Source organism: Microbacterium sp. LS_15 (genome assembly GCF_041954735.1).
Lineage (GTDB): Bacteria > Actinomycetota > Actinomycetes > Actinomycetales > Microbacteriaceae > Microbacterium.
The window spans coordinates 1-55,653 of sequence record NZ_JAVAYD010000008.1; the positions used below are offsets into that span (position 1 = coordinate 1).

Below are 55,653 nucleotides of genomic sequence, written 5' to 3' on the forward strand. Positions count from 1 at the left end.
GCCCCACTGATCCTGGGGGCGCGACGAGTCGATGTCGCGCTGCGCGAGCTGCAGCGCCTCGGAGGCAAGGTGGGCCACACGGCGCGCGACGGCGAGGGCCTGCTCCCTCGTCTCCTCCGTGGGCAGCAGGTCCGAGAGGTCGACGCGCAGGCGCTCGGCCTCGGCGAGGCGGGTGCGGGCGTCGGCGCCGATCCAGCCGCGATGACCCGCGATGAGGCCGCGGGCCACGCCGAGCTGGCGGTCTGCGTCGTCGATCGCATGCTGCACCTGCTGGATGCTGGGGAGCGGGTGCTCGGCGCGATGGCGGGCGGTGGCGATCGCATCGTCGAGCGCCGTGTTCGCGGCCCGCAGCTGTGAGAGCTCGGCGAACGGGTCTCCGGGCGAGCCCGCGGGGGAGAGAGCGCTGAGCGCGTTCTGCAGGTCGGTCACGGCGGCCGCGACGGCCGGGACCTGGGGGGCGGTGCGCGCTGCGATGAGGTCGGAACGCGAGTCGGCGACGACCTCGGCGAGAGTCGACTCCGCCCGGAGGGCCTCGATCTCGAAATCCTCCACTGCGTCGAGCAGGGCGGACGCTCGGCGGGTCGCCTCGGTCGCGGTCTCCAGGGCGAGGTTGGCCTCCTCGTTCTGCTTCGCCTCGCGGCGGCGCTCCGAGACGTCGGCGCCATGCGTGGCGAACGCGATGAGCTGCTCCGCCTCCGCGGCGCTCGCCGTGATCTGATGCATGGCCGAATCGGAGTACCGGCTCGAGAGACGGGTGACGGTCGCATTCGTCTGCGGGATGCGCTCGCTCAGAGCCGCGGCATCCGCTCGCACCTGCGCGATGATCTCGGGAGCGCGCCGGACCTTCGCGACCGATTCCGCGAGATCGGCCGTCTTCTCGTCGAGGAGGTCCTGCGCCCAGTCGCACAGCTGCACGATGCGGGCATTGCGCGTGCGAAGCTCCTCAGGGGTGTCGGGGATCTCGTCGTGGTTCAGCTGGTGCAGCTGGAACGCCTCGCGAAGGTGTGTGCGCACGGCGGCGAGTGCCGTGCGGAGGTCGCTTGTGAGCGAATCGCCGAGCTCTGCCTCAGCGAACACCAGCTCGTCCGAGGTCGTGCGGATGCGCTCGTCGGCCGCGACGAGGGCCTGCTCGGCACGACGTGCCAGATCGGCATCCTGTGCGGCGAGTTCTTCCTGTTCGCGCTTGCGTCTGCCCCATATTCCAGCCATGACACAGATCCTAGTTTCCCGGGCATCGCGGGTGGCTGTGCATCCGCTTCAGGCGAACGGGGATCAGACGAGAGCGTCACGCTCCACACGCACCGGGCGACCGCGTTTGGGGCGGTCGACGTCGAGTGCGAGGGAGAGCGCGTGCTGAGGATGCTCGGCGAGACGGGCGCCGGCATGCTCGAGCCATCGTGATTCCGCCTCGGCCGCGAAGATCATCGAGTCCAGCACCAGGGAGTGCGCGAGATCCTCGGGGCCGCCACCCTCGCGTGAGGAGCGGAGCAGACGCAGCTCGGACAGACGACTCTCGACAGCGGCGCGCTCGGCATCGATCACGGAGGAGGCGTCGGCGCCGGGCAGGGTCGCCGCGAGTGCGACCTTGATCGCGAGCTCGTCGCGCGGGGCGAGAGGTCGCTCGGCGGGGCCCGACAGCCACAGTGCGACCTCCGCGGCACCCGCGGGCGTGATCTCCCAGTAGACGTGCCCCTGCGCGTCGGCGTCGTCACGGCCGACGAGACCGTCGCGCTCGAGGCGCTCCAGGGTGTTGTAGATCTGTCCGACGTTGAGCGGCCACACGGCCCCGGTGCGTCGGGCGAACTCGTGGCGCAGCTGATAGCCGTAGCACGGTCCCTGCGCGAGGATCGCGAGCAGGCTCTGACGCACGGACATGGGACCTCCTGGACTCGCGACCAATATACATACCGGGAAACGGGCATGCCGCGCGCCATGCAGGCGACGTGCAGGTCACGGCCCGGTAACATGACAAGGTATGCCTTGTGCCCCGCCCGATGGGCGGCGGCGCGGGACCCATCGACAGGGAGATGACATCTGTGGCCAATCCTCTTGAGAAGCTGCTGCGTGCCGGTGAAGGGCGGGTCATCCGTCGCCTGAACCAGGTCGTGAAGGCCGTGAACGCGCTGGAAGAGGACATCTCCAAGCTCACCGACGACGAGCTGCGCAACGAGACCGCCGAGCTCCGTGCCCGGTACGAGAAGGGCGAGACGCTCGACCAGCTCATGCCGGAGGCCTTCGCCGCCGTGCGGGAGGCCGCCCGTCGAACCCTCGGCATGCGCGCCTACGACGTGCAGATCATGGGCGGCGCCGCCCTGCACCTGGGCAACATCGCCGAGATGAAGACCGGTGAGGGCAAGACCCTCGTGGCGACGTTCCCCGCCTACCTGAACGCCATCGCCGGTCAGGGTGTGCACGTGATCACCGTGAACGACTTCCTCGCCAGCTACCAGGCCGAGCTCATGGGCCGTGTCTACCGCGCGCTCGGCATGAGCACCGGCATCATCGTCTCCGGTCAGACCCCGGCCGTGCGGCGCGAGCAGTACGCGTGCGACATCACCTACGGCACGAACAACGAGTTCGGGTTCGACTATCTGCGCGACAACATGGCGTGGCGCAAGGAGGACCTCGTCCAGCGTGAGCACTTCTTCGCGATCGTCGACGAGGTCGACTCGATCCTCATCGACGAGGCGAGGACGCCGCTCATCATCTCCGGTCCGTCGTCCGGCGAGGCCAACCGCTGGTTCGCCGAGTTCGCGAAGATCGCGCGCACCCTGGAGGCGGGGGAGGACTACGAGGTCGACGAGAAGAAGCGCACCGTCGGCGTGCTCGAGCCCGGTATCGAGAAGGTCGAGGACTACCTCGGCATCGACAACCTGTACGAGTCGGCGAACACCCCGCTGATCTCGTTCCTCAACAACTCGATCAAGGCGCTCGCGCTGTTCAAGAAGGACACCGACTACGTCGTGATGAACGACGAGGTCATGATCGTCGACGAGCACACGGGGCGAATCCTCGTCGGCCGTCGCTACAACGAGGGCATCCACCAGGCCATCGAGGCCAAGGAGGGCGTGCCGGTCAAGGCCGAGAACCAGACCCTCGCGACGGTCACGCTGCAGAACTACTTCCGCCTGTACGACAAGCTCGCCGGTATGACGGGTACCGCCGAGACCGAGGCCGCCGAGTTCATGTCGACGTACAAGCTCGGCGTCATCCCGATCCCGACGAACAAGCCCATGATCCGCAAGGACCAGTCGGACCTCGTGTACAAGAACGAGACCGCCAAGTTCGCGCAGGTCGTCGAGGACATCGCCGACCGCCATGCGCAGGGACAGCCGGTGCTCGTGGGAACCGTGAGCGTCGAGAAGAGCGAGTACCTCTCGCGGCTGCTGGCAAAGAAGGGCGTCAAGCACGAGGTGCTGAACGCGAAGAACCACGCTCGCGAGGCCGAGATCGTCGCGCGCGCCGGTCGGCTCGGAGCCGTCACGGTCGCCACGAACATGGCCGGTCGCGGAACCGACATCATGCTCGGCGGCAACGCCGAGTTCCTCGCCGTGCAGGAGCTGAAGAGCAAGGGTCTCGACCCCGTCGAGACGCCCGAGGAGTACGAGGTCGCGTGGGACGAGACCTACGAGTCGATGAAGGCCGTCGTCGCGGAGGAGGCCGAGAAGGTCATCGAAGCCGGCGGACTCTACGTGCTCGGCACCGAGCGGCACGAGTCGCGGCGTATCGACAACCAGCTCCGAGGCCGCTCCGGTCGTCAGGGAGACCCCGGTGAGAGCCGCTTCTACCTCAGCCTCACGGACGACCTCATGCGTCTCTTCCAGTCGGGGGCAGCCGAGGCCATCCTCTCGCGCACGAACTTCCCCGACGACGTGCCGATCGAGTCGGGACTCGTGTCGCGGGCCATCCGCAGCGCGCAGTCGCAGGTCGAGGCGCGCAACGCCGAGATGCGCAAGAACGTCCTCAAGTACGACGACGTCCTCAACCGCCAGCGCGAGGCCATCTACGCCGACCGCCGTCACATCCTCCAGGGCGACGACATCGCCGACCGCGTCCAGCACTTCATCGAGGATGCGATCAGCGGCGTCGTCCGCGACCACACCGGCGAGGGCCACAACGAGAGCTGGGACTTCGACGCTCTCTGGACCGAGCTCAAGACGCTCTACCCGGTCAGCGTGACCATCGACGAGGTCGTGTCGGAGGCAGCCGGACGCAAGGGCGGCATCACGGCGGACGGACTCACCCGGGAGCTGCTGTCGGACGCGAAGATCGCCTACGAGGCGCGCGAGGAGTCTCTCGGCGAGGCCGCGACGCGCGAGCTCGAGCGTCGCGTGGTGCTGCAGGTGCTGGACCGCCGCTGGCGCGACCACCTGTACGAGATGGACTACCTCAAGGACGGTATCGGCCTGCGCGCCATGGCGCAGCGCGACCCGCTGATCGAGTACCAGCGCGAGGGCTACGCCATGTTCCAGTCGATGATGGGGCAGATCAAGGAGGAGTCGGTCGGGTACCTCTACAACCTCGAGGTCGAGGTGCGTCGGGCTGGCGACTCCGACACCGCCGAGGTCGAGGCCAAGGGGCTCGCGGACGGGGCAGCCGAGCAGCGTCTCGAGTACTCCGCGGCGAACGACGCCGGCGAGGTCGAGGTGCGCAACGATCGCGGACAGGTGCAGCAGGCCGCCACGGATCGTCTGCGCCAGGCCGCGGCCCGGGCGCAGGCTCCGCAGCAGGAGGCACCCGCTCAGGAGGCGCCGCGTGGCGCCTTCGGGCAGCGGACGGATGCCGCGCCGGCGCAGCCCGCCGGCAACCGCGAAGAGCGTCGGGCGCAGGCCAAGAAGAAGAAATAGCGCGCGGTCGAGGCCGCCGCGAGAGGAGGGCCAGTCCGTGAGGATTGGCCCTCCTCGCGTCGCTGTAGGCTTGGCCGATGATACCTTCGCGCCACTTCGACCAGTCGTCGAAGCTCAAGAACGTCCTGTACGAGATCCGTGGGAACACGCTCGTCGAGGCGGCGCGGCTCGAGGCGGAGGGTCACCGGATCCTCAAGCTCAACACGGGCAATCCCGCGATCTTCGGGTTCGAGGCACCGCACCAGATCGTCCACGACATGCTCGCGGCCCTTCCGACGGCCCACGGTTACAGCGACAGCAAGGGCATCGTCTCCGCGCGCCGCGCGGTCGTGAGCCGGTACGAGCAGATCGACGGCTTCCCGCGGTTCGACCCGGAGGACGTGTTCCTCGGCAACGGCGTGTCCGAGCTCATCACGATGACCATGCAGGCGCTTCTGGACGAGGGCGACGAAGTGCTGATCCCGGCGCCGGACTATCCGCTCTGGACGGCGATGACGAGCCTCGCCGGCGGAACGCCGGTGCACTACCTGTGCGACGAGAACGACGGGTGGCAGCCCGACCTCGAGGACATCCGGTCAAAGATCACGCCGCGCACCAAGGCGATGGTGATCATCAATCCGAACAACCCCACGGGCGTCGTGTACTCGCGCGAGATCCTCGAGGGCATGGTGCAGATCGCACGCGAGCACGAGCTCCTGCTTCTCTCCGACGAGATCTACGACCGCATCCTCTTCGACGACGCCGTGCACATCCCCACGGCGACGGTCGCGCCCGATCTGCTCTGCCTGACGTTCAACGGCCTCTCCAAGACCTACCGGGTCGCGGGTTACCGCTCCGGCTGGCTGGTCATCACCGGGCCGCAGGGACACGCCAAGGGTTTCCTCGAGGGGATCAACCTCCTCGCCTCCACCCGGCTGTGCCCCAACGTGCCCGCGCAGCACGCGCTGCAGGCCGCGCTCAGCGGCGTGCAGTCCATCGACGCGCTGATCGCGCCCACCGGTCGGCTGCACGAGCAGCGCGACATCTCGTGGCAGGGACTCGAGTCGATTCCCGGAGTCTCGTGCGTCAAGCCGCAGGGTGCGCTGTACGCGTTCCCTCGTCTGGATCCGAACGTCCACGAGATCCGCGACGACGCGAAGCTCGTCTACGATCTCCTCGTGGCGGAGCACATCCTGCTCGTACAGGGGACCGGCTTCAACTGGGCCACTCCCGACCACCTGCGCATCGTCACGCTCCCGGAGCCGCGCGTCCTCGCAGAAGCCGTCGAGCGCCTCGGGAATTTCCTCGCGAGCTATCGGCAGTAGCCGCTCCCGGCTCGGGGACGAGCTCTGCGGCGAGGCGGCTGATGGCGGCGACGAGAGTCGATCGCGGGGCGACGTCGGAGATCGGTCGAGCGTGCAGCAGCGCGGCGTCCGTCGCGCGCTGGTCGAACGGCAGGAGAGAGACGCCCGTGATCCCGGCGAAGCGGTCGAGCGTGCTGCGGATCTGTCCGCGTGCGTCGATGCCCAGGGGACCGGGGCGCACCTTGTTGACCACGGTGTGAATCCTGGCTCTCGTCGCGAGTCGCCGAAGCTCGGCATGATCACGCAGGAACCGACTGATACCGAGCGGGTCGGCAGCAGCGACCGCGACGACGACGTCCGCCTCGTCGAACGCTGCCACGGTCGCGGCGTGACGGCGCGGCCCCATCACGTCGAAGGTGGCCTCGTCGTCGGCGTCGAAGGCCCCTGAGACGTCCACGACGCACTCCTCGGCCCATTCGCGACCTGCGGCGAGGGTCGAACGCACACGGCTCGACGACAGCTCCGCCCATCGGTCAGGGCGGCTGATTCCGGTGAGGACATCGATGGCGCAGCCACTCGTCGGCAGGGAAATCGCCAGCCGCGTGAGTTCTGCGTCGTCGAGTGCGCCCATCTCGGCGCGGCGGCACGCTGCGGCGATCCCCGGGGACTCGTCGCCGAGGCCCAGGAGCAGGGCGGTCGACGGAGCGACGGTGTCCGCGTCGATGAGCGCCGTCCTGCGTCCGCGGCGCGCGAGCTCGACGGCCAGCTGGACGGCGATCGTCGATCGCCCCGGTGCACCCTGCGGTCCCCACACGACGGTGATGCGATGAGGAGAGACAGCGGACCCGGCCGCCACGATCGGCGGCGCGTCGCTCTGCAGGACGGCGGCGACCTCCCACCCGCTCGCGGTGCTCGACAGCGCGGGCGCCAGCCCGTACCGGCCCAGCACGCGATTGTCGCGGCCGCCGAGAGGCACGATGCGAACTCCGGCACGATCGCAGGTCTCGACGAAGTCCGGCGTGAGCACCTCGCGGAGTGCCGGGACGAGTACAGCGCGGCACCCTGCGGGTAGAGAGAGGGGAGCATCCGCTGGCGCGACGGACGCTGCGACGCCCTCGACCTCCAGTTCCGCGACGAGTGCAGACGCACGGGGTTCGGGGATCGCGACGACGACGGAGATCATCGCGTGGCGCCGATCGGGATGATCGAGAGCGCCGCGCCGTCGGAGATCGCCGCGAGCACGGCGGCGACGTCTGATCGTTCGATCACGAGCTCGACTCCGGTATCCGAGGATGCGAGCACGCCCTCGTCCTCGACGACCGAAGCGACGGTCGCGGAGTCGACCAGGATGCTCGGAGGCTCGGGCACGGTGCCGTCCTCTGCCGCGCGAGACCGCCAGAGCTCGACCGCGCTGCCCACGACGATCCCGCCCGGCACTCCGGTGCCCGTCTCGATCACGACCGTGGTCGTACGTCGACTCTCCGCGTCGACGAGAGCGGACTTCGGAACGAGCTCGTCCGCGGCGAGGGTGCGCGATGCCACAGACCCGCCGTCCAGATCCTGGGGCGCGAGGTAACGATCGGTGATCGAGCTCAGATTCACCTCCACGACCTGGAAGTCGCCTGACCCGACGGCCTCGCCTTCGACGATCGTGCGCGTGGCCAGCAGAACGGGCGCGGTCGAGCCTGCCGATGAGACGACCAGCCAGACACCGGCGATCGACGCGGCGATCATGGCGAGCCCGACGAGGAAGCGGAGGTCGCCCCAGAACGCGCGACGACGCCGAGGATGTGAGGTCATGACGGCCATGCTCACAGATCGACGCGGTCACGACGCGGAGTTATCCACAGCGAGAGGGCGTCGGTGGTGCGCCTACGCGCCAGGGGGAGAATGGGAGCATGCCCGAGTCGACTCCGCCCGTCGCGCGCTTCCTCGCGCCGGCGCAGGTCGCTGAGCTGCTCTCGATCGAGATCGACGAGGTGATCGCGCTCGTCTATCAGGGGCGTCTTCGCGGATTGCGCCTGGGATCCCCGGCGCGCTGGCGCGTGGAGGAGACGAGCCTCGCCGGGTATCTCGCCGAACAGTCGGAGGAGGCGCGACGCATGGCGCTCTGGCGCCAGGCGAACGAGGCGAGCTTTCCCGAGATGTGGGGCGCGTCTCGCGCTCAGGGCATGTGATCGCCCGCGATCTGTACAGAATCCAAGGTCGAGAAGGGGAGGACGCGGAAGTCGCGGACGGCCGCGATCGTCCGGGCAGTGCCGGCGTCGTGCAGCGCGAGATCCAGGTGGTCCGCGCCTGCGCGGTCGATCGTCCCCTGCAGCTCGGAACCGTCCGAGCGGAAGATCCGCACCGCCATGCGTCGACGCGCGAGATCCCTCAGGACGAACCCGAGGGACATCCGTTCACGGAGCGCCGTGGCATCGGCATCCGCGGTGTCGAGGCTTGCGAGGAGCAGTCCGTGATCGACACCGAGCGAGCGGATCGCTGACAACGGCATGATCCTCGTCGACGGTGCCCGTAGCGCTCCATCGGCCTCGACCGTGGCAGCCGCGACCCAGTCGGCGCCGAGCGCCCGCAGACGGACGCGTACGCGAGCTCCGGAGGCGACGTCGACCACTGTCGTCGCCCCGGCACGACAGAGCATCCGCAGTCTGTCGCGGAGATCGAGGCGCGAGATGCGGAGCCGCTCCGACTCCGCATCGAGGGCGGCCCGCTCGCTCTCCCACTCCGAGGCGAGCTGACCCTCGAGGTCTTCGAACAGGCGATCCCAGTGCACTCGCATTACGGTAGGCGACCTGGTGCGGGCACGTACGAGTTATCCACATCGTTCGAGACGAGCCCCGGATCCGCGCTTGCGCGCGTGCTCTACTGACGGCAGTTTCCCGGAAGGAGAGTGCTGTCAGATGTCGCTTCACGAGTACTTCGGCCCGCAGCCGACGTCCCGCGCCGACCTGCCCGACCCCCACCCGCTGCTGCGCAGCATCACCCGCGGAGTGCTGGAGGTGCTCGCCGGGGTGAGGGAGGTGGATCAGCTCGCCCGGTGGTTCAGCGAGGAGGCCTACCGTGGGCTCGTGACCAGGGCGAACCTCTCCGCGCGTGCTCGCAGCGCGCGTGGTGTGCCTCCCGCGCGGCCCACGTTCGAGATCCTCTCGATCCGCACCTCGGAGCCCGTCGACGGCATCGTCGAGGCGGTCATCGTCGTGGCAGGGCCCGGCCGCACACGCGCGGTCGCCGCGCGCCTCGAAGGCCTCGACCGCCGCTGGCGCACGACCTCTCTGGCCATCCTCTGAGCCTGCGCGCTCTAGGCTGGAAGGGTGTCAACCCTCAGTGATCTCGCCCATGCCCAGGGGCTTCTGACCGACAACGACGTGGAGTGGCTGCATCGCCTCGCCGGCGACGGACAGCTGCTCGCGGACCTCTCCTCCGCCGACATCGTCGTCTGGGTGCAGACCGACGACGGCTCCTTCATCGCCGTCGCCCACGCGCGACCCAGTGGCGCGGCGACGCTGTTCTATCGGGACATCGTGGGTGAGCGCGTGCGCCCGCAATGGAGGACGCAGGTGCAGGGCGCGTTCGACTCGGCGGAGATCGTCGACTCCTCGTCGCCCGACTGGTTCGAGGAGACGCCCACGCGCGTGCGAGCGGTTCCCATCGTGATCGAGCGCAAGGATGCCGGGCGCGCGGCATCCGTCATCGGCGTCGTCACCCGCCACACGAATCTCGGAGAGGCGCGGACCCCGTCTCGTCAGCAGATCACGTTCGACGAGTGCGCGAACGACCTCTTCCGCATGATCGCCGACGGCAGCTTCCCCGACCTCGCCGCGCCCACCTCGCCCCGTCGTGGAGCGCCCAGGGCATCAGACGGCCTGATCCGCATCGATGTCGACGGCATCACGACGTTCGCGAGCCCGAACGCCCTCTCGGCGTTCAATCGCATGGGCTTCGACGACGAACTCGAGGGAGAATCGTTGGCCGAGGTCACGACTCGCCTCGTCCCGCCGTCCCGACAGGTCGACGAGTCCCTGCCGGTCGTCGTGACCGGGCGCGCGCCGTGGCGTACCGACATCGAGGCCCGCGGAGTGACGGTCTCACTGCGGGCCATCCCGCTCAAGGATCACGGCACCCGCATCGGCGCCATCGTGCTCTGCCGGGATGTGTCGGAACTCCGCCACCAGGAGCAGGAGCTCATCACCAAGGACGCGACGATCCGCGAGATCCACCACCGCGTGAAGAACAACCTGCAGACGGTGGCGTCGCTGTTGCGCATCCAGGCGCGGCGCACGCACTCGGACGAGGCGCGGGATGCTCTCACGCAGGCGATGCGCCGCGTCGACGCGATCGCCGTCGTCCACGACACGCTCGCGCAGGGCCTGACGCAGAAGGTCGACTTCGACGAGGTCTTCCACCGCGTGCTCAAGCTCGTCGCCGAGGTCGCATCGGCGCCCAACACGCGAGCCCGCACGCGATCGACCGGTCGGTTCGGGGTGCTCCCGAGCGAGTACGCCACCCCGCTCGCGCTCGCACTCACGGAGGTGGTCACGAACGCCGTCGAGCACGGCCTCGCGGGGCAGGAGGGCATCGTCGAGATCGATGCGGCCCGCACGGAGGAGAACCTGCGGGTGACGGTGCGCGACACCGGTCACGGACTCCCTGAAGGACGTATCGGCCAGGGGCTCGGCACACAGATCATCCGCACCCTGATCCAGGGCGAGCTCGGAGGATCGATCGAGTGGCGGGGGAGCGAGGGCGAGGGCACGGAGGTCGTGATCGACATCCCCCTGCGGTGGCTCACCGCCTGAGTCCTTTCACGAGAACGGCCCGAGACGATGTCTCGGGCCGTTTCTCATCGCGCTCGTGCGCGACGCGGTTCAGGAGGCGCGGCGGGCGCGAGCCGCGCGGCGCTTGAGGGCGCGACGCTCGTCCTCGGAGAGGCCGCCCCAGACGCCGGAGTCCTGGCTGGTCTCGAGGGCGTACTGCAGGCAGATCTCGGTGACCGTGCAGGTGGCGCAGACGGTCTTCGCCTTCTCGATCTGGTCGACGGCCGGGCCGGTGTTGCCGACCGGGAAGAAAAGCTCGGGGTCGACAGTCAGGCAGGCGGCTTTGTCGCGCCAATCCATGGGGGCTCCTCGGTGTGGGACTTGTGAGACGTCGCAGCGCGACGACTCGGATTTCGGGTCGCAGTTCGGGTTCAGCTACCCTGTTGAGATACGGACGGATGCCCGCATTCTGTGATGCGGGCACGAAGCCCGCCCCACGCCGCTGTGGGAGCACATGACGCTGTCTATTCTGTTACATGAAACCGGCGAAATCAAGGGTTTCTTCGCTTCTCATTCGATTCTCAGGAGACATCGTGCGCTCACCAGCCCTGGCTCGCGCCGCCGCCGTCGTTCTCGCTCTAGAGGGCCTCGCGCTGGTCGTCTTCGCTCTCATCGAGCTGGTCGGCCTCGGCGCGGGGGATGCCGCGTCGCTGCCGACCGCTCTGGCGCTCATCGTGCTGACACTGATCGGCGCAGCCGCTCTCATCGCGTTCGCGATCGGGGCCAACGCCGGGCGCTCGTGGGCGCGTTCGGGAGGGATCGTGTTCCAGGTCCTCGCCGTCGCCCTCGCGCTCGCGTCGCTCACGATCCAGCCGGTGCAGTGGCTCTTCACCCTCGCGGTCGGGGTGCCGGGCGCACTCGGCTTCGCGCTGCTCGTCGCCAGCGCCCGCGCGGAGAACCCGCGTCCGACGGAGTGAGGCTCAGGCGTCGATGCCGAGCTGCTTGCGCAGCCGCGCCACGTGCCCTGTGGCCTTCACGTTGTACTGGGCGAGTGTGATCGTGCCGTCCTCGTCGAGCACGAAGGTCGAGCGGAGGACGCCCTCGACGACCTTGCCGTAGTTCATCTTCTCGCCCCAGGCGCCGTAGGCGGAGTGCACGGCATGGTCGGGGTCGCTGAGGAGGGTGAAGGTGAGACCGTCGCGCTCCCGGAAGGCCGCGAGCGTGGACGGCTCGTCCCTCGAGATGCCGACGACGCGGTATCCGGCGCCCTCGAGCGAGGAGATGCTGTCGCGGAAGTCGCAGGCCTGCGTCGTGCAGCCGGGTGTCATGGCCGCCGGGTAGAAGTAGAGGACCGTCTTCCGGCCGCGGAGGTCGGGGAGGGAGACCTCGTTCCCGTCCTGGTCGCGGAGGGTGAAATCGGGGGCTGCGGATCCGGTGTCGAGGCGCTCAGTCACGCTCCCCAGCCTAGCGGCCGGGTGTCTGCTCCGCCTTGTCCGCGAACGTTTGCAGCAGCCTCTGCAGCGAATCGAGACGCGCCCTGCCTGTCTCGCTCAGCTCACCGCGCTCGGCTGCTTCGATGAGTGCGCAGTCGGGAGCGTCGGGCAGGTGGGTGCAGCCGCGAGGGCACTGCTCGGCGATCGCCGCCAGCTCGGTGAACGCCGCGAGGATGTTCGCGGGATCGACGTGTCCCAGCCCGAACGAGCGCACTCCGGGGGTGTCGATGACCCAGCCTCGGCCACCGGGGCTCTCGTAGCGCAGCGAGACCGTCGACGAGGAGGTGTGGCGTCCGCGACCCGTGACCTGGTTCACGTGGCCTGTCGCGCGCAGCGCACCCGGCACGAGCGCGTTCACGAGCGTCGACTTGCCCACGCCGGAATGACCGACGAACACGGTCGAGTGGCCGACGAGGGCCTCGCCGATCTCGTCGACGGGCGTCTCGTCGCGCGCACTCGTGAAGACCCGCAGGTCCAGGCCGTCGAAGTGGGACAGGAACGCGGAAGGGTCGGCGAGATCGGTCTTGGTGACGACCAGGAGCGGGCGGATGCCGGCATCCAGCGCGGCGACGAGGTAGCGGTCGACCAGTCGCTCTCGCGGCTCCGGGTCGGCCGCCGCGACCACGACGAGCATCTGGTCGGCGTTCGCGACGATGACCCGCTCGACCTGGTCGGTGTCGTCGGCGCTCCGCCGCAGCAGCGACGTGCGATCGACGATGCCCACGATCCGACCGAGCGTGCCTTCGTCCCCGGAGGTGTCGCCGACGACGCGCGCACGATCGCCGGTCACGATGGGCGTGCGCCGGAGCTCCCGCGCCCTGGCGGCTGTGATGGTCCGCTCCTCGGGGGTGTCCTCGCCGATCATGACGGTGTAGCGGCCGCGGTCGACACCGAGAACACGGCCGATCTGGGCGTCCTCGTGCGCGGGGCGGCGCTTGGTGCGGGGGCGGTTCGCCTTCGGGTTCGGACGTGTGCGGATGTCGCTCTCGTCGTACCCCTCGTAGTCGTCGTCGAGGTCGTCGGAGTCGTCGAGCCAGCTCACGCGGACGCGCCTCGCAGCATCCTGTCCCAGAGGAGGGTGAACTCCGGCAGGGTCTTGGCGGTGGTGCCGATGTCGTCGACCTCGACCCCCGCGACGCGGAGCCCGACCAGCGCTCCGGTCGTCGCCATGCGGTGGTCGTGGTGCGCCATCCACACGCCGCCGTGCAGTTCGCGGGGGATGATCCGCAGCCCGTCGGGGAGCTCCTCCGCCTCGCCGCCGAGTTCGCGCAAATTGCGGATGAGCGCCGCGATACGGTCGGTCTCGTGCAGGCGGATGTGCCCGATGCCGCGGATCGTGGTCGGGCCCGCAGCGAACGCCGCGAGGCCGACGAGGGTCGGCGTGAGCTCGCTCGCGGCGGACAGGTCGAGGTCGAGGCCGCGGATCGCCGACCCCGCCTTGACCGTCAGTGCGCCGCCGTGGCGGCTGACGTGCGCGCCCATGGCCTGGAGGATCTCGGGCAGCAGGGCGCCAGGCTGCGTCGAGTGCACGGGCCACCCCGTGATCGAGACGGCTCCGCCCGTGACGAGCGCTGCCGCGAGGAAAGGGGCGGCGTTGGAGAGATCGGGCTCGATCGCGATCTCCTTCGCGCGGGGCACGCCGGCCTCGACGAGCCACTCTCCGGTGGCCGGCCGCTCGATGCGGATGCCGCGACGGCTCAGCGCCTCGATCGTCATGTCGATGTGCGGCAGGCTCGGCAGGTGCTCGCCGGTGTGCACGAGGTGCAGCCCCACGTCGAACCGCGGCGCCGCGAGGAGGAGACCGGAGACGAACTGGCTCGAGGCGGAGGCGTCGATCTCGACCCGCCCACCGCGGATGCGGCCGTGGCCGCGGATCGTGAAGGGGAGAGCCCACGTGCCCTCGTCGTCGATGTCGACGCCGAGGTCGCGCAGGGCGCTGATGAGGCCGCCCATCGGACGGTGCAGCGCGGTCTCGTGGGCGGTGAGATGCACGTCCTGCTCGGCCAGCCCCGCAAGAGGCGAGATGAACCGCATGACGGTGCCCGCCTGGCCGCAATCGATCGTCGTGCCGCCGCGGAGCTTCGCCGGCGTCACCACCAGATCGGGCCCGAACTCGCCGTCGCCGTCGACCTCTTCGATGCCGACGCCCAGGGCGCGGAGCGCGTCGACCATCCGGCGGGAGTCGTCGGAGTGCAGGGGCGCCACGAGGCGACCGGGTCCGTCGGCGATGGCGGCGATGATGAGCTCGCGGTTCGTCAGCGACTTCGAGCCGGGGATCGTGAGCGTGGCGCGCACGGCATCGGCGGTCGTCGGTGCGGCGTAGGAGCCCTGGGCCGGGGAGGGGGAATACCTGTTGGCGCTCATCGGTTCCCACCTTAGTAACAACGAGTCCCCGCCTCACCGATCGGCGCGGACTCGCCCAGGAGGAGAGAGAATGCTCGCCACGCTCGAACGCGGTTCGGTGCGCCTCGGCGGCCTAGACTGGCCGGTGATGGATGACACCGAGACGGTAGACACGGTCGGCGACCCTCGACGCGAGTTCGAGGAGCAGGCGCTGCCCTTCATGGACCAGCTCTATGCGGCGGCCATGCGCATGACGCGCAATCCCGCGGATGCGGCGGACCTCGTGCAGGAGACGTTCGTGAAGGCGTACGGATCCTGGTCGACGTTCGCACAGGGCACGAATCTCAAGGCCTGGTTGTACCGGATCCTCACGAACACGTACATCAACATCTACCGCAAGAAGCAGCGGGAGCCGTTCCAGGGGACCATCGACGAGCTCGAGGACTGGCAGCTGGGCGGCGCGGAGTCGACGACCGCTTCGCACAGCCGGTCGGCGGAGGCCGAGGCGATCGACCACATGCCGGCATCCGTCGTGAAGGATGCCCTGCAGGCGGTCCCCGAGGACTTCCGCCTGGCGGTGTACCTCGCCGACGTCGAGGGCTTCGCCTACCAGGAGATCGCCGACATCATGAAGACGCCCATCGGCACCGTGATGAGCCGCCTGCATCGGGGCAGGCGGATGCTTCGCGAGCTGCTGGCCGACTATGCCGCGGAGCGGGGAATCTCCGCGGCCGACACGAGGAGCAGGAAATGAGCGACTGCGGCTGCGACAAGGCGCGTCAGGATCTGGAGGAGTACCTCCGCAACGAGGTCTGCAAGACCGAGCACTCGGAGATCCGCGAGCATCTCGAGAACTGCCCGTCCTGCCGTGACGAGGCCCTCGTGGCGAAGACCCTCACCGAGGTCGTCGCCAGGGCGTGCAGGGAGACGGCGCCCGAAGAGCTGCGCGACCAGGTGTTCGCCCGTCTGCGTGAGGTGCAGGCCGCGCAGCACTGATCGCCGCGTGGGGTCGCCCCCTCGATCGACGTCGGTCATCGCCCATAGGCTGGGGACATGACGATCATCGACGCCCGCGACATCCCCGCCGACCCCGTATCCGCCGACCGTCTGTCTGCGGACGGACTCGAGTACCGGGTGCTGGACGTGACCGATCGTGTCGCGGCGGAGTCGTTCCAGCGCGCCGTGTCGCGCGGATTCCTCGGCGCGGAGCCGACGGCCGAGGCGCTCGAGTTCGGACGATCCACTGTCGAGTCACGCCGGAACGCCGGCGTCTACGACGCCGCCGTGCCCGACGGCCGACCCGTGGCTACGATCGACTCCTGGGTCACTCCGCTGACACTCCCGGGCGGCGCGCAGCTGCCGATGTGGGCGATCAGCGGGGTCACCGTCTCGGCGACCCATCGCCGCCGCGGCATCGCCCGTGCGCTCCTCGAGGGCGAGCTCCGCGCTGCCGCGACAGCGGGCGTCCCGCTCGCGGGCCTGACGGTGTCGGAGGCGACGATCTACGGTCGGTACGGCTTCGGTTCCGCCGTCCCGGTCGTGCGCTTCCGGGTGGATGCGCGTCGCGCGGGGTGGGCGGCGCCGGCCGCGTCAGGGCGTCTCGAGTACGTCGACCGCGACGCGCTGGCAGCCGAGCTGGGCGGTGTGCACGAACGCGCCCGAACCGCACGCCCCGGTCAGATCCCCGGCTGGTCCGTTCGCTGGGGCGGAATGGCGGGGCTGTCTCCGAGCGACACGGATCGCGACAAGGTGCGGGGTGTCCGGTACCGCGACGGCGCCGGGGAGGTCCGCGGCGCCATGGCCTACACCCTCGCCGAGGAGGGATCGGGCACGGCCTGGCGGCACACGCTCTCGGTGCGCCTGCTCGTGGCGGAGACCTCCGAGGCGACGGCGGCGCTGTGGAGGTTCGCGCTGCAGCACGATCTCGTCGATGGCGTCGAGGCCGAGCTGCGCCCGGTGGACGACCCGCTGCCGTGGCTCGTGCACGACCAGCGCGGTGTCACGCAGACGCTGCACGATCACGGCTGGCTGCGGATCCTCGACCTCGCCGCGTGTCTGACCGCGCGCCGCTACGCGGCCCCGCTCGACACCGTGCTCCGCGTGCACGACCCCCTCGGCTTCGCAGCGGGAGACTGGCGGCTCGTCATCGGTGCCGACGGACTGGCCCAGGTACAACCGGCTGACCCGGGTGCCGCCGATGTCGCGCTCGACGTCGCGGCTCTTTCTTCGCTCTACGTCGGCGGTGTGCGCGCCTCCGCCCTGCACGCCGCTGGTCGCATCGACGCAGAGGCGAATGCCGTCGCCGCGCTCGACCGCGCGTTCACCAGCACTCCGGCGCCGGGCCTCGACATCTGGTACTGACACCGCGTCACGACGAAGGGCGCCGCGACCGAGGTCGCGGCGCCCTTCGTGCGTCAGCTCCGGGCTCTGGTCCGATCAGGCGATCGTCAGTGCGTCGCGCAGCAGCTTCGCCTGCTCGGCGGCATGCACCTTCGAGGAACCCGTGGCGGGAGACGCCGAGGCCGGACGCGAGATCGGACGGAAGGTCCGGTCTCCCGGGACGTCGGCGAAAGCGAGCGCGAGGAACGGCCAGGCGCCCTGGTTCTCCGGCTCCTCCTGCACCCACACCAGCTCCGCGTTCGGGTACGAGTCGGTGATGGCCTTGAGAGCGTCGATCGGCGTCGGGTAGAGCTGCTCGAGCCGGACGAGTGCGATCTCGGGGTTCGGGTTCTTCTCGAGCTCCGAACGCAGGTCCCAGTGCACCTTGCCCGAGTGCACGAGCACGCGCTTGACGGCGGTGCGGTCCAGCTCGCGGGTGTCGTCGATCACGGGCTCGAAACGGCCCTGCGTGAACGCCTCGACCGGGCTGGTCGCGCCGCGCAGACGCAGCATGGCCTTCGGGGTGAAGACGATGAGCGGCTTGCGCGGACGCGCGTAGGCCTGACGGCGCAGCAGGTGGAAGTACGACGCCGGGGTCGAGGGGCGCGCGACGATCATGTTGTCCTGCGCGCACATCTGGAGGAAGCGCTCGATCCGCGACGAGGAGTGGTCGGGTCCCTGGCCCTCGTAGCCGTGGGGGAGGAGCAGCGTGACGCTGGACTGCTGCCCCCACTTCTGCTCGGCCGCGGAGATGTACTCGTCGATCACCGACTGGGCGCCGTTGACGAAGTCGCCGAACTGAGCCTCCCAGAGCACGAGAGCCTCGGGAGCCTCGACGGAGTATCCGTACTCGAAGCCGAGCGCCGCGTACTCGCTGAGCAGCGAGTCGTAGACGAAGAACCGCCCCTGCGAGTCGGAGAGGTTCGACAGCGGCAGCCACTCCTGGCCGTTCGCGCGGTCGTGCAGGGTCGCGTGCCGCTGCACGAAGGTGCCGCGTCGCGAGTCCTGACCGGCGAGGCGCACAGGCGTGCCCTCGACGAGAAGGGAGCCGAAGGCCAGCAGCTCGCCGAAGCCCCAGTCGATGTTGCCGTTGCGGCTCATGTCGAGGCGCTTCTCGAGCTGCTGCTGCAGCTTCGGGTGCACCGTGAAGCCCTCAGGCTTGTTGACGAAGGCGTCGCCGATCAGCTGGATGACCTCGTTCGAGACGCCGGTCACCTCGGGGGCTCCGACCTGCTCATCGACCGGCGCCTGCTCGGACACGACCGGGGTCGCGCCGGTCTCGGCGGCGTGGGTCTCGGCGAACGCGATCTCGAGCCGGTTCTGGAAGTCCGCCTTCGCCTGGTCGTACTCCTCCTCGGTGATGTCGCCGCGGCCGACGAGCGATTCGGTGTACAGCTTGCGGACCGAGCGCTTGGCCTGGATCAGGTCGGTCATGAGCGGCTGCGTCATCGAGGGGTCGTCGCCCTCGTTGTGGCCACGGCGGCGGTAGCAGACCAGGTCGATCACGACGTCGCGGTGGAAGCGCTCGCGGTACTCGAAGGCGAGCTGCGCGACGTGGATGACGGCTTCGGGGTCGTCGCCGTTCACGTGCAGCACCGGAGCCTGGATCGTCTTCGCGACGTCGGTGGCGTACACCGAGGTGCGGGAGTCGTTCGGGAGGGTGGTGAACCCGACCTGGTTGTTCACGACCACGTGGACCGTGCCGCCGGTGCGGTAGCCGCGGAGCTGGGACATCTGCAGCGTCTCGACCACGACGCCCTGTCCGGCGAACGCCGCGTCGCCGTGCACGAGGATCGGCAGCCAGGTGAAGGTGCCGATCGGCTTGCGGTCCTGCTTGGCCCGCACGATGCCCTCGAGCACGCCGTCGACGGTCTCGAGGTGCGAGGGGTTCGCGGCCAGGTACACGGGGAGCTCGGACCCGTCGTCGGCGACGAAGGTGCCCTGCGTGCCGAGGTGGTACTTGACGTCACCCGATCCGCGCTGGTTGCCCGGGGTCTGGGTGCCCTCGAACTCCTGGAAGACCTGGCCGTAGGTCTTGCCGGCGATGTTCGTCAGCACGTTGAGGCGGCCGCGGTGCGCCATGCCGATCGCGGCGCCCTCGAGGCCGGCCGTCGCCGCACCCTGGAGGATCTCGTCGAGCAGCGGGACGAGCGACTCGCCGCCCTCCAGCGAGAAGCGCTTCTGTCCGACGAACTTCGTCTGCAGGAACGTCTCGAAGGCCTCGGCCTCGTTCAGCTTGCGCAGCACGCGCAGCTGCTCGTCGTGGCCGGGCTTCTGGTACTTGACCTCGACCTTCTCCTGGAACCACCGGCGCTGCTCGGGGTCCTGGATGTGCATGTACTCGATGCCGAGGGTGCGGCAGTACGAGTCGCGGAGCACGCCGAGGATGTCGCGCAGCTTGGCCACGCGCCGCCCGCCGAAGCCTCCGGTGACGAACTCGCGGTCGAGGTCCCAGAACGTGAGACCGTGGCTCTCGATCTCGAGGTCGGGGTGCGAGCGCTGCACGTACTCGAGCGGGTCGATGTCGGCCATCAGGTGGCCGCGCACGCGGTAGGAGTTGATGAGCTCCTGCACTCGGGACTGCTTGTCGACGCGCTCGGCGAGGTCGACGGCGATGTCGGGGTTCCAGCGGATGGGGGAGTACGGGATGCGCAGAGCGGCGAAGATGTCGTCATAGAAGCCGCGCTGGCCGATGAGCAGCTCGTGCACCTTCTTGAGGAACTCGCCCGAGCCGGCACCCTGGATGACGCGGTGGTCGTAGGTGCTGGTGAGTGTGATCGTCTTGCCGATGGCAAGCTCGTTGAGCGTCTTCGGGCTCGCGCCCTGGAACTCCGCCGGGTACTCGAGGGCACCGGCGCCGATGATGCAGCCCTGGCCCTTCATGAGACGCGGCACCGAGTGCACCGTTCCGATGCCGCCCGGGTTGGTGAGCGAGACCGTCGTGCCCTGGAAGTCGGCCGCGGTGAGCTTGTTGTTGCGGGCACGGGTGACGAGGTCCTCGTAGGCGGTGAGGTACTCGGAGAAGGTCATGGTGTCGGCGCGCTTGATGCTCGGGACCATGAGGGCACGGGTGCCGTCCGGCTTCGGCAGGTCGATCGCGATGCCGAGGTTCACGTGCGCGGGTGCGACGACCGAAGGCTTGCCGTCGATCTCGGCGTAGAAGACGTTCTGGCTGCGGAACTCGTCGAGGGTGCGGATGAGCGCCCAGCCGATGAGGTGCGTGAAGCTGATCTTGCCGCCGCGCGTGCGTGCCATGTGGTTGTTGATGACGATGCGGTTGTCGATCATCAGCTTGGCGGGGATCGTGCGGACGCTGGTCGCGGTCGGGACGGTCAGCGACTCGTCCATGTTCGCGGCGAGGGTCTTGGGCAGTCCGCGGAGCGGCGTGACCTTGTCCTCCTCGGCGGCTTCCTCGGGCTCCTTGGCCGCGGGCTTGGGGGCCTGGGCGGGGATCGGAGCCGCTGCGGCGGGCTTCGCGGTGGTCCGTGCGACGGGCTGGGCGCCGATGACGGGGATGGGTGCGGTCACCGGGTGGGTCGTGGGTGCGCCCTCGGGTGCCGCCGGCGCTGTGCCGGACGCGGCATCGGAGTGGTACTTCTCGAGGATCGGCCACCACTCCTTGTCGACGGAGTCGCGGTTGACCTTGAACTGCTCGTAGAGCTCTTCCACGAGCCAGGAATTGGCTCCGAACCCCCCGTCGCCGCTGACGCCGGTCACCTGGTTCGACACGCTCGATCGCCCTCTTTCATCGCTGAATTCCACGTGTGCGCATCAGGACGTCAGGATGCGTCCGGGCCCGCACACTCTCGACCATCAAGCCTAACGTGTTTCCGCGGCGGATCGTCCAGGCGACGCCCCCGCGTCCGGTCGATCTCGGTACCGTGGAGTCATGGAGTTCTCCGGCGCAGCCCCCTCAGTCGATCTGACCTACTCTGACGTCTTCCTCGTGCCGCGTCGCTCGGCGGTGACGAGCCGGCTGCAGGTCGATCTCGCCCCGCTGGACGGAACGCCGGCGACGCTGCCGCTCGTCGCGTCGAACATGAACTCGGTCACCGGTCCGCGCCTCGCGGCCGTGCTCGCCAGGCGCGGCGGTCTCGGCGTGCTCCCGCAGGACCTCCCGTTGCAGGACCTCGACGCGGCGATCCGCGACGTGAAGGCCCAGCCGGTGCTGTGGGACACCCCCGTGGTGCTGCCGCCCGAGGCCTCGGTCTCGGACGCACTGCGTCTGTTCCCCGCCGCCCCCGGGCACGGCGTCGTCGTCGCCAGGGGCGACGCGCCGTACGATGCGGAGCGGATCCTCGGCATCCTCCCGGCGGCCAGGCTCGCGACCGCGCTGCCCGACGCGCAGCTCGGTGATCTCGTGCACGCGGGCACGCCGTCACTGGACGCCGACGACATCGGATCCGGAAGACACGCCTTCGACGTGATCACCGAGGCGGGCGTCGAGATGGTCACGGTGACGAGGCACGGACACCTCGTCGGCACGCTGAGCGCCCGCAGCGCGCTGCGCTCGACCCTGTACGGACCTGCCGTCGACGCGGACGGCCGCCTCGCCGTCGCGGCCGCCGTCGGCATCAACGGCGACGTCGCCGCCAAAGCGCGCGCGCTCGCCGGGGCGGGCGTCGACGTGCTGGTCGTCGACACCGCGCACGGTCACCAGGAGGGGATGCTGCACGCCTTGCGCGCCGTGGCCGACCTCGACCTCGGCATCCCGATCGTCGCGGGCAACATCGTCACCGCCGACGGCGTGGCCGACCTCGTCGAGGCCGGGGCGTCCATCCTCAAGGTGGGCGTCGGCCCGGGGGCCATGTGCACGACACGCATGATGACGGCCGTCGGCCGCCCGCAGTTCTCCGCGGTGCTCGAGACCGCCGAGGCCGCTCGCGCGCTCGGCGCCCACGTGTGGGCGGACGGGGGAGTGCGCTATCCGCGTGACGTCGCCCTCGCGCTCGCCGCCGGCGCGGCATCCGTCATGATCGGCTCGTGGTTCGCCGGCACGATCGAAGCGCCGGGGGAGCTGCAGTCGGATGCCGAGGGGCGAGTGTTCAAGGAGTCGTGGGGCATGGCGTCGACCAAGGCCGTGCAGGCGCGATTCGGCCGTCTCGACGCCTACGAGCGCGCCCGCAAGGAGCTGTTCGCCGAGGGCATCTCGTCGTCGAAGATCTATCTCGACCCGCTGCGCCCTGGCGTCGAGGACCTGCTGGACATGATCACCTCGGGCGTCCGCTCGTCCTTCACGTATGCCGGCGCGTCGTCGGTCCCCGAGTTCCACGAGCGGGCCCTCGTCGGGCTGCAGTCCGCGGCCGGGTACGAGGAGGGCAAGGCGCTCCCCGTCAGCTGGTGACGGCCCGGACGAGGGTCGGATCCCGTATTATTCTGCTCACTATGGACGACCCTCCCAGTTGCAGTACCTCGCCCCACCGCCCGCCTCTCATCCGTGAGGGGAACCTGTGATGGATTACATCCTGCTGGGCGTGGGGCTCCTGCTCACGATCGGCACCGGCCTGTTCGTCGCGAGCGAGTTCGCACTCGTCAATCTCGACCGTGCGGAGCTCGAGGCCCGTCAGGCCCGCGGGGAGACCCGCCTCGCCATGACGATCGGCGCTCTGCGGCACACGTCCACGCACCTGTCGGCCGCGCAGCTCGGCATCACTCTCACGACGCTGCTGACGGGGTACACGATGGAGCCGGCGATCTCGAACATGCTGCGCCCGACGCTCGTCGCCTGGAACTTCCCCGAGGCGACGGTGGCGCCGATCGCCACGGTCGTCGCGATGCTGATCGCGACGGCCCTGTCGATGATCCTCGGCGAGCTCGTGCCCAAGAACTTCGCCCTCGCTCTGCCGCGGCACACCGCCAAGCTCGTCGTGCCGTTCCAGGTCGCCTTCACCACGGTCTTCAAGCCGGCGGTGGTCGTGCTCAACGGATCGGCGAACGGCGTGCTGCGCGGCATGGGAATCGAGCCGAAGGAGGAGCTGTCCGGCGCGCGCACCGCGGAGGAGCTCTCCTCGCTCGTCCGTCGTTCCGCGAGCGCCGGCGTGCTGGAGGCCGACACGGCCACCCTGCTCGACCGGACGCTGACGTTCTCGCGGCTCACCGCGGCCGACGTGATGACAGCGCGGCCGAGCATGCACGCGATCGATGCGGCCGACCCGGCGGACGAGGTGCTGCGGATGGCGCGGCGCACCGGCCACAGCCGGTTCCCCGTCTACGGCGAGGACCTCGACGACATCACCGGGGTCGTGCACCTGAAGGCGGCCATCTCGGTGCCGCGCGATCGCCGGTCCGAGGTGCCGGCCGGGGCGCTGGCCACCGAACCGCTGCGGGTGCCCGAGACGGCGCACGTCGACGGACTCGTCGCCGAGCTGCGGGCACGCGGCTACCAGCTGGCGGTCGTGGTCGACGAGTACGGCGGCACCGCCGGCCTGGTGACCCTGGAGGACCTCGTCGAGGAGATCGTCGGCGAGGTGTCCGACGAGCACGACCGCACACGCGCCGGGGTCATCACCGGGCGCGACGGCATCACCTTCCCGGGTGAGCTGCGTCCGGACGAGCTGCGACGCCGCGCCGGCGTCGACGTCCCGGAGGGCGATGTGTACGACACGGTCGGCGGCTACGTGATGAGCGTCCTCGAGAGGGTGCCGGTCGTCGGAGACGAGGTGTCGCTCGACACGGGCACACTGCACGTCGTGAGGATGGACGGACGCCGCGTCGACCGCATCCGCTACGTCCCCGGTACGACCGACGTCGAGGGTGAGGTGACCCGATGAGCGATTGGGCTGGTATCGCCTGGCTCGTGGTCCTCCTCGTCGCCAACGCCTTCTTCGTCGGCGCGGAGTTCGCCGTGATCTCCGCCCGGCGCTCGCAGATCGAGCCGCGCGCCGAGCAGGGCTCCCGCTCCGCGAAGACCGCGCTGTACGCCATGGAGCACGCCACGCTCATGCTGGCCACGTCGCAGCTCGGCATCACGATCTGCTCGCTGCTGATCCTGAACGTGTCGGAGCCGGCGATCCACCACCTGCTCGCCGCCCCTCTGCATGCGATCGGCTGGTCGGATGCCGTGGTCGACACGGTGTCCTTCGCGATCGCCCTGCTGATCGTGTCGTTCTTGCACGTCGTGTTCGGCGAGATGGTGCCGAAGAACCTCGCGTTCTCGGTGCCCGACCGCGCCGTGCTGCTGCTCGCGCCGCCGCTGGTGTGGGTGTCGAAGGCGTTCATGCCGGTGATCTGGGTGCTCAACGCCGCCGCGAACGGCGTGCTGCGGCTGTTCCGTGTCGAGCCGAAGAACGAGGCGGCGTCGACCTTCACGCTGGACGAGGTCGCGACGATCGTCGACCAGTCCCGCCGTGAGGGCGTGCTCATGGACGCCGCCGGTGCGGTCGCCGCAGCCGTCGAGTTCACCGACAAGAAGGCCAGGGACGTCGCCGTGCCCCTCGGCGATCTCGTGACGCTGCCGCAGACGACCACTCCGGACGACATCGAGAAGGCGGTCGCCCGCTACGGGTTCTCGCGCTACGTGATCGTCGACGAGGAGGAGGCGCCCGTCGGGTACGTGCACCTCAAGGACATCCTGCGCGCGTCGGACGGTCCGGAGGCCGAGGCGAAGCTCTTCGAGCCGCTGCCCGCCAAGCGGATCCACCACATGGTGCCCGTGCAGGAGGACACCGACCTGGAGGATGCGCTCGCCGTCATGCGCCGCGCCGGCCGCCACCTCGCGAAGGTGCGCGACCGCGAGGGCCGCACGACCGCCGTGCTGTTCCTGGAGGACATCCTCGAGGAGCTCGTCGGCGAGGTGCAGGACGCCACGAGGCGCGTCCGCGGGCACTGACCTGCAGCGACGGCGGCCCCCCGGATGGGATGATCCGGGGGGCCGCCGTCGTGTCCGGCGGTGCCTCAGCGCCAGTGCGCGCGCTCGTACTGCGGCGGCCAGGCGATGTCGGCGCCCAGCTCGTGCGCCGCCCGCAGGCCGAAGTGCGGATCGCGCAGCCACTCGCGCCCGGCGAAGATCGCGTCGGCCGAGCCCTCGGCGAGCACCTGCTCCGCCTGCTCCGCCGCGGTGATGAGACCGACCGCCGACACGGGAATGCGACCGCCCTGCCGCACGGTCTCGGCCAGCGGCACCTGGTACCCCGGGTGCACGGCGATCTGCTGGTGGGCGACGAGTCCGCCGCTCGACACGTCGATGAGGTCGGCACCGTGCTCGGTCGCCCACGCCGCGACGGTGGCGGCCTCACCCGGCGTGAATCCTCCCTCGGCGTGATCGGTCGCCGAGATGCGCACGAACAGCGGCACGCCGTCTCCGACCTCGCGGCGCACGGCGTCGACGATGCGCAGCAGCAGGCGCGCCCGGTTCTCGAGAGATCCGCCGTACGCGTCGGTCCGTCGGTTCGAGAGCGGGGAGAGGAACTGGTGCAGCAGATACCCGTGCGCACCGTGCAGCTCGAGCACGTCGAAGCCCGCGTCGATCGCTCGGCGGGATGCCGTGACGAATCCGTCGACGACGGCGTCGATTCCGGCCTCGTCGAGCTCGGTCGGCGTGGCGTAGCCCTCGAACGCGACGGCTGACGGCGCGGTCGTGATCCAGCCGCCGTCGTCCGCCGGCACCGAGCCGCGCGCTCCGGCCCACGGCCACCACGTGGAGGCCTTTCGACCAGCGTGGGCGAGCTGCACACCCGCTGCAGCGCCGCGAGCATGGATCGCGTCGACGATCGGCGTCCAGGCGTCGCGCTGCTCGTCGTTCCACAGACCGGCATCCCGCGGGGAGATTCGCCCCTCGGGGACCACGGCGGTCGCCTCGGCGACGATGAGACCCGCCCCGCCGGAGGCGAACTGGGCGAGGTGCGTGTGGTGCCATTCCTGCACGACGCCGTCGACGGCGCTGTACATGCACATCGGCGACACCCAGAGGCGGTTGCGGAGGGTGACGGAACGGAAGGTCACGGGGGAGAAGAGGATGCTCACCCCACCACGCTACGACGCTGGTGCTCGCCCCGGGCCCATCGCACTAACGTGGAGGCATGTCCGATGCGCGTGAGTGGTCCCGCGGCGACACCGCCCGATTCCTGCGGGTGCCGGGCGCCGATGACGACAAGTACTCGCGCGGCGTCGTCGGTCTGCGCACGGGGTCGCCCGCCTACCCCGGCGCCGCGGTGCTGGGCGTCGAGGCCGCGTGGCGCACGGGAGCCGGGTTCGTCCGCTACATCGGCGAGGGCCGCGCGGCCGACGCCGTGCTGGCGCGCAGGCCCGAGACCGTGGTCGGCTCGCACGCGGTGGGCGCCCGGGTCGGCGCCTGGGTGATCGGGTCGGGGACCGATGCCGCATCCCGCACCGTCGAGGAGGAGCGGGAGCTGCGACAGATCCTCCGCGGCGCCGAACCCGTCGTGGTCGATGCCGGGGCGCTCGACCTCGCTGCCGACGTCGCGCTGGAACCCGCCGGCGATCGTGCCCCGACGCTGCTCACTCCGCACGGGCGCGAGTTCGCGCGTCTCCAGCGTCGCCTCGGCGTGGCTGAGGATTCCGACCGATCGCGCGCCGCGGCCGCTGCGGCTGCGGCCGTCGGCTCGGTCGTGCTGCTCAAGGGCGCGCGCACGCTCGTCGCCGCGCCCGACGGTGGCGTCATCGCGGTCGAGGCGGGGACCGGGTGGCTATCGACGGCGGGAACCGGGGACGTGCTCGGGGGAGTGCTCGGCGCGCTGCTCGCTGCGAATCCGAATGCCGACGTCGCCGAGGTCGCCGCGGCGGGAGCGTGGCTGCACGGGCACGCCGGTCGACGTGCTGCGGGCATCCCGGAGGATGCGGACGGACCGGGCCGCCCGATCGTCGCTCTCGACGTCGCCGAGGCCCTACCCGTCGTCATCGCGGAACTCCTGGCATGAGCCGAGGGGGGTCGGCGCACGTCGTGCTGCTGTGGATGGCGTTCCTCGCCGTGCACGTCATCACCGCCGTGGCTGGCTGGGTGTACCCCAGCCAGCCGATGGGCGATGTCGTCCTCGTGTACGAGCCCTGGTCGGCCGCGGCGCTGTCAGGCGGGCCGATCGTCGGCGTCACCGAGACCTGGGTGTACCCGCAGCTCGCGCTCGTGCCGATGCTCGCGGCGAAGCTGCTCGCGGCGCCGCTCGTCGGAGCCCTGGGGGTGTCCAGCGCCTACCTGGTGGCATGGGCGGCACTCGTCGCCGCTCTCGACGCGCTCGCCTTCGCTGCGCTGGTCGGACGATCGCCCTCGCGGCCACGCCGTCTCGGAGCGTGGTTCTGGGTCGCGGCGCTCCTGCTGCTCGGCCCGATCGCGCTGTACCGGATCGACGCGATCACGGTGCCGATCGCCGTCGTCGGCGGCCTCTGGCTGACACGCCGGCCCGCGGTCGCCGCGGCGCTGCTCACAATCGGCGCGTGGATCAAGATCTGGCCCGGAGCGCTGCTCGCCGCGGCGATCGTGGCCGCGAGTACCCGGATGCGGATGCTACTGACGGCGGCAGCGGTCTCCGCAGCGATCGTCGGCGGGCTGCTCGTCCTCGGCGCGGACTCCGAGATCTTCGGCTTCCTCACGGAGCAGACCGGGCGCGGACTGCAGATCGAGGCGGTGGCGGCGACGCCGTTCCTGTGGCTCGCCGTCGCCGGTACGGCGCGCATCGAGTACAGCTTCGACATCCTGACCTTCCAGATCGGCGCCCCGGGTGCGGAGGCCGTCGGTGCGGTGCTGACGCCCCTCATGCTCGTGCTCGTCGTCGCGCTCGCGGCGATCGGTGCGCGCGCGGCGATGCGCGGAGCATCCGTCTCCCGGCTCCTGCCTCCCCTGGTGCTTTCCCTCGTCGTGGCGCTGATCGTGCTCAACAAGGTCGGATCGCCGCAGTTCCAGACCTGGCTGATCGCCCCGGTGGTGCTCTGGCTGGTCCTCGACCGGTCGAGGGCGACGACCCCCGCCGTCATCGTTCTGGCGCTGTGCGCACTGACGTGCCTCGTGTACCCGCTGAACTACGACGCTCTGCTGCGGGCGGACCTCGTGCCCGTCCTCGTCCTCACCCTGCGCAACGCTCTGCTCGTCGTGCTCCTCGTCGTCGGCATCCGCGCGCTCGTGCAGGTGCCCGCCCACCGATCGTCCACCATCAGGGAGTGAACCCATGCTGATCGCCTTCTCCGTCGCCCCGAGCGGCACCCCCTCCGACGGCTCGGACCGCGCCGACGCGTCCGTTCACGACGCCGTCGCCGCCGCCGTCCGCGTCGTGCGCGCCTCCGGGCTGCCGCACCGCACCACGAGCATGTTCACCGAGATCGAGGGACCCGACTGGGACACGGTCATGGATGTCGTGAAGCGCGCGACCGAGGCCGTCATGCCGTTCGGGTCCCGGGTGTCGCTCGTGCTCAAGGCCGACATCCGGCCCGGGTATTCGGGCGAGCTCGACGCGAAGATCGAGCGGCTCGAGGCCGCGATCGACGACGCGCACGACTGACCGGCGATCCGGCGTCGGCGTCAGCCGCTAAGCTGATCCGGTGAATCCCTCGACTGAATCGAGGGGTGCGGCGAAGTGGGCGCTCCTCTCCCTCGCCATCGGCAGCTTCGGCATCGGCATGACCGAGTTCGTCATCATGGGCCTGCTGCCCAACATCGCCGGCGAGCTGCTGCCCGGGCTCTGGGCGCGCAGCCAGGAGGACGCTCTCGGCCAGGCCGGCTGGCTGATCTCGCTGTACGCGCTCGGTGTCGTGGTGGGGGCTCCCACGATCGCGGGCTTCGTCGCACGGTTCCCGCGGCACCGCGTGATGATCGGCCTCGCGCTCGCCCTCACCGTCTTCAACGCCCTGACCGTCGTGCTGCCCACGTTCGAGCTCGTCGGCGTCTCGCGTTTCCTCGCCGGTCTCCCGCACGGCGCCTACTTCGGCATCGGCGCTCTCGTCGCCGCCGAGGTCATGGGTCCGGGCAACCGCGCCAAGGGCGTGGCGTTCATCCTCACCGGCCTCACGGTCGCGAACGTCGTGGGCGTGCCCCTCGGCACGTTCCTCGGCCAGCAGTGGGGGTGGCGAGCGGCGTTCGGCGTTGTCGCCCTCGTCTTCGCGATCGCCACGATCTGCATCCTCCTTTTCGTCCCGGAGCACCCGGGGACGCCGGGACGCACCATGAGGCAGGAGCTCGGGGTGTTCCGCATCCCTCAGGTCTGGTTCACGCTCGGCATCGGGTCGATCGGCTTCGGCGGATTCTTCGCCGTGTACAGCTACATCGCCCCGCTCGTCACCGAGGTCGCCGGATCGCCGGAGTGGGTGGTGCCGATCGTGCTCGTCCTCATGGGCATCGGAATGACGGTGGGCAACCTCGTCGGCGGCCACCTCGCCGACATCGACCTGCGCCGCACGCTGCTGTTCGGCCTCGCGGCCATGGCGGGGGTGTTCGTGCTGCTCGCACTGCTCTCGGCGTGGATCGTCACCCTCGCGCTGCTCGTGCTCGTGGTCGGCTTCGTCTCGGCAGCGCTGAGCCCGACCATCCAGACACGGCTCATGGATGTCGCCGGCGACAACCAGTCGATCGCCGCGGCCATCAACCACTCGGCCCTGAACATCGGCAACAGCCTCGGCGCCTTCCTCGGCGGCGTCGTGATCGCCGTCGGGTGGGGCTTCACCGCTCCGTCGTGGACGGGCGCGGCCTTGGCGCTCGCGGGTCTGTTGATCGCCCTGATCGCCTACCGCGCCGACGCGCGGCGTCCGGCACTCGTCTCCTGATCAGGTGCCCGACCCCGGAGTCGGCGTTCCTCCCCGGTCCGAGACCGCGCCCGTAGAGTGACGGGATGACCGATCTCGATGACCTTCCCGTCGCGGGCACCGTCGTACTGCTGCGACCCGGAGCGACCGTCGACGATCGCGCTGACGGGATCGAGGTGCTCCTCGTGCGTCGGCCCGGTCGCGGCTCGTTCGCCGATGCCTGGGTCTTCCCCGGCGGCAAGGTCGAGGAGTCGGATCGCAGGGCGGGCGACGACGAGGTCGACCGGGCGCGGCGCGCGGGCATCCGCGAGACCGAGGAGGAGGTCGGTCTCACGGTGGAGGATGTCGTCGTCCTGTCGCGGTGGCAGCCGCCGGTCGAGGCGCCCGTGCGGATCAGGACCTGGTTCTTCCTCGCCGCGGCCCCGGCGGGAGACCTGCGTCTCTCGGCCGACGAGGTCGTCGACGCGCGCTGGGTGAGCCCCGCACAGGCGCTCGCGCATCACGCGACGGGGGAGTGGACGCTGTTCCCGCCGACCTGGATGACGCTGAACCAGCTCAGCGCGACCGAATCCGTCGATCAGGCGCTCGCCGGGGCGGGCGCGGCGAGGCACTTCTCGACGCGCGTCCTCGCGGAAGGGGACGGCGCGGTCTTCGCCTGGGAGGACCTGCGTCTCGACACCCGGTCCCTGCCCTGGACGCTCAGCGAGGGCTGAGCGGCGCGTCGGGCGTCACGCCGCGAGCAGTCGGCGCAGATGCGCCCCCACGGCCTGCGTCTCGATGAGGAAGCCGTCGTGGCCGAAGTCGCTCACGAGCACCACGGCCTCGTCTCCGTCGATCGTGTGGGGAATGCCGCGAGCGATCCGGTGCTGGCCGTCGATGGGGAAGAGCCGGTCGCTGTCGATGCCGAGCACCAGCGTGCGCGCTGTCACGGCCGCCAGCGCCGCCTCGACGCCGCCGCGATCGCGACCGACGTCGTGCGAGTTCATGGCCTCGACCAGGGTGATGTAGCTGTTCGCGTCGAACCGCCGCGTGAACTTGTTGCCGTGGAAGTCGAGGTACGACTCGACCGCGAACCGGCCGCCGTGCCCCAGCGGCGACACATCGGACTGCCATGACCGCTGGAACCGCTGATTCAGCTCGATCGGGCTCCGGTAGTTCAGCAGAGCCATCCGTCGCGCGAGGGCGAGTCCCCGATGGGGCCCGTCCCCGTCGGAGAGGTCGTAGTACTCGCCGCCCAGGTAGCGCGGATCCATGCGGATCGTCTCGAGCTGCACGGTGTTCAGCGCGATCTGGTCGGCCGTGGTGACCGGGGGCGATGACAGCACGGCGAGCCTCTCGACGCGCTCGGGATGGGTGGCCGCCCACTCCAGCGCGTGCATGCCGCCCATGGAACCGCCGATCACGGCGGCCCACGTGTCGATGCCGAGAGCGTCGGCGAGGCGCACCTGAGCAGCGACCTGATCGCGGATCGTCAGGTACGGGAAGCGGGACGCCCACTCCGTGCCGCGCGGCGCGATGCTCGCGGGGCCGGTGGATCCCTGGCATCCGCCCAGCATGTTCGGTGCGATCACGAACCAGCGATCGGTGTCGAGCGCTGCCCCGGGGCCGACGATGTCCTCCCACCACCCCGCGGTCGGGTGGCCGGCGCCGGCTTCGCCGCGCACGTGACTGTCGCCCGTCAGCGCGTGCAGCACGAGGATCGCGTTGTCTCGGGCGGCGTTGAGCTCTCCCCACGACTCGAAAGCCAGACGGATGCCGGGCAGCTCGGCTCCGCTCTCGGTGCGGAATGCGCCGAAGGAGGCGAAGCGGCGACCGCCGAGGGGGTCGCCGTCGCGCCACGCGCCGGTCGCGGGCGGTCGCGCGCGGAGCAGCCGGACGTCGGCCTCCGTCACGGGTGCCGAGGGCACCGTGTCTTCAGAGGTCGTCTGCCAGTCCATGTCTCCATTCTCCCGTGACGGATGCGGCGGCGACGGAACGTTACGCCGCCCGGGAGCGTCGTCGCACCGGCCGCGGTCAGAGGCCGAACGTCGTCACGGTGGCGAGATGGTCGCTCTCACCGGCCCGCATCGTGCCGGACGACACGACGTCGAGGCCGCGCGCGAACACCTGGTCGATGCGGGTGAGCGGCAGCGCGGCCGGCCAGGTGAACCCGAGGGTGCCGTCGGTCGGCCTGACCCAGTCGAGCCGTCCTCGCAGGGCGCCCAGGGCGGGATCCGCCGACGCGGCGTTGAAGTCGCCGACGGCGACGACGGCGGCGGCCTCATCGGAGGCGACCCGGTCGGCGAGGTTCGCGAGCATGGTGTCGCGGCCCTGCTGCTGGCCGGGGCGCACGGAGGCGGCGTGCAGCACGTACACGACGACGTCGGCATCCGGCGTCTGCACGGTCACGCGCAGCGCGCGCTTCCAATCGAGGCCGAGGGTGAGTGCATCGGCGCTCGTCAGCGGATAACGGCTCCACACCCCGACCGTTCCGACGGCGTACGAGTGCGGGTATCGCTCGTCGAGTGCGGAGCGCGCCGCTGCGAGACTGTCGCCGTCGAGCTCGGTGAGGGTGATGACGTCGGGGGAGGACGCGGCGATCTCCTCGGCCGATGACGCGGCCCCGCCGGAGTGCGCGCGCACGTTCTGGCTCACGACCTGCAGCGTGGGCGCGTCGGTCGTCGTCGCGAACCCAGGGGCGGTGGGGAGGAGCGCCAGCAGCCAGACGAGAACGGGGAGGAGCAGGAGCAGCAGCAGACGGCGGGCGCGCACGAGCGCGACGACGACGAGGAGCCCCAGGAGGAGCCCCAGCCAGGGGAGGACGACGGATGCCGCGGTGCCGACGATGCCGGGAACCCACACCGCGAGGGTCGCGAGCAGTATCCCCGCCGCGCTCACGGCGATCGCCCGGGCGGCGGTCCGCTGACGAGAGCGGGCGGCGGTCGGCGCTGCGACGTCAGTCATGATGCTCCTCCGGGCGGGGATCTCCATTCTCGATGGTCGCGGCTGTACGCCCGCCGAACGCAGAAGTGCCCCGGGAGAGGCCCGGGGCACTTCTGCGGAGCACGCGGATCAGGCGCGAGCAGCCTCCGACACCCGGCGGGCCGCCGCCAGCGCCTGGTCGAGGTCGGCCTTGAGGTCGTCGATGTTCTCGATGCCCACCGACAGGCGCACCAGGCCCGGCGTGACACCGGCGGTGAGCTGCTGCTCGGGCGTCAGCTGGGCGTGCGTGGTCGACGCCGGGTGGATGACGAGCGAGCGCACGTCGCCGATGTTGGCGAGGTGGCTGAACAGCGACAGGCTGTTCACGAACTTGCGACCGGCCTCGACGCCGCCCTTGAGCTCGAACGACAGCACCGCACCCACGCCCTTCGGTGCGTAGCGGTTGGCTGCCGCGTACCAGGGGGACGAGGGCAGACCGGAGTAGTTGACGCTGGCGACGTCGTCGCGCCCGTCGAGCCACTCGGCGATCTCCTGCGCGTTCTGCACGTGGCGCTCGATGCGCAGCGACAGCGTCTCGATGCCCTGGATGAGGTTCCAGGCGCTCTGCGGAGCGATCGACGAGCCGAGGTCGCGCAGCAGCTGCACGCGGGCTTTGATGATGTAGGCCAGCGGATCGCCGACGGCGGTGGTGTAGCTCGCACCGTGGTACGAGGGGTCGGGCTCGGTCAGACCGGGGAACCTGTCGACGTTCTTCGACCACTCGAACGTGCCGCCGTCGATGATGACGCCGCCGATGGTGGTGCCGTGTCCGCCGAGGAACTTCGTGACCGAGTGCACGACGATGTCGGCGCCGTGCTCGAAGGGACGGATCAGGTACGGGGTGGCGATCGTGTTGTCGACGATCAGCGGCACGCCCGCCTCATGGGCCACGTCGGCGACGGTGCGGATGTCGAGGATGTTGATCTGCGGGTTGCCGATCGTCTCGGCGAAGAACAGCTTCGTGTTCGGTCGGACCGCGCGACGCCACTCCTCGGGGTCGTCCTGGTTCTCGACGAAGGTGACCTCGATGCCGAGCTTCGCGAGCGTGTACTTGAAGAGGTTGTACGTGCCGCCGTAGATCGAGCTGGAGGACACGATGTGGTCGCCGGCCTGGGCGATGTTCAGCACCGCGAACGTCGACGCCGCCTGGCCGCTGGAGAGCACGAGGGCGCCGGTGCCCCCTTCGAGGGCCGCGAGGCGCTGCTCCAGGACGTCCTGGGTCGGGTTCTGGATGCGGGTGTAGATGTTGCCGAACTCCGCGAGGGCGAAGAGGTTCGCCGCGTGGTCCGCGCTGTCGAACACGTACGAGGTCGTCTGGTAGATCGGCGTCGCGCGGGCCTTGGTGACCGGGTCGGGCGCTGCGCCGGAGTGGATCTGCTTGGTCTCGAAACGCCAGGTCTCGGGTGCGGACATGTGTTCCCCCTGGAACGGTCGGAAGGTCGGTGCGGCTGATGCCTTGCAGCGACAGTACGGAAGATCGTTGCGTGTCAACAATGACCGGGAAATGTGACGTAACAGTGTGCGCCCGCGTTTTCCTGCGGAACATCGTACGGTGGAGGGCATGGCGAACAGGCGTGCAGTGGTGACAGGGGCGAGCTCGGGGATCGGGGAGGCGACGGTGCGCGCACTGCGCGCCCGAGGGTGGGACGTCGTCGGCGTCGCCCGCCGTGAGGCCCGGCTCGCCACCCTCGTGGCGGAGACCGGCGCGTCCGCGATCGCCTGCGACCTCACGGACGCGGATGCCGTCGCCGCCCTCGTCGAGGAGCTCGACGCCACGGGTCCGGTGCACGCCCTGGTGCAGGTCGCCGGCGGTGCGCGCGGCACGGACCGCGTCGAGGACGGGTCGATCGCCGACTGGCAGTGGATGTTCGACGCGAACGTGCTGTCGAGTCAGCGTCTGGTCGCAGGGCTGCTTCCGCTGCTTCGTCGGGCGGCGGCCGTCGACGGGCACGCCGACACGCTCTTCGTGACCTCGACCGCCGCGCAGGTGGCCTACCCGGGCGGCGCGGGCTACAACGCCGCGAAGGCCGCTGAGTCGATGCTCGTGCACGCTCTGCGCCTCGAGCTCAACGGCGAGCCCATCCGCGTCTCCGAGGTGGCACCGGGCCTCGTGCACACCGAGGAGTTCACCCTCAATCGCCTCGGCGGCGACAAGGCGGCTGCGGAGGCCGTGTACTCGGGTGTCGAGCAGCCGCTGCTCGCCGAGGACGTTGCCGACGTGATCGCGTACGCGCTCGACGCGCCCGGACACGTGAACCTCGACCTCGTCACGATGCGACCGGTCGCCCAGTCGGCGAACCACCTGCTGGCGCGGGGGCCGCTCCGCGTGCGCATGGTCGACGAGCGATGACGGCGCGGACCCTCGCCCAACTCGCCGCCGACGGCGTCATCGACCAGGGATGGGCCGACGCCCTCGCCCCCGAGCAGGACACGATCACCGCGCTGGGGCAGCGGCTGCGCTCCGAGCAGGCCGAGGGGCGCGGGTACCTCCCCGCGGGCGGTGACGTGCTGCGGGCGTTCCAGCGCCCGCTCAGCGACGTGAAGGTGCTGATCACCGGGCAGGACCCGTACCCGACCCCCGGGCATCCCATCGGGCTCTCGTTCGCGGTGGAGGGGCACGTGCGCCCGCTCCCGCGGAGTCTCGGCAACATCTACCGGGAGCGCGAGAGCGACCTCGGCCTCCCGCCCGCGCCGCACGGCGATCTCACCGCGTGGAGCGATCAGGGGGTCCTGCTGCTCAACAGGGTGCTCACCGTGCGTCCCGGCGAGGCCGCTTCGCACCGCGGCTGGGGCTGGGAGAAGGTCACCGAGCTCGCGATCCGCGCCCTCGTCGCGCGCGACCGGCCGCTCGTCGCGATCCTCTGGGGGAAGGATGCCGCGAATCTGCAGCCGCTCCTCGGAGACACCCCCGTCATCGCCTCGGCGCACCCGTCGCCGTTGTCGGCGAGCCGCGGCTTCTTCGGCTCCCGGCCGTTCTCCCGCGCGAATGCGCTGCTCGCAGAGCTCGGTGCCGAACCGGTCGACTGGCGCGTCGAGGGGGAGCGGCCCCTAAGCTGATCGCATGCAGTTCGAGCCGGGGGACCGTCGTCGCGTCCTGCCGCGCCATCTGCGCCCGCAGCAGGCGCCGGACGTCTTCTCGTACAGCATCCGACCCGCGCGCTCGGCCGACCTGGGGCACGTCCGGGAGATCTACAACCACTTCGTGAGCAACTCGGTCGTGACGCTCGACGAACGGCGCAGCAGCATCCCGTACTGGCGGGAGAAGTTCGCGTTCCTCAGCAGGCTGGGCCTGCCGTTCCTCGTCGCGGTGTCGCCCTCGGGCGTCGTGCTCGGATACGCGCTCGCCCAGCCGTGGGCGGGGAAGAACGCGTACAGGTACACGGTCGAGGACTCGATCTACCTCGGCCCAGGTGCCGGCGGAAAAGGACTGGGGAAGGCGCTCCTGCAGGCGCTCATCGACGCCTGCGAGCAGCTCGGCATCCGGGAGATGGTCGCCGTGATCAGCGACAGCAAGGCGGAGGCGTCGATCAGACTGCACGAGCGGCTCGGGTTCGTCGAGGCCGGGCGCATGGGTCGCGTCGGGCACAAGTTCGGCCGAGACCTCGGCACGGTCTACATGCGGCGAGCGCTGAAGCCGACCAAGCGTCGGCGACTCTTCGGGGGACCAGCAACCCGCTGACACCGCGTCGTGCCCGCTCAGGGCTCGGGGCGGGGGATGACGGGGATCGCCGCCAGCAGAGCGCGGGTGTAGTCCTGGGTGGGCCGCAGCAGCACATCGGCCGTCGGACCCTTCTCGACGACGTGTCCGTCCTTCATGACCACGACGGTGTCGCAGAGATTCTGCACCACCCCGATGTCGTGGGAGACGAGCAGCAGCGTGAGGTCGGTCGTGCGCCGCAGCTCGATCAGCAGGTCCAGGATCTGCGCCCGCACCGTGACGTCCAGGGCCGAGAGCGGCTCGTCGCCGACGAGGATCCGCGGGCGGTGCACGATCGCACGGGCGAGCGCGATGCGCTGGCGCTGACCGCCGGAGAACTCGTGCGGGTACCGCTCTGCCGTCTCCGGGTCCAGACCGACCTGCCCGAGGACCTCCCGCACCCGCGCCGGATGGTCGCCCTCGATGCCGAGGGCCCACAGCGGCTCCCGGATGATCTGCCCCGCCGTCATACGGGGATCGAGCGAGGCGTACGGATCCTGGAACACGAGACCCGTCTCACGGCGGAGCCAGTGCAGGGAACGAGCGGATGCCGTGGCGTCGACGCGCCTGCCTCCGACGTCGACCGTGCCGGTCGTCGGCGTGTCCAGGCCGAGCAGCAGCCGAACGAGCGTCGACTTGCCCGAGCCTGACTCGCCGATGATGCCGACCGAGGACCCCTCGGCGACATCGAGGTCGGTGGGGGACAGCGCCGTCTGCCGTCGTGCGCGCTCGAACGCGGCACGCCGGGGGACCACGAAGTCGCGGCTCAGACCACGGGCCTCGATCAGGCTCATGGGGTCCCTCCCTCCGGGCGCCACAGGGTCGCGGTCGCATCGCGCAGCAGCCCCTGCGTGATCGGCGAGGTCGGTGCGCTGAGCAGCGTGGCGACGGGCGCCTGCTCGACGACGCGTCCGTGCTCCAGCACGACGCCGTGCGTGGCCACGTGAGCGAGCACGGCGAGATCGTGGGTGATGAACACGAGCGACATGCCCTGGTCCGCGACGAGCGACAGCAGCAGCGACAGGATCTCGGCTTGGATGGTCACGTCGAGCGCCGTCGTCGGCTCGTCGGCGATGAGCAGACGCGGCCGGCAGGCGAGCGCCATCGCGATGGCGACGCGCTGCCGCTGGCCGCCGGACAGCTGGTGCGGGTAGCGGTCGATGATCGATGAGGGGTCGGGCAGACGCACCCGTGCCGCCTCCTGCACCGCGCGCTCCCGCGCCTGCCTGCGACCGATGCCCTCGTGGATGCGGATCGACTCGGCGATCTGCCTCCCCACGGTGCGAATCGGGTTCAGCGCGGTGCGAGGCTCCTGGAACACGATGCCGATCTCATCGCCGCGCAGTCGGGCGAGCTCGCGATCCGGCATCCCGATCAGCTCCGTGCCGTTCCACCGGACGCTGCCGCTCGCGGTCGCGCCGTCGGGGAGCAGCCCGAGCACGGCGAGGGCGGTGAGGGACTTGCCCGATCCGGACTCGCCGATCAGACCGAGCCTCGCACCGTCAGGGACCGCGAACGAGACGCCGTCGACCACACGGCGCCCGTCGATCTCGACGACGAGACCGTCGACCTCGAGGCTCATGCGACCACCGCCGGAGTGTGCGTCTCGGCGGCCCGATGCCGCAGGGTCGGGTCGGTGGCCTCGCGGAGCCCGTCGCCGAGGAGGTTCAGCGCGAGCACCGTGATCGTGATCGCGAGTCCTGGCCAGATCACCGAGAGCGGGTGCACGCCGATGTAGCGCTGCAGATCGGAGAGCAGCAGACCCCAGCTGGGCTCGACGACCGAGGCTCCGAAGCCCAGGTACGACAGGCCGGCTTCGGCCAGCACCGCGACGGCCATCGACCACGACAGCTGGACGATGAACACCGGGGCCACGTTCGGCAGCAGATGGCGCACGAGGCTCTGGCCGGCGGTGAGGCCGGCGGCCCGCGCCGCGAGGATGAAGTCGCTCTGCTGTACGCGCCGCAGCTCGGGCCGCGTGACACGGGCGATGTTGACGCCGAAGCCGATGCCCACCGACCAGATGACGACCCACAGAGAGCCGCCCCAGACCGAGGAGATCATCATGGCGATGAGCAGCACGGGGAAGGCGATGAGGATGTCGACGAGCACGGCGACGGTCTCTCTCAGCCAGCGCGAGGTGAGGGCGCCGAGCGCCGCAAGGGCGATGCCCACCACGGTGGCCACCAGCCCGGCGCCGACGCTCACGAAGACCGTGGTGCGGGCTCCGGCCATGAGCAGGCTGAGGATGTCGCGACCGGTGTCGTCGGTGCCGAGCAGATGCGGCCAGCTCGGCGTCGCCCAGCGAGACCGCAGATCGGAGTCCTGGGGATCGAACGGCGTCCAGAAGAGCGAGAGGAGGGCGGTCGCGGCGATGACGGCGACCACGATCACCCCGAAGCGTCCCGTGCCGCTGCGCCAGAGCCGGGCGAACCAGTCGGACATCAGGCCTCCCTCTGCCGCGGGTCGATGGCGCGGTGGACGAGGTCGACCACGAATCCGACGACGAGCACGAACCCGGTGAGGACCAGCAGCTCGCTCTGCACCTTGACGAGGTCGCGTGTGCCGACGTCGGTGACGAGCATGCGGCCGATGCCCGGGAGGGTGAACAGCTGCTCGATGACGACCGAGCCCACGATGATCCCGGCCACCTGCAGGCCGAGTACCGTCACGATCGACAGTCCGACGGCCGGGATGCCGTGCGAGACGAGCGCTCGCGTCCGGGTCAGGCCCTTCGCGGCCGCCGTGCGCACGAAGTCCTGGCCGGCGGCCTGGAGGGTGGCGCTGCGGACGAACCGCATGAGCATTGCGCCCTCCACGATGCCGATCGTCAGCGCCGGGAGCAGCAGCGACTCGAGCGCCTTGCCCGGGGTGCTCCAGCCGGTGCGCGGGAAGCCCTGCGGGGGGAGCCAGCCCAGCCACACCGAGAAGACGACGATCAGCATCATGCCCGCCCACACGACGGGTACGGCGGCCAGGGCCTGGGCGCCCACGCTGAGCGCGGTCCCGGCCCGTCGACCGCGCTGCAGAGCCGCGAGGATGCCGAAGGGCACAGCGATCAGCACGGCGATGAGCAGCGACAGGATGCCGAGCGGCACCGTCACCTGCGCCTTCTGCGCGAGCTCTTCTCCGACCGATGCGCCCGAGAGCAGGGAGGTCCCGAGGTCGCCGCGGAAGAGGCCGCCGATCCACTCCGCGTACTGCGCGGGCAGCGGACGGTTGAGTCCGAGCGACTCGCGCAGGGCCTCGACCTCGGCGGGCGACGCCTGGGTCCCCGCGATCAGCTGAGCGACGTCGCCGGGGAACACGCGGAGGGTGAGGAAGATGATGACGCTCGACACGAGGAGCCCTGCGACGAGCAGGGCCCCTCGGACGAGCGCGTAGCGGATCACGGAGTGCGCGTCGCCGTCACTTCTCGGCGGCGACGGTGACGCCGGCGAGGTTGATGCGCGAGTTGATGGAGTCCTGCGGGAAGCCCTTCACCACCGGGCTCACGGCGGTGATCGTCGCCCCGTTGTAGAGCCAGTCCGCCGCGTGGTCCTCCGACACGATGCGCGCCGCCTGCGCGAGCAGCTTCGCCGATTCGTCGGGGTCCACCTCGGCGAGGGCCTTCGAGTACAGGTCCTGCACCTCGGAGTTGTCGTAGCCGAAGTAGTACTCGGGGTCGGCGAAGTTGCCGAAGTCGCGCGGCTCGACGTGCAGCACGAAGCTGAGGTCGTAGTCGTGGTTCGTGTACACGTCCTCCAGCCAGGTCGGGAACTCGACGGAGTCGACCTTCAGCGTGACGCCGACCTTCTGGAAGTCGGAGATCAGGACCTTGGGCACGGTCGTGCCGTAGAAGCTGGGGATCGTGAGCGTCAGCTCCAGGTCTTCCTGACCGGCCTCCTTCAGCAGCTCCTTCGCCTTCTCGGGGTCGTAGGAGATCACGTCGGAGAGGTCCTCGTAGCCCGGGTCGAGCTCCGGGATGGGACCGTACAGCGTGGAGCCGGCGCCGACCGCCTCGACGAGACCCTCGTGGTCGATCGCCAACCGGAGCGCCTCGCGCACGCGCACGTCGTCGAGCGGCGCCTTGGCGTTGTTGAACGCCAGCGTCGCCTTGTCGGTCGTGCGGCCGGTGGTGAGGGTGAAGTCACCTGAATCCTCGAGCTGAGGAGCGAGGTTCGGGTCGACGGCCGTGAGGACCTGCACGCCGCCGTCGAGCGCGGTGTTCACGCCCGCCGTGAAGTCCGGGATGTACTGGAACTCGACCTCGGCGACGCCGGCCGGCTCGCCCCAGTACGCGTCGTAGCGCGCGAACGTGATCGTGCTGCCCTTGTTCCACCGCGAGAGCGTGAACGGGCCCGTGCCGTTCTCGGCGGTCTTGAGATCCGTCGCGTCGCCCGTCTGGAACACGAGACCGGCGGGACCGGTCAGCGAGAACAGGAAGTTCTGGTTGGGCTCGGCGAGGACGATCTGCACGGTCGTCGGATCGGGGGCCGTGATCGACGCGACGGAGGCGAACTCGGCGTTGCCCTGCAGCGTCGCGTCGGTGCGCACGGCCTCGTACGAGGAGACGACGTCGGCCGACGTGAGAGCCGTGCCGTTGTGGAAGGTGATGCCGTCGTTCAGCGTGAACGTGTAGGTCAGGCCGTCGTCCGACACCTCGTAGTCGGAGGCGAGGCGAGGGACGATCTGGTTCTCCTCGTCGCGGCTCACCAGACCCTCGTAGATGTTGTCGATGAGGATCTGCTCGATCGCTGCTCCGCTGGTGTGGCGGATGTCGAGGTTGGTCGGCTCGAGGACGAGGCCGACCTGCAGCGTCGCGTCGGGATCGGGGTCGCCGACCGGAGCGGTGCTCTCGGGCTCGGCGGTGCCGGTGCAGGCGCTCAGGATGACGGCGCTCGCCGCGATCGCGGAGATCAGCGCGAGTCGCCTGGTACGTCGGAACATGGGTGGGATTCCTCTCGGTGCGGCAGTTGCTGTGTGCCGATGGATCGAGCCTAGGGACGAGTCGGAGGGGTGGGGGTCGGTTCGGGAACGGAACGTCACAATTCGTGCGGGAGACGCTCGGCGATCAGCGCTGCGAGCTCGCGGGGCGCGGTCTCCTGGACGTTGTGCGTGGCGTCGAGCGCGATCACGGTCGCGTGGGGGAGGCGGCGGGCGAAGTCATCCGCCTCCTCCGCGGTAACGAACCCGCGCTCCGCCCGCACGAGGGTGACGGCGGCGTCGGTGCGCGCGAGGTCGTCCCATCCAGCGGCGCTGAGCACGGACGGCGCCGACGCCTCGCCGGGGTCGTGGGCGGCGAGGGCCTGAGCGGCGAGGTGGGCGAAGTGGTGCTTCCACTCGATGCGGCCGTCGTCTCGCACGCGCGTGTTGAGGAACACGCCGCGCTCGGTGTCGGGACGGGTGCCGCCGAAGCCGAAGGCGATGGCCCTGTCGACGAGTTCGTCGCGGGTCGCGAAGTCCGTGGGGCCGGCGTAGAACTCCCGCAGAGCCGCAGGGCCGGCCGAGGTGTCGATGCCCGGGGTGATGTCGACGACCACCAGGGCAGCGACGAGGTCGCGGCGTGCGGCAGCGAGTGCGGCTCCGGTGAGCCCGCCGAGCGACTGCCCGACGACGAGCTGCGGCCGGTCGGCCCAGGCGTCGAGAGCGGCTGCGACGTCGATGGCGAGAGTGCGCGGCGTGTAGTCGAGGTCGTCCCGCCAGGCGGAGTCGCCGTGGCCGGCGAGGTCGATCACGAGCGCGGGCTGTCCGAGGGCGAGAACCGTGGTGTCCCACGTGTGGGCGTTGAGTCCGGCGCCGTGCAGGAAGGTGACGCGCGGCGGCTCTGTGCCGTACCGGAGCCCGCTCACCTGACGTCCGTCGGGGAGAGGGAGGACGAGACGCTCGACGCCGGGGACGGGAACGCCCAGGGACTCGGCCTGCGCGGGAAGATAGCTGAACTCGCTGATGTCGGTCGCCACGTGTTCATTCTGCTCCGCCGGACGCGCGCGGCGGAAATGCGAGATCATTCTGCACACTTCCTATCGGTATAGACTTGGCGCATTGCTGAGAAGTTGTCGCTTTCTGTGGTCTCTCTGCATTTTTGCGGCCCGCTAGTCTCCCGCCGTCCCCACACCGCCGCGGAATATCATGGATGCATGACCGAGACGCGGGTGCACCTCTCCAAGACCGAGCCGACGGCCTACCAGGCTCTGGACGCCTTCTCGAAGACCGTGGGTCAGATCTGCGCGGCGAACGGGATCGACGACCGCCTCAAGGAGATCGTCATGATCCACTGCTCGCAGCTCAACGGCTGCGCGTACTGCACGCGCGTGCACGTCGACCGCGCCACGGCGGCCGGCATCGACACCGACACCATGATGCAGATCGCGACCTGGCGCGAGAGCGACGTCTTCACCGAGCGGGAGCAGGCGGCGCTGGAGCTCGCAGAGGCGTTCACCTTCATCTCCGAGGACGGCATCTCCGACGACGTCTACAACCGTGTCGGCGCGATCTTCACCGAGAAGGAGTACGCGGCCCTCAGCTGGGCGTGCATCTCGATCAACGCCTTCAACAGGGTCGTGATCGCTGGCCGCTACCCGGTGCCGCCACGCACGCCCCAGGCGCAGGCATGACGATCCTCGACATCGACGGCGTCACCAACGTCCGCGACGTCGGAGGGATGCCGGCCGAGGGCGGACGCATCCGCTCCGGCATCCTATTGCGATCCGGTCAGCTGTCCGGTGCCACGACCTCCGGCGCCGACGCCCTGCGGCACCGTGTCAACCGCATCGTCGATCTCCGCGACGGGGAGGAGGTCGCTGCCGAGCCCAGCGGGATCGAAGGGCCGGAGACGACGCATCTGCCCCTGTTCCTCGGCTCGGTGCGGTCGTTCTTCGAGAGCGACACGAGCCTCGACGACCTGTACCTGCACCTGCTCGAGGAGAGCGGTGATCGCCTGGTCGCCGCCATCCGCGTCATCGCGGAGGGGGAGCCGACGCTCGTGCACTGCACGGTCGGCAAGGACCGCACGGGAGTCACGGTCGCCCTGGCGCTCTCCGCTGTCGGCGCAGACCGGGATGCGGTGATCGACGACTACGCTCTGACCGAATCGCAGCTGCCAGCCGAGCGGTCCCGGCGCATCGCCGCCTACCTGCGCAGCCAGCACCCGGAGGCCGTGCACGCTGTCGCCCTCGCGACCCAGTCGCCCGCCGAGGTCATGCGCACCCTGCTCGCGGTGGTCGACGAGCGCTGGGGGTCGGCGGCCGGCTACCTCCGGGCGAACGGGATGACGGATGCCGAGCTCGCGGCCCTTCGATCGACACTCGTCGAAGCGGTCGGCGAAGAAGGTTAGGCAAGCCTTCACTTGGTGTACGATCGAAGCATCATGAGTGCTTCCCTCGACACCCGCAGCTCGCGCGCCGAACGCCGCGCCGCTCGCCGTCGCGCGCACCACCTCGTGACCGCCGACGAGAACTCCCTCGCCGAGCTGGAGGCCTTCCTCGCGACTCTGCCGCTGTGCGCCTCCGGCCGCATCTTCATCGAGGTCGCGCAGGCATCGGACATCGGAGTGATCGACGCCCCCGGGCGCATGACCGTCACCTGGCTCGCTCGCGACCGCCGCTCGGGCGCGCCCGGCACCGGTCGCTCCTGCGCACCGGGGCAGGCCCTCACGCGCGCGACCTGCGCCTGGGCCGACGAGATGCTGTGCGATGACGAGGACGAGACGCACATCACGCTCCTGGGCGGCTACCTCGGCACCGCCGACATCGTCGAGCACCTCACGGGAACGCTCGACGTCGACGCGCACCGCATCCACGCGCCCGAGCGCTTCGGCCTGCTGCCCTCCGACCACTGATCTTCTCCGAGGGTCGAGGCGGTCGCTGATTCGAGGTCGCCGGCTCCGGTGAGCTGACCGCGTGTGTCCTCGTGTGCGCGGCTGCGAGTCAGCGCGTCCGACGGACGTAGTTCCCGTCCTCGAGGCCGGCCTCGATCTCGAAACGATTGCGCAGCGGATCGCGGCCCGCGAACAGGTACAGCACCGGCATGAGGAATCCGTAGCGGAGCCACTGCGCCTTGTGCACGGCCTCGTGCCGCAGCATCGCCTCGCTCGGCTGCGCGTCGCCGGTGAGGAAGCATCCGCCCACGCACACGCCGCCGCGGTTATACGTCCACCGGGGCATCCCGCGGAACACCCAGAGGCCGGCACGGCGCTCGACCGGTCCCGTGCTCCACAGCGACCCCCAGACCCACCCGACGCCGGTGCCCCACCAGTAGCCGAGTCGGCTGATCGGAGAGCGCAGCAGGAACGAGGGGATGCGTCGGTCGAGGCGTCGACCGCGCTCCAGCGCCCGCTCGGCGACGGGCCGCCAGTCGGCGGTCATGCGACCGCTCCGACGAGTCGCAGCAGGGCGCTGAGGTCGTCGACGGCGTCGGCAGGGGAGCGCGGCGCGAAGCCCGCGATCGTGGCGCCCGCCAGGGGGACGCGCTCGCGCAGCGCGCGGATCGATGCGCTCAACGCGGCCGGCGTGACACCGAACGGCGCAGCGTCGGACACTCCGGTCATCTCCGAGGGGTCGAGCACATCGACGTCGATGTGCACCCAGACGCGCGTCGCGCCGGTCGCAGCCACGGCCTCCGCGAGTGCGTCCGGTCGATCGAGGTCGGTCACGGAGAGGCGGCGGAGACCGTCGAGCACGGGAACCTCCTCGTCGTCGAGGGTGCGCATCCCGACCGCGACGACCCGGTTGCGCGGGATGCCGGGGGAGAGCGCGAGCTGCGGCTCGCCCTCGCCGAGGACGGCGCGGAGCGCCATCCCCGAGAACGCCCCGGACGGGGAGGACTCGGGCGAGTGCAGGTCGCCGTGTGCATCGCACCACACGACGGCGATGTCGTCGGTCCCGCCGGGCAGCGCGTCGAGGGCGGCGACCGTGACGCTGCAGTCGCCGCCGATCACGACCGTGTCGGCGGTCATGCTCTCGGCGACGAGCTCACGCGTGCGGCGCAGCGCGCTGAGACGTCGGACACCGGTGCCGAGCGATTCGCCGGCCTCGACCGGCACGTCGAGCACGGTCGTCGCGGCGCGCGGCAGATCGCCCGCGATCGCGGACGCACCATCGACGAGCAGCATCGCACGAGCCGCCGGTGAACCCTGCCACTGGGGCACGACGAGGAAACGCACCATGTCTCCCTCCCGGGGAAGTGCTGATGCCCCGGACGAGCTCGTCCGGGGCATCAGCGGGGTGTATCAGGAGCCTTCGATGGCCTGGCGCGACGCGGTCGAGCCGCCGGCCTTCAGCTCGGCGAGCCGAGCCTCGACCTCGGTGAGCTCGCCGAGGTCTTCGAGGCTCTCAAACTGGGCGTCGAGGCTCGACGCGGCGAGCTCGGCCTTGCCCTGCGCGAGTGCCTCCTGGCGGCGCACCTTGTCTTCGAAGCGGCCCAGTTCGCTGGTCGGGTCGAGGACGTTGATCGACGACACCGCATCCTGCACCTTGGTCTGCGCCTCGGCGACCTTGGCGCGGGCGAGGAGCTCGCTGCGCTTGTTCTTCAGGTCGACGAGCTTCTCCTTCATGCCGTTGAGGCCGGACTTGAGCTTGTCGACGATCTCGGTCTGCGCGGCGATCTGCGGCTCGGCACCGGTCGCCTCGCGCTCGGCGCTGATCTGACGCTGCAGCGCGATCTTCGCGAGGCTGTCGAACTTGTCGGCGTCTGCCGCGTTGCCGTTCGAGCGCATCTCGTCGGCCTTGCGGCTGGCGGCGAGAGCCTTGTTGCCCCACTCGGTGGCCGCCTGGACGTCTTCCTCGTGGTCGCGCTCGAGGAGGCGGAGGTTGCCGATGGTCTCGGCGATGGCGGACTCCGCGTCCGCGATGCTGTTGGTGTAGTCGCGGACGAGCTGGTCGATCATCTTCTGCGGGTCCTCGGCGGAGTCGAGGAGCGAGTTGATGTTCGCCCGGACGAGGGTCGAGATACGTCCGAAGATGGACTGCTTGGTCATGCGTGTTCCTTTCAGAGGGTCGTAGTCGAGGTCTGGGTGTCAGGGGGTATGCGGTTCAGAAGCGTCGACCTCCCGAACGGCCGCTGCGGCCACTGGACCGCCCGCCGCCCCCGAAGCCGGAGCTGCGGAATCCGCCGCTGCCGCTGGAACGCCAGCTGCTGCGGCGTGAGGAGCCGCCTCCGCCGCCGCCTCCGGAGAGCAGCCCGCCGATGATGCCGCCGAGGATGTCGCCGCCGAGGCCGGACCCGCCGCCTCTGCTGCCGCCGCCCCCGCCGAAGACGCCGCCACCGCCCCAGCCGTCGTTCTCATAGCGGGAGGGGTTCATCGCGGCGACGTCCGCCTGAGCGGATGCCGTCGCCTGGCGCGCGAGGTCGAGGGCGCGACCCGCCTCGGTGAGCGCGGCCTCGGGATTCGACGGGCGGAGGTTCAGCGCCTGGGTGAGCGTCGACTCGGCCTGCGAGAGTCGGGTTCGTGCGGTCGACCCCACCGTGCCTCGGCGCGTCTCGATGTACTCGCGCGCGGCGCGGATCTCGGACTCGGCCTGCGCCAGGGTCTGCTCCATCATCTGCTGCACGCGTCGGGCGCGCTCCACGGCCTGCGTGCCCTGCGCGATGGCGGCGTCGATCTGCGTATTGGCCGCGGTGAGCGCGTCGAGCATCCGCTGTGGGTTGCGCCCGGCGCCGGTGCTGCCGGCCTGCGCCTGCTGCAGCTGCTGAGCCGTCGCGGCGGCGATGCCCGCGATCGTCCCGGTGGAGTCGGGCAGCTGCTGGGCGGCGGCGATGTCGGCCTGCAGTTCGGCCATCAGGGCCTGCGCCTGCGACTCGATGCGTCCGAGATCGGCGCCGAGGTCGGTGATGGCCTTGACGAGCTGCGCGGCCTGCGCGACCGACTGCTCGGCGGTGCGGATCGCGAACGCCGCCTCTCCGGTGCGGCCGTCGGTGATCGCCTGTGCGGCCGCGGCGATCGAGCGGTCGGCGAGGGCTGCCCGTTCGGCCGCCTGCGCGGGGTTGTCGATCACGGTGCCGAGCGCCTGCTGGTCGTAGGTCGCGGCGAGGCCCGCCAGTGCGGCCTCCGCGCCCGCCAGGACCGGGTCGAGGGCCGCCCGCTCGCCACGCACGCGCTCGAGCTCCTGCGGCGCGTTCTGCTCCAGTTCTCGGAGCGCATCGAAGGCCTCGGTGTTGTCATCGAGCACGTCGTCGATCTCGTCGCAGAGCTGGATGATGCGGATGTGCCAGGCGCGACGGTCGTAGACGGTGTCCTCGATCTCGTCGTCGAGCTTCTGCTTGAGGTCGAACGCCTCCGACATCTTCGCCTTGGCCGTCTCGACGGCTCCGCTGAACTCGGCGGTCGCGGCCTCGCCGAACTGCGCCACGGCGAAGCCGAGCTCCTCGCGACTGGAGGTGATCGCGTCGTCGGCCTGCACGAGTGCGGCGCCGGCCTGCGTCTGCACCTGCTCGTCGGTGAGGGTGGAGAAGGGATCGGCGGGATCGGGCTTCTCGGGCATCGCGCCTCGGGCACGGATCGCCGCGTTGCGTCGTGCTCGCCGCACGAGGGCGATGACGAGCCAGACGAGGAGCGCGAGCACGACGATTCCCACGACGATGAGGGTCGCGCGCAGCGCCCCGGCGCCGCCGTCGCCCTGGATCTCGTCGGCGGCGGTCATGATGGCGCCGCTCCAGTCCTCATCCCGCATCTGCGGGAGGATCTTGTCTTCGATGCCGTCGAGCTTCCCTCCGCTCAGCGGGCCGTCGGAAGCGGCGGAGATGTAGTAGTTCCGGCCCTCGACGGCCACCGCGAGCAGGTACTGATCCGACCCGAGCCCGTTGGCGTCCGCCACCGTGTCGGCCCACCGGACGCTGTCGGACGGAGCGGTGAAGTCGTCGACGAACACGACGAAGAGCTCGACCGATGAGGCCTCGCTGAGCTGCTCGAGGCGATCCTCGATCGCCTGCTCGTCGCTCGCGCTCAGCACGCCGGCCTGATCGGTGACGAAACCGGAGTCGAGGGTCACCGGCTCGGTGGCGGAGGCGATCGGAGCGGACAGGCTCACGATGGCCGTCGTCAGTGCGGCGGCAGCCAGCGCGAGAAACCGTGTCTTCATCGTCTTCCCTCCGACCGGCAGCCGAGCCCCATGGCACGAGTCTATGCACTGAGTCCGACACGCGACAGCATCCGAGCGCGGATGAGCGTTCGCCGTCAGCGGAGACACATACGCTGGAAGGCATGGACGACAGGTACGGATCCGACGTGCTCGCGACGGGGTGGAGAGACCGGGGCAAGAAGCCGGTTCCCGACGTCGCGGCGGAGATCGACCTCGTGGTCGAGGTCGCCTCCGACGGCTTCTGCGGTGCGGTCACGCGTGTGCAGGGCGGGAACGTCGAGCTCGAGGACCGCCTCGGGCGGAAGCGCCTGTTTCCGCTCGGCGGCGGGTTCCTCATCGACGGTGCCGCGGTGCGGCTCACGCCCCCGGCGGCGAGGCAGCAGGGCGCGAAGCGCACGGCATCCGGGTCCTTCGCGATCGCAGACCAGCGGGCACGGATAGCCCTCCCCAGCCGCATCCTCGTCGAGGGCCGTCATGACGCCGAGCTCGTCGAGAAGGTGTGGGGCGCCGACCTGCGGGTCGAGGGCGTCGTCGTGGAGTACCTGCAGGGCGTCGATCTGCTCGATGAGCTCCTGGCGGAGGAGCCTCCGAGCGCCACCCGCCGCTACGGCGTGCTCGTCGACCACCTGGTGCCCGGATCCAAGGAGTCGCGGATCGCGGACGCCGTCGCCCGGGGACCGCACGGCCGGCACGTGAAGATCGTCGGCCACCCGTTCGTGGACGTCTGGCAGTGCGTCACGCCGCGCGCCCTCGGCATCAGGGCCTGGCCGGAGATCCCGCGGGGGATCGACTGGAAGACCGGCATCTGCCGCGCCTTCGGCTGGCCGCACGAGACCCAGGCCGACACCGCGCGTGCGTGGCAGCACATCCTCTCGAAGGTGCGCACCTACCGGGATCTGGAGCCGGCGCTGCTCGGTCGCGTCGAGGAGCTCATCGACTTCGTGACCGCCCCGGCATCCTGAGCGCGATCGGTCGCCGACTACCCTGGAGTCATGCCCGAACCCCGCACCTTCCGTGACGAACCGGTGTCGTTCGTGCGCCGCAGCGGCCGGATGTCCGACGCCCAGGAGCGCGCTTTCGAGGAGCTCGGCCCGCACTACCTGCTCGACGTCCCCCGCGACGTCGCATGGACCTCGGTGCACCCCGAGGCGCGCCTCGACCCCGCGGTCGAGTACGGCCGCGATGCCGACCTGTACGTCGAGATCGGCTCGGGCCAGGGGCACGCGATCGTCGCGGCCGCCGCCTCCCGACCCGAGGACGACTTCCTCGCGGTCGAGGTGTTCCGCGCTGGTCTCGCGCGCACGATGCTCGACGCCGATCGTGAGGGCGTCAGGAACCTGCGCGTCGTCGAGGCGAACGCCCCCGAGGTGCTCGCGTCGTATCTCCCCGAGGGTGCCGCCGCCGAGGTCTGGGTGTTCTTCTCCGATCCCTGGCACAAGAAGAAGCACACCAAGCGCCGTCTCATCCGGCCCGGTTTCGGGGCGACGGCGGCGCGTGCCCTGCGCGACGGGGGTCTGCTGCGGCTCGCCACGGACTGGGAGGACTACGCGCTGCAGATGCGCGAGGTGCTCGACGCCGAGCCCGACTTCGAGCGCGCGTTCGAGGGGGAGTGGGCCGAGCGCTTCGAGGGGCGTGTCATGACCGCCTTCGAGCGGAAGGGCATCGCGAAGGGGCGCGACATCCGCGACCTCGTGTACCGACGCACGCCGCGCGGCGCGTGACCGCGATGACGAGCGACGCAGCGGTGTGGCCGGGCATCGCCCCCGCGGTGCTCGTGTGCCTCGCCGCCCCGTCCTTCTTCGTGCTGCAGACGCCGTGGCTCGGCTGGGCGCTCCTGGCCGTCGGCATCCTGTCGGCGTGGCTCGTGGAGAGGACGCGTCCCCGGGTGCCCGACCAGGTCGTCAGCGTGGGGTCGCGCCCGGAATCCGCACGCGTGATCGGCGTGCGCCGCGAACCGTCGCTCACCCGCGATCTCTCACTCATCGCGCTCGGGATGCTGATCGTCAGCGTCATCCCGCTCGCCGCCGAGCTCGACAACCTCGCGATGCTGCGCTTCACGCTGGCTCTGGGCGGAGCCGTCGCCGTGCCGTACCTCGTGTCGCGCTTCGTGTTCCGCGACCGCGCGATCAGCTTCCCGTGGCGCTCGGGCACGCGCTGGGGCCGACTGCAGTGGGGCTGGCTCGTCGCCGTGCTCGTGCTCGGCTGGCTGATCCTGCCGTTCTACTTCATCACGAGCGGGGTGTACCAGAACTGGCCCGTGGTCGACACTCCCGACCTCATCGCGCGGCTGTTCGTCGGCGTCGGCGCGGTCGGCATCTGGGACGAGCTGTTCTTCATCTGCACGGTGTTCGCGCTGCTGCGCCGGCACTTCCCCGACGCCCTCGCGAACGTGCTGCAGACGATCGTGTTCGTGTCGTTCCTCTGGGAGCTCGGATACCGCGCATGGGGGCCGGTGCTCACGATCCCGTTCGCACTGCTGCAGGGATTCATCTTCCTGCGCACGCACTCGCTCGCCTACGTCGTCACCGTGCATCTGCTGTTCGACGCGGTGGTCTTCGGAGTGCTGGTGCACGCGCACAACCCCGGTCTGCTGCCGATCTTCCTCGTCTAGCCGGCGGTCGCTCGATACGATCGACTCATGCTCATCGTCGGTCTCGTCCTGGCAGCCGCTGCCGCTGCCTTCCACGTCTTCATCTTCGCGCTCGAGTCGCTCAAGTGGACGGAGCCCGAGACCCGCAAGATCTTCGGCGTGCCCAGCGAGGCCGATGCCATCACGATGAAGGGACTCGCCTTCAATCAGGGGTTCTACAACCTCTTCCTCGCCCTGACGACGCTGATCGGCATCGGTCTCGTGATCGTGGGTGCGCCGACCGTCGGCCTGACGCTCGTCTTCGCCGGCACCGGGATGATGGTCGCGGCCGCCCTCGTGCTCGTGCTCTCCGACCGCACCAAGGCCCGCGCGGCGGCCATGCAGGGCACCCTTCCGCTGCTCGCGGTGATCGCGACGGCCATCGCCGTCGCGATCGGCTGACGCCGCTCGCGGCTCACGGCAAGGGGGATGACATCCCCGCGGCACGCGGCCACACTCGTTGCATGGCCGACTGGGTGCTGCACGTGGACATGGACCAGTTCATCGCCGCCGTCGAGGTGCTGCGGCGCCCCGAGCTCGCCGGTGTGCCCGTGATCGTCGGCGGACGCGGCGACCCGACCGAGAGAGCCGTGGTCTCGACGGCCTCGTACGAGGCGCGCGCCTTCGGTATCGGGTCGGGGATGCCGTTGAAGATCGCCGCGCGCAAGGCTCCGGACGATGCGGTGTTCCTGCCCGTCGACCACGAGGCCTACGAGTCGGCCTCGGCGCAGGTGATGGAGACGCTGCGCGGGCTCCCCGGCGTCGTGCTGGAGGTCATCGGCTGGGACGAGTGCTTCCTCGGCGTCTCGACCGACGACCCGGAGCAGGTCGCGCGCGAGGCGCAGGCGGCGGTGCTCGAGGCCACCGGCCTGCACTGCTCGGTCGGCATCGGCGACAACAAGGTGCGCGCCAAGATCGCGACGGAGTTCGGCAAGCCCCGCGGGGTGTTCCGCCTCACCGAGACGAACTGGTTCGAGGTGATGGGAGAGCGCGCGACGCGCGAGCTGTGGGGCGTCGGGCCCAAGGTGCAGAAGCGGCTGGCCGCGCACGGCATCGACACGGTGCGGGACCTCGCCGACGCGGACGAGTCGGAGCTCGTCGCCGAGTTCGGGCCGCGCATGGGCGTCTGGTACCACGGGCTCGGCTCGGGGATCGGACCGGCCGTGGTCGACGACACGCCGTGGGTCGCGCGCAGCCACAGCAGGGAGAGCACCTTCCAGCAGAATCTCACGACGCCGGGCGAGGTCGAGGCCGCGCTCGCCGATCTCGCCGGGCAGGCGTTCGATGACTGCGCCGAGGAGGGACGCCCTGTGATCCGCGTCAATCTGAAGGTGCGCTACGCGCCGTTCGAGACGAAGACCTTCGGTCGCAAGCTGACCGCGCCCACGATGCAGCGGCAGGACGTCGTCGCCGCCGCCCTCGCGCTGGGCGCCACGCTGGATGCCGACCGCGAAGTGCGTCTGCTGGGCGTCCGTGCGGAGATGGCGATGCCCGAGGGCGGGGACGGCGTCGAGCGCACGCCCGTGCGCGGTCGCATCTGAGGACATCGCCGCCCCGGCGACGGACTCGGGGTCACTCGCGCATCACGGCGGCGATCGCACTCACCTCGATGACCGCGCCGGGGACGGCGAGCCCCGCGACGAGAGCCGCGCTGACGAGAGGCGGCGCCCCGTCGCGTGCGAGCGTCGCGGCGACGGCGCCGTAAGCGGCGCGCAGATCGGCATCCTGATGGAGATAGATCGTCCAGCTGATCACGTCGTCGAGCGAGGCGCCCTGTGAGGCGAGAGCCGTCCGGGCATTCTCGACGGCGCGGAGCGCCTGTTCTCCGGCGTCGTGGGATACGACGGCGCCGGTCTCGTCGACGCCGTTCTGACCGCCGACGTAGATCGTGGTCGCGCCTGCAGGCACGACCGCGACATGACTGAAGGCGGGGCTGACGACGAGCCCCGCCGGTTGCGTGAGTGTGATCTCCATGACCCGAGTGTGCCCCGGGGGTCGGACATCACGGTGACCGGATGCGGGGGCGGATCCACCCATGGCGGATCCGCCCCCGTCCGATCAGCCGACCTTCTTCACCGTGTAGGCGAAGACGTCGGTGCGGAGGACGTCGCCCGAGGTCTTGTCGATCTCGATCGTGTGCTCCTTGTCCTTCAGTCCGGAGACCGCGAACAGCTCCTGCGAGGTGAGCCGCGTCGCGTGATGGGTGTCGACGGTCTCGACCTTCGTGCCGTCGACGTACACGTCGACCGTGCCCTGATCGGGACCCTTCGGCGCGATCCACGACACCGCCGTGCCACGGAACGTGAAGGAGACCCTGTCGCCGTCGGTCGTCGTGGAGTGCACGTCGTCGAGGTGGTCGCCTGCGAAGGCGAAGTCGAGCACGGCGTCTCCGACCGGGAGGGTGGCGAGGTACGCCGAAGCGAGCGTCACCGTGCTCCCGTCGACCGTGTAGTCGACATCGCGCTCGAGCGCCTCTCCGCCGACGCTGATCGAGCTCAGGGCGCTCGGGTCGCGCAGCAGATCGACCGACACGTCGGCCGGTGCCGCCTTGTTGAAGGCGCCGGACGTCGTGCTCAGCTGGCTGTCGAGCGTGACGACGAGCTTGTCGAGGAGCATGAACGAACCGGACTTCTTCACGACGCGCAGCGTGTGGCTGCCGCTCGGCAGGTCGGACACGCTGTACACGACCTGCTGCGACAGTCGACCGTCGGACGGATCGAGGTACGTGCTCACGGTGTCGACGAGCTGCCCGTCGAGGTACACCTCGACGTCGCCCTGCGACTCGTGCTTCTCGGTGACGTACTGGATGCCCGTGCCCTGGAACGTGTACTGGAACGCCGCGCCGTTCGCCTCGGCGTAGTGCACGTCGTCTCCGTGATCACCGAGCCCTCGGTTGCTGCTGTAGCCCCACGACCCGCTGTAGGCGATCCGCGAGTCGTCGTCGTTCAGCGTGACCGTGACGCCGGTGGCCGGCGGGTTCGGGGTACCGCCTCCCGGGGTGTCGGTGACGGCGACCGTGAACGGCTGCGAGGTCGCCGGCAGCTCCGCGCCGCCGTTGCGCGTCCACTCGCCGGCGTACGTGACGCGCAGGGCGTCGTCGTTGACCGTCAGCACCGACTGCGTGGCCGGCGTGACCTTGAGCAGTCGTACGCCGTGGATCGGCACGCTCTCGGCCGTGAAGCTGCCGTCTGCGGTGCCCAGGTTCTTCCGCGACCACAGGTCGCGGACCTTCGCCGATCCGTCGAGGCCGATGTCGGCGAAGTCGACCGTGATGTCGGCATCCGCTCGTCCGAGGTTGTAGAGCGCGACCGTGTAGGTCCCGTCGGGGGCGAGCGAGTACCAGACCTGGTGCTTGGTCGCCGTCGAGACGGGGCGGGCGGGGACGCCCGCCTGGTTGACGGCGATGACCTCGGGGTTGGTCACGAGCTCGAGTCCGTACTGGTCGAGGTTCGTGAGGTCGTTGCCGAGGTAGAACGGGGCGGCGGCCGTGGCCCACAGGGTGGCGGCCGTGCGGCGCTCGTCCTTGGTGAGCCCGTCCATCTTGCCGTTGCCGACGTTGAGGGAGTCGAGGTCGTTCCACCCGGCGGGACCGCCGTGACGCCACCAGTCTGAGAGACGCGGGAACAGGCGTGCGACGTTCTCCCACGTGGTCAGCGCCTCGTCGCCGCAGTAGCACTCGACGTCCCAGTCGACGCGCCAGCCGTCGGCGTACTCCTTCCAGTAGTCGGCGTAGTCGATGTCGACGGCCCAGGACAGCTCGAACCAGATGTCGTTGCGCGCGAGCGCCTGGGACCACGCCGCGACCTCTTCGCGGGCGTCCATCGACAGATTGCTCACGCCCGATCCCGGGGTCACGCTGTCGAACTTGATGAAGTCGACGCCCCAGTCGCCGAGGAGGTCGGCGATCGAGTCGATGTACTTCGTCGTGCAGGGGTTGTCGAAGTCGAGTCGGTAGCCGAAGCCCCAGTAGTCGCCCTGCTGGAGAGGCTGCTTGAGCAGGTTCTCGGTCGTGCAGCCGGGGGCGTTGTAGATCGGGAGGGCCTTCTGCGCCGTCTCGAGGCTCATGCCGGGGATCAGGTACAGTCCGACCTTCTGGCCGTTGCCGTGGATGTGGTCGATCACCGCGTCGAGGCCGTCGGGGTAGAGCGTCGCGCTGGGGATGGGGCGGCCGTACTCGTCCTGCCCGCCGTTCCATCCGGCGTCGATGTTGATGTACTCGTAGCCGAACTTCTGCAGCTTGTCGTGCATGGCGTCGGACTGCGCGATGATCTGATCGGCGGTGATCCACTGCCCGCCCTCGTACACCTGCATGCTGTAGCTGCTCCAGCCCATATAGGGGCCGGATGCCGAGAGCGGCGAGACTCCGACGCCCTGGCGTGGCGCCGCCTGTCCTGCGCTCCGGCGCGCCGACTCGTCGTCGGGGGCCGGCTGGCTCGGCGCGGTCTCGCTCGGAGCCGGAGTCGCGGACGGCGCGGGAGCTGCCGTCTCCTCCGCGGGCGGGGGCGTCGGGTCTGCCGTGGTCGGCGG

At 70.2% G+C, this 55,653-nt stretch carries 54 protein-coding genes (1 of these 54 only partly in view); 28 read left to right on the plus strand and 26 right to left on the minus strand.

The genetic code is table 11. From position 1 onward, the window contains the following. Both RAC69_RS11135 and RAC69_RS11140 read right to left on the minus strand, forming a co-directional pair. A partial coding sequence (locus RAC69_RS11135; RefSeq protein ID WP_375086866.1) for a hypothetical protein occupies positions 1-1,209 on the minus strand: 1,209 nt, incomplete at its 3' end. A gap of 63 nt (positions 1,210-1,272) precedes the next feature. Continuing rightward, positions 1,273-1,875 (minus strand): PadR family transcriptional regulator, encoded by a 603-nt coding sequence (locus tag RAC69_RS11140; RefSeq protein WP_375086867.1) that lies wholly within the window; start codon positions 1,873-1,875, stop codon positions 1,273-1,275. A 161-nt stretch (positions 1,876-2,036) separates the two neighbouring features. Here RAC69_RS11140 and secA point away from each other — a divergent pair, with 161 nt between their 5' ends. Continuing rightward, positions 2,037-4,847 (plus strand): preprotein translocase subunit SecA, encoded by a 2,811-nt coding sequence (gene secA, locus RAC69_RS11145; RefSeq protein ID WP_375086868.1) that lies wholly within the window; start codon positions 2,037-2,039, stop codon positions 4,845-4,847. Between the two features lie 77 nt (positions 4,848-4,924). Continuing rightward, complete coding sequence (locus tag RAC69_RS11150; protein ID WP_375086869.1) at positions 4,925-6,151, plus strand: pyridoxal phosphate-dependent aminotransferase; 1,227 nt, start codon at positions 4,925-4,927, stop codon at positions 6,149-6,151. On the opposite strand, the gene RAC69_RS11155 is transcribed toward RAC69_RS11150, so the two are convergent. Both RAC69_RS11155 and RAC69_RS11160 read right to left on the minus strand, forming a co-directional pair. Next, on the minus strand, positions 6,075-7,313 hold the full coding sequence (locus RAC69_RS11155) for a CpaE family protein (RefSeq protein WP_375086870.1): 1,239 nt from the start codon (positions 7,311-7,313) through the stop codon (positions 6,075-6,077). The genes RAC69_RS11150 and RAC69_RS11155 overlap by 77 nt on opposite strands. After that, complete coding sequence (locus RAC69_RS11160) at positions 7,310-7,930, minus strand: SAF domain-containing protein (RefSeq protein ID WP_375086871.1); 621 nt, start codon at positions 7,928-7,930, stop codon at positions 7,310-7,312. The genes RAC69_RS11155 and RAC69_RS11160 overlap by 4 nt, the downstream gene beginning before the upstream one ends. 98 nt (positions 7,931-8,028) lie before the next feature. On the opposite strand from RAC69_RS11160, the gene RAC69_RS11165 reads away from it, so the two are divergent. Continuing rightward, positions 8,029-8,307, plus strand: coding sequence for a DNA-binding protein (locus RAC69_RS11165; protein WP_375086872.1), 279 nt, complete (start codon positions 8,029-8,031; stop codon positions 8,305-8,307). Here RAC69_RS11165 and RAC69_RS11170 read toward each other — a convergent pair. Next, the gene (locus tag RAC69_RS11170; RefSeq protein WP_375086873.1) at positions 8,295-8,906 is read right to left on the minus strand and encodes a hypothetical protein; all 612 of its coding nucleotides are present in this window, start codon (positions 8,904-8,906) and stop codon (positions 8,295-8,297) included. The genes RAC69_RS11165 and RAC69_RS11170 overlap by 13 nt on opposite strands. Positions 8,907-9,033: 127 nt before the next feature. Here RAC69_RS11170 and RAC69_RS11175 point away from each other — a divergent pair, with 127 nt between their 5' ends. Together RAC69_RS11175 and RAC69_RS11180 are read left to right on the plus strand one after the other, a co-directional pair. Beyond that, complete coding sequence (locus RAC69_RS11175) at positions 9,034-9,420, plus strand: Rv3235 family protein (RefSeq protein WP_375086874.1); 387 nt, start codon at positions 9,034-9,036, stop codon at positions 9,418-9,420. Positions 9,421-9,444: 24 nt separating this feature from the next. Further along, positions 9,445-10,929 carry a sensor histidine kinase gene (locus RAC69_RS11180; RefSeq protein ID WP_375086875.1) on the plus strand — a complete coding sequence of 495 codons (1,485 nt, stop codon included), beginning with the start codon at positions 9,445-9,447 and terminating at the stop codon, positions 10,927-10,929. Between the two features lie 69 nt (positions 10,930-10,998). Here the strand turns inward: RAC69_RS11180 and RAC69_RS11185 are convergent, their stop codons facing one another. Further along, positions 10,999-11,247 carry a WhiB family transcriptional regulator gene (locus RAC69_RS11185; RefSeq protein WP_017203224.1) on the minus strand — a complete coding sequence of 83 codons (249 nt, stop codon included), beginning with the start codon at positions 11,245-11,247 and terminating at the stop codon, positions 10,999-11,001. Positions 11,248-11,480: 233 nt separating this feature from the next. Between RAC69_RS11185 and RAC69_RS11190 the strand changes: the two genes are divergently transcribed. Further along, complete coding sequence (locus tag RAC69_RS11190; RefSeq protein ID WP_375086876.1) at positions 11,481-11,864, plus strand: hypothetical protein; 384 nt, start codon at positions 11,481-11,483, stop codon at positions 11,862-11,864. 3 nt (positions 11,865-11,867) lie between these two features. Here the strand turns inward: RAC69_RS11190 and bcp are convergent, their stop codons facing one another. From bcp to aroA, 3 genes are read right to left on the minus strand one after another with little or no spacing between them, the layout of a single operon-like run. After that, on the minus strand, positions 11,868-12,341 hold the full coding sequence (gene bcp / locus RAC69_RS11195; RefSeq protein ID WP_375086877.1) for a thioredoxin-dependent thiol peroxidase: 474 nt from the start codon (positions 12,339-12,341) through the stop codon (positions 11,868-11,870). Between the two features lie 10 nt (positions 12,342-12,351). Beyond that, positions 12,352-13,422: a ribosome small subunit-dependent GTPase A gene (rsgA, locus tag RAC69_RS11200; RefSeq protein WP_375086878.1), complete on the minus strand. Its 1,071-nt coding sequence runs from the start codon at positions 13,420-13,422 to the stop codon at positions 12,352-12,354. Next, a complete protein-coding gene (gene aroA / locus RAC69_RS11205; RefSeq protein WP_375086879.1) occupies positions 13,419-14,744 on the minus strand; it encodes a 3-phosphoshikimate 1-carboxyvinyltransferase in 1,326 nt (441 codons plus the stop codon). The genes rsgA and aroA overlap by 4 nt, the downstream gene beginning before the upstream one ends. Positions 14,745-14,814: 70 nt before the next feature. Between aroA and RAC69_RS11210 the strand changes: the two genes are divergently transcribed. From RAC69_RS11210 to RAC69_RS11220, 3 genes are read left to right on the plus strand one after another with little or no spacing between them, the layout of a single operon-like run. Further along, complete coding sequence (locus RAC69_RS11210) at positions 14,815-15,477, plus strand: sigma-70 family RNA polymerase sigma factor (RefSeq protein ID WP_096714736.1); 663 nt, start codon at positions 14,815-14,817, stop codon at positions 15,475-15,477. Beyond that, positions 15,474-15,719, plus strand: a complete 246-nt coding sequence (locus tag RAC69_RS11215) for a zf-HC2 domain-containing protein (RefSeq protein WP_096714735.1) — start codon at positions 15,474-15,476, stop codon at positions 15,717-15,719. The genes RAC69_RS11210 and RAC69_RS11215 overlap by 4 nt, the downstream gene beginning before the upstream one ends. 57 nt (positions 15,720-15,776) lie before the next feature. Continuing rightward, positions 15,777-17,084: a GNAT family N-acetyltransferase gene (locus RAC69_RS11220; protein WP_375086880.1), complete on the plus strand. Its 1,308-nt coding sequence runs from the start codon at positions 15,777-15,779 to the stop codon at positions 17,082-17,084. Between the two features lie 75 nt (positions 17,085-17,159). On the opposite strand, the gene RAC69_RS11225 is transcribed toward RAC69_RS11220, so the two are convergent. Further along, a complete protein-coding gene (locus RAC69_RS11225; protein ID WP_375086881.1) occupies positions 17,160-20,831 on the minus strand; it encodes a multifunctional oxoglutarate decarboxylase/oxoglutarate dehydrogenase thiamine pyrophosphate-binding subunit/dihydrolipoyllysine-residue succinyltransferase subunit in 3,672 nt (1,223 codons plus the stop codon). 160 nt (positions 20,832-20,991) lie between these two features. Here RAC69_RS11225 and RAC69_RS11230 point away from each other — a divergent pair, with 160 nt between their 5' ends. The 3 genes from RAC69_RS11230 to RAC69_RS11240 all read left to right on the plus strand — a co-directional run bounded on the left by RAC69_RS11230 (position 20,992) and on the right by RAC69_RS11240 (position 24,930). Then, the gene (locus RAC69_RS11230) at positions 20,992-22,446 is read left to right on the plus strand and encodes a GuaB1 family IMP dehydrogenase-related protein (protein ID WP_375086882.1); all 1,455 of its coding nucleotides are present in this window, start codon (positions 20,992-20,994) and stop codon (positions 22,444-22,446) included. A gap of 109 nt (positions 22,447-22,555) precedes the next feature. After that, a complete protein-coding gene (locus tag RAC69_RS11235; protein WP_375086883.1) occupies positions 22,556-23,872 on the plus strand; it encodes a hemolysin family protein in 1,317 nt (438 codons plus the stop codon). Next, a complete protein-coding gene (locus tag RAC69_RS11240; protein WP_375086884.1) occupies positions 23,869-24,930 on the plus strand; it encodes a hemolysin family protein in 1,062 nt (353 codons plus the stop codon). The genes RAC69_RS11235 and RAC69_RS11240 overlap by 4 nt, the downstream gene beginning before the upstream one ends. A gap of 65 nt (positions 24,931-24,995) precedes the next feature. On the opposite strand, the gene RAC69_RS11245 is transcribed toward RAC69_RS11240, so the two are convergent. Next, positions 24,996-26,063, minus strand: a complete 1,068-nt coding sequence (locus RAC69_RS11245) for an NADH:flavin oxidoreductase/NADH oxidase (protein ID WP_375086885.1) — start codon at positions 26,061-26,063, stop codon at positions 24,996-24,998. 56 nt (positions 26,064-26,119) lie between these two features. Between RAC69_RS11245 and RAC69_RS11250 the strand changes: the two genes are divergently transcribed. From RAC69_RS11250 to RAC69_RS11270, 5 genes are all read left to right on the plus strand, one after another. Further along, positions 26,120-26,977: an NAD(P)H-hydrate dehydratase gene (locus RAC69_RS11250; RefSeq protein WP_375086886.1), complete on the plus strand. Its 858-nt coding sequence runs from the start codon at positions 26,120-26,122 to the stop codon at positions 26,975-26,977. Further along, entirely contained in the window at positions 26,974-28,212 is a 1,239-nt protein-coding gene (locus RAC69_RS11255) for a hypothetical protein (protein WP_375086887.1), read from the plus strand. Before RAC69_RS11250 ends, RAC69_RS11255 begins: the two co-directional genes overlap by 4 nt. Positions 28,213-28,216: 4 nt before the next feature. Continuing rightward, positions 28,217-28,546, plus strand: a complete 330-nt coding sequence (locus RAC69_RS11260) for a thiamine-binding protein (RefSeq protein WP_341934895.1) — start codon at positions 28,217-28,219, stop codon at positions 28,544-28,546. A gap of 40 nt (positions 28,547-28,586) precedes the next feature. Next, the gene (locus tag RAC69_RS11265) at positions 28,587-29,804 is read left to right on the plus strand and encodes an MFS transporter (RefSeq protein ID WP_375086888.1); all 1,218 of its coding nucleotides are present in this window, start codon (positions 28,587-28,589) and stop codon (positions 29,802-29,804) included. A gap of 65 nt (positions 29,805-29,869) precedes the next feature. Continuing rightward, complete coding sequence (locus RAC69_RS11270) at positions 29,870-30,496, plus strand: NUDIX domain-containing protein (RefSeq protein ID WP_375086889.1); 627 nt, start codon at positions 29,870-29,872, stop codon at positions 30,494-30,496. A 15-nt stretch (positions 30,497-30,511) separates the two neighbouring features. On the opposite strand, the gene RAC69_RS11275 is transcribed toward RAC69_RS11270, so the two are convergent. The 3 genes from RAC69_RS11275 to RAC69_RS11285 form a co-directional block, all read right to left on the minus strand. Continuing rightward, positions 30,512-31,720 (minus strand): homoserine O-acetyltransferase, encoded by a 1,209-nt coding sequence (locus RAC69_RS11275; RefSeq protein WP_375086890.1) that lies wholly within the window; start codon positions 31,718-31,720, stop codon positions 30,512-30,514. Positions 31,721-31,796: 76 nt separating this feature from the next. Then, entirely contained in the window at positions 31,797-32,726 is a 930-nt protein-coding gene (locus RAC69_RS11280; RefSeq protein ID WP_375086891.1) for an endonuclease/exonuclease/phosphatase family protein, read from the minus strand. Positions 32,727-32,834: 108 nt separating this feature from the next. Beyond that, positions 32,835-34,157 carry a bifunctional o-acetylhomoserine/o-acetylserine sulfhydrylase gene (locus RAC69_RS11285; RefSeq protein ID WP_375086892.1) on the minus strand — a complete coding sequence of 441 codons (1,323 nt, stop codon included), beginning with the start codon at positions 34,155-34,157 and terminating at the stop codon, positions 32,835-32,837. A 148-nt stretch (positions 34,158-34,305) separates the two neighbouring features. Between RAC69_RS11285 and RAC69_RS11290 the strand changes: the two genes are divergently transcribed. The 3 genes from RAC69_RS11290 to RAC69_RS11300 are packed head-to-tail and all read left to right on the plus strand — an operon-like array spanning position 34,306 to position 36,423. Then, the gene (locus RAC69_RS11290) at positions 34,306-35,094 is read left to right on the plus strand and encodes an SDR family oxidoreductase (protein ID WP_375086893.1); all 789 of its coding nucleotides are present in this window, start codon (positions 34,306-34,308) and stop codon (positions 35,092-35,094) included. Continuing rightward, a complete protein-coding gene (locus tag RAC69_RS11295) occupies positions 35,091-35,801 on the plus strand; it encodes a uracil-DNA glycosylase (protein WP_375086894.1) in 711 nt (236 codons plus the stop codon). Before RAC69_RS11290 ends, RAC69_RS11295 begins: the two co-directional genes overlap by 4 nt. A gap of 4 nt (positions 35,802-35,805) precedes the next feature. Next, on the plus strand, positions 35,806-36,423 hold the full coding sequence (locus RAC69_RS11300) for an N-acetyltransferase family protein (RefSeq protein ID WP_341934887.1): 618 nt from the start codon (positions 35,806-35,808) through the stop codon (positions 36,421-36,423). A 17-nt stretch (positions 36,424-36,440) separates the two neighbouring features. Here the strand turns inward: RAC69_RS11300 and RAC69_RS11305 are convergent, their stop codons facing one another. The 6 genes from RAC69_RS11305 to RAC69_RS11330 all read right to left on the minus strand — a co-directional run bounded on the left by RAC69_RS11305 (position 36,441) and on the right by RAC69_RS11330 (position 42,431). Further along, positions 36,441-37,235, minus strand: coding sequence for an ABC transporter ATP-binding protein (locus RAC69_RS11305; protein WP_375086895.1), 795 nt, complete (start codon positions 37,233-37,235; stop codon positions 36,441-36,443). Next, complete coding sequence (locus RAC69_RS11310) at positions 37,232-38,023, minus strand: ABC transporter ATP-binding protein (RefSeq protein ID WP_375086896.1); 792 nt, start codon at positions 38,021-38,023, stop codon at positions 37,232-37,234. The genes RAC69_RS11305 and RAC69_RS11310 overlap by 4 nt, the downstream gene beginning before the upstream one ends. After that, positions 38,020-38,886, minus strand: coding sequence for an ABC transporter permease (locus RAC69_RS11315; protein ID WP_375086897.1), 867 nt, complete (start codon positions 38,884-38,886; stop codon positions 38,020-38,022). Before RAC69_RS11315 ends, RAC69_RS11310 begins: the two co-directional genes overlap by 4 nt. After that, complete coding sequence (locus RAC69_RS11320; protein WP_341934883.1) at positions 38,886-39,833, minus strand: ABC transporter permease; 948 nt, start codon at positions 39,831-39,833, stop codon at positions 38,886-38,888. Before RAC69_RS11320 ends, RAC69_RS11315 begins: the two co-directional genes overlap by 1 nt. A 16-nt stretch (positions 39,834-39,849) precedes the next feature. Beyond that, entirely contained in the window at positions 39,850-41,370 is a 1,521-nt protein-coding gene (locus RAC69_RS11325) for an ABC transporter substrate-binding protein (protein WP_375086898.1), read from the minus strand. 95 nt (positions 41,371-41,465) lie between these two features. Beyond that, the gene (locus RAC69_RS11330) at positions 41,466-42,431 is read right to left on the minus strand and encodes an alpha/beta fold hydrolase (protein WP_375086899.1); all 966 of its coding nucleotides are present in this window, start codon (positions 42,429-42,431) and stop codon (positions 41,466-41,468) included. A 129-nt stretch (positions 42,432-42,560) separates the two neighbouring features. On the opposite strand from RAC69_RS11330, the gene RAC69_RS11335 reads away from it, so the two are divergent. Genes RAC69_RS11335 through RAC69_RS11345 form a run of 3 tightly spaced genes read left to right on the plus strand, consistent with a single transcriptional unit; the run spans position 42,561 to position 44,260 of the window. Then, complete coding sequence (locus tag RAC69_RS11335) at positions 42,561-43,037, plus strand: carboxymuconolactone decarboxylase family protein (RefSeq protein WP_341934880.1); 477 nt, start codon at positions 42,561-42,563, stop codon at positions 43,035-43,037. Continuing rightward, positions 43,034-43,756 (plus strand): tyrosine-protein phosphatase, encoded by a 723-nt coding sequence (locus RAC69_RS11340; RefSeq protein ID WP_375086900.1) that lies wholly within the window; start codon positions 43,034-43,036, stop codon positions 43,754-43,756. The genes RAC69_RS11335 and RAC69_RS11340 overlap by 4 nt, the downstream gene beginning before the upstream one ends. Before the next feature lie 33 nt (positions 43,757-43,789). After that, positions 43,790-44,260, plus strand: coding sequence for an SIP domain-containing protein (locus tag RAC69_RS11345; protein ID WP_375086901.1), 471 nt, complete (start codon positions 43,790-43,792; stop codon positions 44,258-44,260). 88 nt (positions 44,261-44,348) lie between these two features. On the opposite strand, the gene RAC69_RS11350 is transcribed toward RAC69_RS11345, so the two are convergent. The 4 genes from RAC69_RS11350 to RAC69_RS11365 form a co-directional block, all read right to left on the minus strand. Then, complete coding sequence (locus tag RAC69_RS11350) at positions 44,349-44,786, minus strand: Fe-S oxidoreductase (RefSeq protein ID WP_375086902.1); 438 nt, start codon at positions 44,784-44,786, stop codon at positions 44,349-44,351. Further along, positions 44,783-45,586, minus strand: a complete 804-nt coding sequence (locus tag RAC69_RS11355; RefSeq protein WP_375086903.1) for an arginase family protein — start codon at positions 45,584-45,586, stop codon at positions 44,783-44,785. Before RAC69_RS11355 ends, RAC69_RS11350 begins: the two co-directional genes overlap by 4 nt. Before the next feature lie 63 nt (positions 45,587-45,649). Then, positions 45,650-46,396, minus strand: a complete 747-nt coding sequence (locus tag RAC69_RS11360) for a PspA/IM30 family protein (RefSeq protein WP_341934875.1) — start codon at positions 46,394-46,396, stop codon at positions 45,650-45,652. A 55-nt stretch (positions 46,397-46,451) separates the two neighbouring features. Next, positions 46,452-48,497, minus strand: coding sequence for a TPM domain-containing protein (locus tag RAC69_RS11365; RefSeq protein WP_375086904.1), 2,046 nt, complete (start codon positions 48,495-48,497; stop codon positions 46,452-46,454). A 122-nt stretch (positions 48,498-48,619) separates the two neighbouring features. Here RAC69_RS11365 and RAC69_RS11370 point away from each other — a divergent pair, with 122 nt between their 5' ends. From RAC69_RS11370 to RAC69_RS11390, 5 genes are all read left to right on the plus strand, one after another. Next, positions 48,620-49,459 (plus strand): DUF3097 domain-containing protein, encoded by an 840-nt coding sequence (locus RAC69_RS11370; RefSeq protein ID WP_375086905.1) that lies wholly within the window; start codon positions 48,620-48,622, stop codon positions 49,457-49,459. A 30-nt stretch (positions 49,460-49,489) separates the two neighbouring features. Next, positions 49,490-50,218: a tRNA (guanosine(46)-N7)-methyltransferase TrmB gene (trmB, locus tag RAC69_RS11375; protein WP_375086906.1), complete on the plus strand. Its 729-nt coding sequence runs from the start codon at positions 49,490-49,492 to the stop codon at positions 50,216-50,218. A 5-nt stretch (positions 50,219-50,223) separates the two neighbouring features. Next, positions 50,224-51,108 carry a CPBP family intramembrane glutamic endopeptidase gene (locus RAC69_RS11380; RefSeq protein ID WP_375086907.1) on the plus strand — a complete coding sequence of 295 codons (885 nt, stop codon included), beginning with the start codon at positions 50,224-50,226 and terminating at the stop codon, positions 51,106-51,108. A gap of 27 nt (positions 51,109-51,135) precedes the next feature. Continuing rightward, complete coding sequence (locus tag RAC69_RS11385) at positions 51,136-51,528, plus strand: DUF1304 domain-containing protein (RefSeq protein ID WP_341934871.1); 393 nt, start codon at positions 51,136-51,138, stop codon at positions 51,526-51,528. Positions 51,529-51,590: 62 nt separating this feature from the next. Continuing rightward, positions 51,591-52,667 (plus strand): DNA polymerase IV, encoded by a 1,077-nt coding sequence (locus RAC69_RS11390; protein WP_375086908.1) that lies wholly within the window; start codon positions 51,591-51,593, stop codon positions 52,665-52,667. A 31-nt stretch (positions 52,668-52,698) separates the two neighbouring features. On the opposite strand, the gene RAC69_RS11395 is transcribed toward RAC69_RS11390, so the two are convergent. Continuing rightward, on the minus strand, positions 52,699-53,100 hold the full coding sequence (locus tag RAC69_RS11395; protein WP_375086909.1) for a RidA family protein: 402 nt from the start codon (positions 53,098-53,100) through the stop codon (positions 52,699-52,701). An 84-nt stretch (positions 53,101-53,184) separates the two neighbouring features. Further along, positions 53,185-55,653: the 3' portion of a X2-like carbohydrate binding domain-containing protein gene (locus tag RAC69_RS11400; RefSeq protein WP_375086910.1), read on the minus strand. 141 nt of this gene lie beyond the right edge of the window; 2,469 of the gene's 2,610 nt are visible here — the last part of the coding sequence; its start codon lies beyond the right edge, outside the window; the stop codon is at positions 53,185-53,187.

Coding starts and splice junctions, on each gene's coding strand:
- RAC69_RS11140 (WP_375086867.1), bottom strand. CDS start 1,875: ATGTCCGTGCGTCAGAGCCTGCTCGCGATCCTCGCGCAGGGACCGTGC.
- RAC69_RS11150 (WP_375086869.1), top strand. CDS start 4,925: ATGATACCTTCGCGCCACTTCGACCAGTCGTCGAAGCTCAAGAACGTC.
- RAC69_RS11155 (WP_375086870.1), bottom strand. CDS start 7,313: ATGATCTCCGTCGTCGTCGCGATCCCCGAACCCCGTGCGTCTGCACTC.
- RAC69_RS11160 (WP_375086871.1), bottom strand. CDS start 7,930: ATGACCTCACATCCTCGGCGTCGTCGCGCGTTCTGGGGCGACCTCCGC.
- RAC69_RS11165 (WP_375086872.1), top strand. CDS start 8,029: ATGCCCGAGTCGACTCCGCCCGTCGCGCGCTTCCTCGCGCCGGCGCAG.
- RAC69_RS11175 (WP_375086874.1), top strand. CDS start 9,034: ATGTCGCTTCACGAGTACTTCGGCCCGCAGCCGACGTCCCGCGCCGAC.
- RAC69_RS11185 (WP_017203224.1), bottom strand. CDS start 11,247: ATGGATTGGCGCGACAAAGCCGCCTGCCTGACTGTCGACCCCGAGCTT.
- aroA (WP_375086879.1), bottom strand. CDS start 14,744: ATGAGCGCCAACAGGTATTCCCCCTCCCCGGCCCAGGGCTCCTACGCC.
- RAC69_RS11210 (WP_096714736.1), top strand. CDS start 14,815: ATGCTCGCCACGCTCGAACGCGGTTCGGTGCGCCTCGGCGGCCTAGAC.
- RAC69_RS11215 (WP_096714735.1), top strand. CDS start 15,474: ATGAGCGACTGCGGCTGCGACAAGGCGCGTCAGGATCTGGAGGAGTAC.
- RAC69_RS11220 (WP_375086880.1), top strand. CDS start 15,777: ATGACGATCATCGACGCCCGCGACATCCCCGCCGACCCCGTATCCGCC.
- RAC69_RS11230 (WP_375086882.1), top strand. CDS start 20,992: ATGGAGTTCTCCGGCGCAGCCCCCTCAGTCGATCTGACCTACTCTGAC.
- RAC69_RS11235 (WP_375086883.1), top strand. CDS start 22,556: ATGGATTACATCCTGCTGGGCGTGGGGCTCCTGCTCACGATCGGCACC.
- RAC69_RS11240 (WP_375086884.1), top strand. CDS start 23,869: ATGAGCGATTGGGCTGGTATCGCCTGGCTCGTGGTCCTCCTCGTCGCC.
- RAC69_RS11250 (WP_375086886.1), top strand. CDS start 26,120: ATGTCCGATGCGCGTGAGTGGTCCCGCGGCGACACCGCCCGATTCCTG.
- RAC69_RS11255 (WP_375086887.1), top strand. CDS start 26,974: ATGAGCCGAGGGGGGTCGGCGCACGTCGTGCTGCTGTGGATGGCGTTC.
- RAC69_RS11260 (WP_341934895.1), top strand. CDS start 28,217: ATGCTGATCGCCTTCTCCGTCGCCCCGAGCGGCACCCCCTCCGACGGC.
- RAC69_RS11270 (WP_375086889.1), top strand. CDS start 29,870: ATGACCGATCTCGATGACCTTCCCGTCGCGGGCACCGTCGTACTGCTG.
- RAC69_RS11275 (WP_375086890.1), bottom strand. CDS start 31,720: ATGGACTGGCAGACGACCTCTGAAGACACGGTGCCCTCGGCACCCGTG.
- RAC69_RS11280 (WP_375086891.1), bottom strand. CDS start 32,726: ATGACTGACGTCGCAGCGCCGACCGCCGCCCGCTCTCGTCAGCGGACC.
- RAC69_RS11285 (WP_375086892.1), bottom strand. CDS start 34,157: ATGTCCGCACCCGAGACCTGGCGTTTCGAGACCAAGCAGATCCACTCC.
- RAC69_RS11290 (WP_375086893.1), top strand. CDS start 34,306: ATGGCGAACAGGCGTGCAGTGGTGACAGGGGCGAGCTCGGGGATCGGG.
- RAC69_RS11295 (WP_375086894.1), top strand. CDS start 35,091: ATGACGGCGCGGACCCTCGCCCAACTCGCCGCCGACGGCGTCATCGAC.
- RAC69_RS11300 (WP_341934887.1), top strand. CDS start 35,806: ATGCAGTTCGAGCCGGGGGACCGTCGTCGCGTCCTGCCGCGCCATCTG.
- RAC69_RS11305 (WP_375086895.1), bottom strand. CDS start 37,235: ATGAGCCTGATCGAGGCCCGTGGTCTGAGCCGCGACTTCGTGGTCCCC.
- RAC69_RS11310 (WP_375086896.1), bottom strand. CDS start 38,023: ATGAGCCTCGAGGTCGACGGTCTCGTCGTCGAGATCGACGGGCGCCGT.
- RAC69_RS11315 (WP_375086897.1), bottom strand. CDS start 38,886: ATGTCCGACTGGTTCGCCCGGCTCTGGCGCAGCGGCACGGGACGCTTC.
- RAC69_RS11325 (WP_375086898.1), bottom strand. CDS start 41,370: ATGTTCCGACGTACCAGGCGACTCGCGCTGATCTCCGCGATCGCGGCG.
- RAC69_RS11330 (WP_375086899.1), bottom strand. CDS start 42,431: ATGATCTCGCATTTCCGCCGCGCGCGTCCGGCGGAGCAGAATGAACAC.
- RAC69_RS11335 (WP_341934880.1), top strand. CDS start 42,561: ATGACCGAGACGCGGGTGCACCTCTCCAAGACCGAGCCGACGGCCTAC.
- RAC69_RS11340 (WP_375086900.1), top strand. CDS start 43,034: ATGACGATCCTCGACATCGACGGCGTCACCAACGTCCGCGACGTCGGA.
- RAC69_RS11345 (WP_375086901.1), top strand. CDS start 43,790: ATGAGTGCTTCCCTCGACACCCGCAGCTCGCGCGCCGAACGCCGCGCC.
- RAC69_RS11350 (WP_375086902.1), bottom strand. CDS start 44,786: ATGACCGCCGACTGGCGGCCCGTCGCCGAGCGGGCGCTGGAGCGCGGT.
- RAC69_RS11355 (WP_375086903.1), bottom strand. CDS start 45,586: ATGGTGCGTTTCCTCGTCGTGCCCCAGTGGCAGGGTTCACCGGCGGCT.
- RAC69_RS11360 (WP_341934875.1), bottom strand. CDS start 46,396: ATGACCAAGCAGTCCATCTTCGGACGTATCTCGACCCTCGTCCGGGCG.
- RAC69_RS11365 (WP_375086904.1), bottom strand. CDS start 48,497: ATGAAGACACGGTTTCTCGCGCTGGCTGCCGCCGCACTGACGACGGCC.
- RAC69_RS11370 (WP_375086905.1), top strand. CDS start 48,620: ATGGACGACAGGTACGGATCCGACGTGCTCGCGACGGGGTGGAGAGAC.
- trmB (WP_375086906.1), top strand. CDS start 49,490: ATGCCCGAACCCCGCACCTTCCGTGACGAACCGGTGTCGTTCGTGCGC.
- RAC69_RS11380 (WP_375086907.1), top strand. CDS start 50,224: ATGACGAGCGACGCAGCGGTGTGGCCGGGCATCGCCCCCGCGGTGCTC.
- RAC69_RS11385 (WP_341934871.1), top strand. CDS start 51,136: ATGCTCATCGTCGGTCTCGTCCTGGCAGCCGCTGCCGCTGCCTTCCAC.
- RAC69_RS11390 (WP_375086908.1), top strand. CDS start 51,591: ATGGCCGACTGGGTGCTGCACGTGGACATGGACCAGTTCATCGCCGCC.
- RAC69_RS11395 (WP_375086909.1), bottom strand. CDS start 53,100: ATGGAGATCACACTCACGCAACCGGCGGGGCTCGTCGTCAGCCCCGCC.